Origin of the sequence: Gluconobacter cerinus (assembly GCF_025961355.1) — a bacterium.
GTDB classification, from domain to species: domain Bacteria; phylum Pseudomonadota; class Alphaproteobacteria; order Acetobacterales; family Acetobacteraceae; genus Gluconobacter; species Gluconobacter cerinus.
Map to the genome: position 1 here is coordinate 1 of NZ_JAOQNM010000002.1, position 48,248 is coordinate 48,248.

Genomic DNA, 48,248 nt, shown 5'->3' on the forward strand with positions numbered 1-48,248 from the left:
TTGATCATCAATCTTCAGAAAAAGTCGGCATCAGAAATTTTCCTGACATCGCACTTCGTCAGGCAACTCGATTACGATCTTGCCGAACGGTCCGTTGTCGAGACGATCCAGAGCCAGCGGAAGACTGGCGAGAGAAAAACGGCTGTCGATCACAGGTACAGCATGATTGCGATCAATGGCACGCACCATGTTCTCGAGAGCGCGACGATGTCCCGTGGCTATGCCATGGATCGTAACGTCCTTCATCAGCAACGGCATAACAGGCGAGGAGATATCAAAGCCGGCCAGCGCCCCGATTTGATAGATATGCCCGCCTATTGCTGCCGCCTCGACTGAGCAGCCGAGATGGTCGCCGCCGACCGTCTCAAGGATGTGATCCACTCCTCGATCCTCAGTCAGCGCGTAGATGTCATCGAGCCAGTCAGTGCGGTTTCGGTCCACGACCCGGTCCGCACCGAGCGCCCTTACGCGGTCGAACTTATCCGGGACAGTTGACACGATCACCTCTGCTCCCTGCAGCTTGGCAAACATCAGACCGAATAGGGCAACGCCGCCCGTTCCCAGAATCAGCACCGTTTCGCCAGCACGCACCCGGCCGCGCTCGGCCAACGCGAACCACGCGGTGACCCCCGCGCAAGGGAGCGTACAGGCGTGCGCGTCGTCGAGCGTGGCAGGCGCTGCTGTCAGCCATTCCTCGGGCAGGACAACGTATTCCGCAAGCACGCCCGGATAGAACCCGCCAAGCGTCCGATACGCGGGTATCCGCCCCGTCCCAGGCCGGGTGCCGTCAATCCACTCCGGCGTGAAGCAGGAGATCACACGGTCGCCGACAGAAAAGCGATCCGCTGCCTCACCCAGAGATATCACCTCACCGGCCAGATCGGATCCCGGAGTGAACGGGAACTGCAAAGGCAGGCCCCGCCCGCTTTCGATAACCATCTTATCGCGATGATTGAGCGCAACTGCACGGACCTTCACAAGCACTTCATGTGGTCCCGGCACCGGTATCGGGCGCTCACAAAGAACGAGTTGTTCGCGCCCGATACCGGTCATTTCCCATTGTTTCATTGTCATCATTTATCCCAAATCTGCCCTCTGAAGCGGGCAACGATGATGAATATGACGCTGATCGATAGATGTATTAATGATCTATAATGTGAACAGGGTGTTGAACAGGAATCACCAGTATGCGCGGTTCGGAATATGCGGAACTGATGGCCTTTATGGCGATCGCACAGGAGCGCAGCTTTCGTGCGGCGGCTCGCCGCCTGAGCATCTCTCCGTCCGCATTGAGCCATAGTCTGCGTGCACTGGAGGAGCGTATCGGTGCCCGGCTGCTGCATCGTACGACCCGCAGCGTCGCTCCGACCGAAGCCGGGCAAGCCCTGCTTGATCGGCTTCGCCCCGCGGTTGCCGAGGTCGACGCCGCTGTGCGCGATGTTACAGTCTCTCAACAACGGCCGCGCGGTCGTTTACGGATCAACCTGCCACGCGCAGCGGCACAACTCATCATCATGCCCCGGCTGGCCGCCTTTCGGGAGGCCTATCCTGAAATCAGTCTCGATCTTGCGATAGACGATGCCCTCACGGACGTTATCGCCAAGGGTTATGATGCTGGAGTTCGGTCCGGCGCAATCGTCGATCAGGACATGATCTCGGTGCCACTGACTCCGGATCTCCGCATGGTCGTCGTCGCGACGCCGGACTTTCTGAGCGCACACACAAAGCTTGAGTCTCCTGCCGATCTGACCGGACTACCATGCCTCACCTATCGCTGGCTCGAAACCGGTGTATTACAACCTTGGCGGTTCGAAGGGCCCGATGGCGCTTTTGAGGTTAATGTCAAAAGCGCGTTGACGGTGAACGACACCGACATACTGCTGTCGGCCGCCCTGCAGGGTGTGGGGCTTGCCTATCTGACTGAGGGTGTGGCGCTGCCCCATATTGAGGCTGGAGCACTCATTCGCGTGCTGGATCTTTGGTGCAAGCCGTTCATTGGCTTTCATCTCTATTTCTCCGGTCGGCGACATATGCCGGCGGCGATGCGCGCTTTTATCGACTTCATGAAGTTGCCAGTTTCGGCTTCGCCGGGTTCCCGGATATGTGTCTCCGCCAAACCGTATTGAGATCGATCCTTTCGCGGGCAAAAACATCGAGCTAGCGGTTAATATCGGGAATGACCTCTATCGGATCAAAGTTCTGCGCCTTGCCCACCGCTGGCTTCACGACACAGTATATACGGTTTGTCGGAAAGTTCTCGCTCGCTGACGACGTCCACTTTCGGAAAAACACCCCACGGTCTCGAATGTCCGGGATGTAGGCGTTAGCAACAGGTCTGCTAACGCCTCTGAGCTGCTTTTCGCTAAACCCGGTCGTCCCCGTAGCCCAGCACTTCAATCACCCGGCAGGTCTTGTCACTCACCACGCCGTCACTGCACGACCTCGGACCCAACAGTATCGATCTGGCGCGCCGCGTGAACGATGCCGTAGCGGAGGCGGTCGCCCGCCATCCGGATCGCTTTCAGGCGCTGGCGACGCTGCCTGTTGCGATGCCCGACGAAGCCGCCCTGGAACTCGAACGCTGCGTCAGGGAACTCGGCTTCAAGGGAACGATGCTGTGCGGGCGCGTGGGTCATCGCAATCTGGACCACGCCGACCTGCTCCCGATCTTCCAGAGTGCTACGGCCTTGAAGGCGCCAATCCTCCTTCATCCGAGAGCACCGGAAAAGGCGGTCCGGGATGCCTACTATTCCGGGTTCAGCCCGCAGGTGGACGCCGCGTTTTCCTGTTTTGGTCTCGGCTGGCATTATGACGCTGGCATCCAGTTCCTGCGTCTGGTGCTGGCAGGCCATTTCGACCGCTTTCCTGACCTGCAGGTTATTCTGGGTCACTGGGGCGAACTGGTCCTGTTCTATGCCGAGCGTATCGCCACCATGGATCGCGTTTCCGGGTTGAACCATCCCATGGCGACATATTTCCGTCGCAACCTGTATGTCACGGCGAGCGGCATCTTCCTGCCGCATTATCTGAAACAGGCAGAACGGATCGTCGGTCGTGACCGGCTGCCGTTCTCCACCGACTACCCTTATCAATATCGCCCCGGCAGCGATGCGCGAGGCTTTCTCAAAAACTGCGGTCTGGATGGGGCCGACAGGCAGGCATTTGCGCATGGAAACTGGGAGCGGCTGACAGAAAATTTGCCCCGTGAGTTCCCAACAGCCGGCACGTCGGCCATGACAGCAGTCGCCTTTTAATTGATATTGGGCTCGGAAAATCCGCTTTCCGACAGCCACCACCGCTCGCCGAAAACGTCAGCCATCCGTCGGTCGAGTTAGTTCCTCCCAATCAGAAATTTCTCCCAGGCGAGAGATACGTTCACGAACCAGACACAGAGCTTCGCTCCCCAGGAGGAGTTACTGTGGAGGGAACATTCGACGCAACAAGCTGAATCACTGCGGCGGCGCGTTTCGCCGGATATCCCAGTTGCGTACCATCCCTCTCGTGTCGTGCAGCCTGGCTCGAGCGGAGTGTCGTAGTTCGCGATCGAACGCTCGGTCCTGACCATCGAACGTCCGGCTCAGTCTGTACGGAATGACCCGGGGTACAGCGCCGTGACATGAACTCCTGCGTCCGAGGAGGGGACATTTTTGGTCACTCATAATCCCGAGGCAGAAAGGTCCGACCAATCATTCGGGTAATGACCTGAAGTCTGCGGGAACACGCATTCGATGGCATAAATGCGTTTATCTTTGCCCAAGTCGGTGACCGGGTGGAAAGCCATGGGACCGCGCTTTCCATGCAACCACTAAGCCAATAGCCAGGAGTCCCAATACAGCCCAGGGGAATGACACGGCACCCCATGTATTAAGCAACACACCCCCCAGAAGTCCTCCACCGGCTATGGCACTGTTCCAGGCGACGACATTGATCGACAAGGCGACGTCCACACCATCGCCGGCCGCATCAGCGAGTGCGGTCTGGAGCAACGTCGCAGCCCCTCCGAAGGTCAGGCCCCATATCGCGACACCGATCATGATCACCGTGGGGGACGCTGATCCGATTGTGAAAGCCGCTGCCACGACTGCGAATATGGCCAGACTGATCAGGACGGACAGGCGCAGAGCGTGATCGACCGTGCGACTGGTCAGCCAGATCCCGACCAGAGCGGCAACCCCGAAGAGCAGCAGAATGCGATCTGCCTGCCCCGCCAGCCCCGCCGGTGTGATGAACGGCACGATATAGGTGTAGAGCAGATTATGCGCGAGCATCCAGGCCATCACAACGCCCAGAACAGGTCGCACGCCGGGTGTTGCCAGAACATGCCGGAACGGCAGACGCTCGTGATGCGAGGTGCCAGGAAAATCTGGGACCTTTGCCAGAACCCAGACGATCAGCAGCAGGGTTGATGCCGACATGACCCCGAAAGCCAGTCGCCAGCCCACAGCAGCGCCCAACCATGTTCCCGCCGGAACGCCCAGAGAAAGCGCGATCGGCGTGCCCACCATGGCAATAGCCAGAGCACGCCCCTGCTGGGAACGCGTCACCATCCTGCGCGCGTAGCCCGCCAGCAATGCCCAGGCGAGACCCGCTGCCGCACCCGCGCCGTAGCGGGCCACAAGGGTGACGCCGTAATGCGTCGAAAACGCTGTGATTGAATTGAAGATCACAAACCCGATGATCGCCAGCAGAAGAACGCGCCTCCGCCGCCATCGCTGCGTAGCGAGTGTCAGGGGGATCGCGGCACTCAGGGAGCCGAGGGCATAAGCCGTGACCATCTGCCCTGCCAGCGCCGGAGAAATATGCAGACTGGCCCCGATCTGGGGCAGCAGACCGGCCGGGAGGGTTTCGGTCATGATGCAGATGAAGCCGGTCATGGCCAGTGCGAGCAGACCGGCTACGGGCAGCCCGTCATCGGTGCTCTGCCCGGGTGATGTCGGAGTGAGGGTCATGCGGCTCTCATATGTGGATCGGTTGGTATATATATGAGGGCTGCAAAATCTTGGCAATCACTTCTGGATCACTTAATATGAAAGTCTTTCGGCAGGAGCAGCACCATGGCGCGGACAGGGCGTCCCCGTGAGTTTGACAGGGACAAGGCAATTGACGCCGCCACGGCGCTTTTCTGGGCGCAGGGCTACGAGCCGACGTCCCTGACGCAGCTCAAGTCCTGCATGGGCAATATTTCGCCCGCGAGTTTCTATGCTGCGTTTGGCTCGAAAGAAGCCCTGTTCCGCGAAGTCGTGCAGCATTATCTGGCGACCTACGGGCAGGTCATGGCGCCCTTATGGGACGAAAATCTGGCGCCGCGCGATTCGATTGAACGGACGTTGCGTGGTTCGGCGCGCATGCAGGCGGCCCGGACGCATCCCTGTGGCTGTCTGGTCGTATCGGGTGCCAGCAACTGTTCGCCCGAAAACGAACCTGTTCAGGTTCTTCTTGCGGAGGAGCGACAGCGGACGCGGGCTGGCATCAAGGCCTGCGTGGAACGGGCGATTGCCCACGGCGTGTTGCAGGATTGCGCAGCAACAGAGGCGTTGCCCGGTATTCTCGCGACGTTTTTCCATGGCATGACGTGCGAAGCCAGGGATGGGATGACGTCAACGCATCTGGATGCGGCAATTACCTCTCTTCTGACGTTGTGGGATGCCAATGCGGTGACACCAGAGGCAGGAAAACAGTCAGACAGATGATAACGATCCCGGCACAACTCGGGTCTTAAAGCTGCGTCTTCAGTACCGGACGATCCATAATTCCTTGACCATGTCCTGCGAGCCTATTATGTACCAATCGGTACGGAATTTAATTCCGGAACATATCGCCGTGTCTCGGCCAAGGAATCCGGTTATGACCAAACAGGACATTGCATTCGTCACGGGTGCCAATCGCGGCATCGGATACAGTATCGCGAAGCATCTGATTGCCTCGGGCATCAACGTGATCGGGACCTATCACTCCAACGAAGACGAGGCGAAAGCTGCCGAAGCAGCCCTCGTCGGCGAAAGCGCAAAACTGTGCATGTTGAAGCTGGATATCGTGGACCATGAATCGTTCGCGGATTTTTCCGGGCAGGTCAAAGCACTTCTCACGCATGAGTTCGGGCACAGCACGCTGAGTTATGTCGTCCAAAACGCGGGCAATATCATTCACACTCGCTTCGATGCGGCCACGTCAGAACAACTCGATAACCAGTACAATATCCATTTCAAAGGCCCCTATCTTCTGACGGTGGCCCTTCTGCCTCTGATCCGGGACGGCGGCCGTATTCTCAACATCACCTCTGCCGCGACGCGTTTCTACCTGACGGATCATGGGCCTTATTCAGCCATGAAAGCCGCAACCGAAGTCATCTCGCTCTACATGGCAAAAGAGCTGGGCGAGCGGGGGATTACCGTCAATGCTGTCGCCCCTGGCGCGATCGCATCGGATTTCGGCGGAGGTCTGGTCCGTGACGATGCCACGATCAACAAAAGCCTTGCAGAAATCACGCCTCTGGGGCGGGTCGGACAACCCGACGACATTGGTGCCGCAATCCGTGCCCTTCTGTCTGACGACATGCGTTGGGTGAATGGTCAGCGCATCGAGGTGACGGGAGGCCAGTCGCTATGACATTCAGATACTCACAGCCAGGAGTGGCCCCATGATCCATGTTATGGCCAGCAGCGTCATTCCTGCATCGGTTCCCTCCGTCTGGCAGTTGGTCCGTGATTTCGGCGCCCTTGGACGCTGGTTGCCGGGCGTCAAAAGCTGCGTGATTGAAGGTGATGAGTCCGGTGACCGTGTCGGGGCAATCCGCCGTGTTGAGATGGGCGATGTCGGCCTCATCCGTGAGCAGCTTCTGGCCTTGTCCGATGTCGATCATGCGGTGACGTTCTCGATCGTTGAATCCGCTCTGCCGATCCGGAACTATCGCTCTACGATCAGCCTCCTTCCCATCACGGCGAGCGACGGCACGTTCATTCAGTGGCGGGGGCAGTTCGAAGCGCCTGTTGAGCACGCCGCCAGTATGAAGGCCCGGATGCCAACAGATATCTATCAGCCAGCCTTTGATAGATTGGCTGAGATCCTGGCGTCGCGGGAGGCGCAGTCATGAGCGGCTTTGAGGGTAAATCCGTTCTCGTGCTTGGCGGCAGTCGCGGAATTGGGGCCGCCATCGTGCGCCGTTTCGCTTCGGATGGAGCGAAAGTCCTTTTCACGTATTGGTCTTCCCCGGACGATGCCGAAGTTCTGGCGACCGAGACCGGAAGCGAGGCCCTCCGCGCCGATAGTGGCGACCGTGACGCTCTCATCGCGCTGATCGGCTCAATTGGTCCGCTCGACGTTCTGGTCGTCAATTCCGGCATTCTTGGCGCGGGCGATCCGCTGGATATCCCCCCGGATGAGGTCGACCGGCTGTTTCGCATCAATATCCATGCGCCTTATCATGCGGCCGTTGCTGCCGCCCGGACCATGCCCGACGGGGGCCGCATCATCTTCATCGGTTCCGCCAATGCCGACCGTATGCCGATGGCCGGGCTTGCGGCCTACAGCGCCAGCAAATCGGCATTACAGGGCATGACCCGGGGACTGGCGCGGGATTTCGGCGTGCGCGGGATCACCGTCAATGTCGTCCAGCCCGGGCCGACCGATACCGACATGAACCCTGCAGAGGGGCCGCTAAAGGACGTGATGCATGGTTTCATGGCAATCAAGCGCCATGCCACCGGCTCGGAGATTGCTGGGCTGGTGGCGTATCTTGCCGGACCAGAGGCCGGCATCATCACAGGCGCCGCGTACACCATCGATGGTGGCTTCGCAGCCTGACGGAATGGCTGCTTTCCCCAGAGGGAAACAAGGACCGAAGACATGATCGCTTCAACTTCCAACGCCTCCCGATCCGGCACATTCAGGATCGGCGGCGATCTCGAGATCAACCGGCTTGGTTTCGGTGCCATGCGCATTACGGGGCCGGGGATATGGGGTCCGCCCGCCGATCGTGATGAGGCCGTCCGCACTCTGAAACGTCTTCCCGAACTCGGCATCAACTTCATCGATACGGCGGATTCCTATGGTCCGGATGTCTCGGAATGGCTGATCCGGGAAGCGCTGCATCCGTATCCCGAAGGGGTGGTGATCGCGACCAAGGGCGGCCTGACCCGCTCGGGACCCGACATCTGGAAGCCCGTAGGGCGTCCGGAATATCTGCTCCAGCAGGTGCACAAGAGCCTGCGCAATCTCGGCGTCGAACAGATCGATCTGTGGCAGCTGCACCGGATCGACCCCAAAGTGCCGGCGGACGAACAGTTCGATGCGATCAGATCTTTCATCGACCAGAAACTGATCCGTCATGCGGGGCTGAGCGAGGTTTCCGTCGACGACATCAAGGCGGCGTCAAAGTTCTTTGACGTGGCGACCGTCCAGAACCGCTATAATCTGGTCGATCGCACCAGTGAGGACGTGCTCGACTACTGCACCGCGCAAAACATCGGATTCATCCCATGGTTTCCGTTGGCGGCTGGCGATCTCGCGAAGCCGGGTTCGATTCTGGACATCATGGCACGAAAATATGAGGCTCATCCAAGCCAGATCGCACTGGCCTGGATCCTGAAACGCAGCCTGGTGATGCTGCCAATTCCGGGCACGTCCAAAGTTGTCCATCTGGAACAGAATGTAGCCGCTGCGAACATTACACTCTCCGACGAGGACTTCGCGGCCCTGGATATGGAAGGCCGCAAGGCGTTCCGCTCCACACCGTAAGAGAGCACGTCCGGGCAGTCACAGACCCAGCGCCGAAAGGCTGGGATGGCTGTCCGGACGCCGCTTTTCAGGCCAGTGGAACAGGCGGCTATCAGCTGAAATGGGTTGGTCGTTGATGGACGCGGCGCGGTAACGCATCAGCCCGTTTTCATCGAACTCCCAGTTCTCGTTCCCGTGCGACCTGAACCACGCTCCGGACGCATCCCGCCATTCGTACGCGAAGCGGCGTATGCTCACTTACGGCATCCTCTTCCCGAACTGATCAGATGTGGATGCCGCCCGCGACCTCGATGCGTTGAGCGTTGACCCATCCAAACTCGTCGGACAGTAAACTCGCGATTACCGGTCCGACATCTTCAGGTCCACCTACGCGCCCGAGCGCGGTATGTGATGCCAGCGCCTTGTTGACTTCAGGATTGTCGCGCACGATGCCGCCGCTGAAATCCGTTGCAATAGCCCCGGGGGCAACGACATTTGCAGAGATGCCGCGCGGTCCCAGTTCAAGCGCCATGTAGCGTGTTAGTGCTTCGACAGCCGCTTTCATCGGACCGTAAATCGTCCGTCCCGGGAACGCGAAGCGCGCGAGGCCCGATGAGATATTCACGATCCGTCCGCCGTCGTTCATCAGCGGCAGCAATGCCTGGGTTAGCAAATACGGGCCTTTGAAATGTACCGCGAATTGAGTGTCTAACTCGACCTCCGTTCCATCGGCCAGCGTCGCGGCAGAGGAAATGCCAGCGTTGTTAACCAAATAATCGAAGCGCACCGCGCCCAAAATTTCCAAAGCCTTACGGACATTTGCCGTGAAGTGCTCAAAGCTGGCCGCCTGACCCACGTCAAGCTGAAGGGCCACCGCTTGTGCGCCGGCCTGCCGGATCGCCTGGACCACTTCGTCCGCTTCGCCGCGACCCGTGTTGTAGGTGATGATCGAGGTTATTCCGCGTTGAGCCAGTCGTAGAGCAGTATCGCGCCCCATGCCACGGCTTGCGCCAGTGATGATCGCGATACGGGTTTGATTGTTCATGATTGATCCCCTTCGATAGGAGACATAAGGGCATTCATTGTGCCATATAAGATGGTTATTATCCGACATGATGTACGGATTATTGAACAATGCGCATTGATTTTGCCGGGACGCGTGCTTTCGTTGCCGTGGCTACTGCCGGAGGGTTTCGGGAAGCAGCCAAGATAACGGGCATGAGCGCGTCAAGTCTCAGCGGGGCCGTGAAGCGGCTCGAGGATCAACTCGAGATCCGCTTGCTCAACCGGACGACACGGAGTGTGGTCACGACGGAAGCCGGTGCCCAACTCCTGGAGCGCCTGCAACTGGTGATGGTCGAGATGGAAGCGGCGCTCGAAAGTGCCAACGATTTTCGCGTTTCTCCCAGCGGAACGATACGTCTCAACGTCCCCTTGGGGGTCGCACGTCTCATCCTCCCTCGTATCTTGCCCGAATTCTCGAAGGCTTACCCAGAAGTGCGGGTTGAAGTCGTCGCTGAGCATGATCTCGTGGATATTCTCGCCGTAGGGTCCGACGCGGGCATCCGTTACGATGATCACCTGACCAAGAACATGCTCGCTGTACCGATTGGACCTGAGTGGCAAAGGTTTGCAACGGCAGCCTCGCCTGACTATCTCGCCAGTCATGGTCGCCCCGAGCATCCGCATGACTTGCTTGACCATCGGTGTCTGCCAGCAAGCGTGCGGGGCGGTGCAGCGTTGCCTTGGGAGTTCGAGCGGGCGGGTGAGGTCATCAAAGTTGACGTGACCGGGCCGCTCACGGTTGACGCGAATGCGATTGACCTCGCCATTGCGACAGCAGTCGAGGGAGGCGGAATTGTCCACCTCTATGAGGATTGGATGCAGCGCGAAATCGACAGCGGTGCTCTTGAGCCGATCCTTTTACCGTGGTGGCAGAGCTTCAAGGGGCCTTCGCTTTACTATCACGGGCGCGACCATGTTCCTGCGTCGCTTCGAGCCTTTATCAGTTTCATCAAAGAACGAAGATGGTAAGCAGCTATCACCTCTTCACTGCGCCGAAGGCGATATTCCGCTACCGGCCACAACTTGGCCGTGAGAGATCGTGCTTTTTATATCCGCTATTTAGGCGACTGGCGCCGCTTTGTTCTGATTTTCTCGAACAAACAGGAGAATTGTGAGGGGGTAAACGGAATGTCTGGTCTGAGCGGAAAAATTGAGGAAGCCGACAGTCGTGATCTCCGTTTCCTCACATAGGATAGCTTGACTTACGACGATATATCCACAATTCTGGATATATGGACACAGAATCTACCCTCGCAGCCCTGAGCGCCCTGTCGCAGTCTACACGGCTGGAGATTTTTCGCCTGCTGGTGCGCTACGAGCCGGACGGATTACCCGCCGGAGATGTCGCGCGGCATCTCAATGTCCCGCAGAACACCATCTCGGCCCATCTCGCCACCCTGGCCCGTTCCGGGCTGCTGACCTCGGAGCGCCATAGCCGGCTGATCGTCTATCGCGCTTGTCTTCCGCGCCTGCGAGACCTGATGCTCTTCCTCGTCAGGGACTGCTGCGCGGGCAGTCCCGAACTCTGCGCGCCCCTGGTCGCAACCCTGTCCTCCTGCTGTCCCTCCCCGGAAGCCCGATCATGACCATCACGATCTACCACAACCCGGCCTGCGGCACGTCGCGCAATGTGCTGGCACTGATCCGCAACAGCGGCGAGGAGCCTCGGATCATCGAATATCTGAAAACCCCGCCCAGCCGTGCGGAACTGGTCAGTCTGATCGCCCGTATGGGCGTTCCGGTGCGCTCGATCCTGCGGGAAAAGGGTACGCCCTTTCACGAACTCGGCCTCAATAATCCGGCCCGGAGCGATGATGCGCTGATCGACGCCATGATCGCGCATCCGATCCTGATGAACCGGCCCATCGTCGTCACCCCGCTGGGTGGGGCACTCTGCCGTCCGTCTGAGGCGGTTCTGGACATCCTGCCCAACCCGCAGAGAGGCGCTTTCGTCAAAGAGGACGGGGAGAAGATCGTCGATGAATCTGGCAAGCGGATCATCTGATGCTGGCGCTTCTGATTTTCGTTGTCATGCTGGTTTTTGTCATATGGCAGCCTCGGGGGCTGGGTATCGGCTGGAGCGCAATGGCCGGTGCCGCCGTGGCCCTGGCGGCTGGTGTGATCCACTGGCACGACATTCCTGTCGTCTGGCACATCGTCTGGGACGCGACTTTCACCTTCATCGCGCTGATCGTCATCTCGCTGTTGCTGGATGAGGCCGGATTCTTCCATTGGGCCGCGCTGCACGTCGTGCGCTGGGGCAAAGGGCGAGGCCGGACGCTATTCCCGCTGATCGTGGTGCTGGGAGCGGCCATTGCGGCGGTTTTCGCCAATGATGGTGCGGCCCTGCTGCTCACGCCCATTGTCATCGCCATCCTCACTCAACTTCGCCTGAGCCATACCGCAGCCCTGGCCTTCATCATTGCGACCGGCTTCGTCGCAGACACCACAAGCCTGCCGCTGGTCATCTCCAATCTGGTGAACATCGTCAGCGCCAATTTCTTTGGCATTGCGTTCGATCGCTATGCCGCGATCATGGTCCCTGTCGATCTGGTAGCACTTGGCGCAACGCTTGCCGTTCTGTGGTTGTGGTATCGGCGGCAGGTGCCTGCGACCTATCCCGTCGCCGAACTGCCAGCACCCGCCACGGCCATTCGTGACCACCATGTATTCCGGGCGGCCTTTCCGCTGTTGGCCCTGGTTCTGGCGGCCTATTTCCTGACCGCACAGTTTCATATCCCGGTCTGTGTCGTAGCCTGCCTGGCCGCCGGAATCCTCTTACTCGTCGCCGGATATGGTCGGGTCATCCCTGTTCTCAAGGTGCTGCGGGGCGCACCGTGGCAGATCGTGATCTTCTCGCTGGGTATGTATCTGGTGGTGTATGGCCTGCGCAATGCCGGGCTGACCGACTACCTTGCAACCGCACTGATCTGGCTCGGCCATCAGGGACCGTTCACCGCTACGATCGGCACCGGCTTTCTGGCGGCTGTTTTGTCGTCCATCATGAACAATATGCCGAGTGTGCTGGTCGGGGCGCTGGCGATCCAGCAGGCTCACGACATCACGCCGCTGACCCGTGAACTGATGGTCTATGCCAATGTCATCGGTTGTGACCTCGGCCCCAAATTCACCCCGATCGGCAGTCTCGCCACGTTGCTGTGGTTGCATGTGCTGGCATCCAAGAAGCATCGGGTCACATGGGGGCAGTATATGAAAGTGGGGCTGGCGATCACCCCGCCTGTCCTGCTGGTCACGCTCGCAGTGCTGGCCCTGTGGTTGCCTGCCATCAGCCGCCCGTAATGTGCAAAGGAAGCAAGACCGCGATGACCGAACCTGACGACACGCTCCGCCCGCACCCGGATTATCGCCACGGGATCAATGGCGCACGGCAGCCCAAAGTAGCGCTGCCAGCGATCGTCATCGTCGAGACTGGTCTCCCGCAGGTTCGGGCCACATAGAACAAGAGGCAACGAGACATGTCCGTTCCGAGTATCCGCCAGGTACGTGCTGCTGACGCCCCCGCCATCGCAGCGATTTATGCCCATCACGTCGAACATGGCACAGCAAGTTTTGATTACGAACCACGCTCACTTACCGAGACTGAGGAGAAGATCGAAAGTGTGCGGGCACGAAATTGGCCCTTTCTCGTCGCAGTGCAAGACGAACAGGTGGTGGGCTATGCCTATGCCACGCAATTCAGGGACAGGCCCGCCTACAGCTTCACATGCGAGAATTCGATTTACGTCCACCCCGACCACATCAGGCAAGGTGTCGGTTCAGCCCTATTATCCGATCTGTTAGGTCACGCCGAAGCATCGGGCTTTCGCCAGATGATTGCGGTGATCGGTGGCGGTGAACCCGGATCGATTGCACTGCATGCGCGCCATGGATTTGCCCATGCTGGGCAGATGCGTTCGGTGGGCCGCAAATTCGGCCGCTGGCTCGACACGTTCTACATGCAGGCCTCGTTGGGCGCGGGCGATGGTGACGACCCGCTGAAGGAACCACAAACATGACTGACACGCTCTCGCCCCTAAACTCGGAGTCTCTTGATCCACTCGATCTTGCAAAGCTCGAACCAGCACAGCGCACCACGCACGCACCGCGTATCCTTCTGCTCTATGGCTCTTTGCGACCCCGATCCTTCAGCCGCCTATTGGTGCTTGAGGCGGAACGCATCCTGAAAGTGCTGGGGGCCGAAACACGGGTGTTCGACCCGACCGGCCTGCCGGTAGCGGATTCTGTGCCCGCGACCCATCCGAAAGTGCAGGAACTGCGGGAACTCTCGATCTGGTCGGAAGGTCAGGTCTGGTGCAGCCCTGAACGGCACGGCAACATGACGGCAGTATTCAAAAACCAGATCGACTGGCTACCTCTGACCGAAGGCTCAATCCGCCCGACGCAGGGCCGCACGCTGGCGGTCATGCAGGTTTCGGGTGGGTCGCAGAGCTTCAATTCCGTCAATGCCCTGCGGGTGCTGGGTCGGTGGATGCGGATGTTCACCATCCCCAACCAGTCCAGCGTACCAATGGCCTATACGCAGTTCGGTGACGATGACCGCATGAAGCCGTCCCCCCCTTTATGACCGGATGGTAGATGTCATGGAGGAACTGATGAAATTCACATGGCTGCTGCGCGACCGGGCCGACTATCTAGTGAACCGCTATAGTGAACGCAACTCGGAACACCGCTTGCCTGAAAAGCTATGAGCCGGGCTGGCGCGTATTTCTGGCACACGACGTCTGCTTACCAAAACCCTAAGCGACCCACCTTACGACCGAGATGTAGGCGAAAGCAGCAGGTCCGCTTACGCCTACTTCTACGACGTGGCTGGCCCGCTTTGCGTTGCCGGGAAGCGGACATAGGCGCATGATCCTCACCCTATGCGGCGGCTGCCTTCGTGCCAGTCTCGTCGGTTCGATATTCTCCCCATGCCTGCCGCAGGATCTGCAGCGCTGATGACAGGAATATGCCAGCCATGATCGCGGCCACCGCAAGGTCGGGCCATGCGCTGGTGGTGCTCCAGACGCCGAACGCCGCGGCCATGACGATCAGGTTGCCGATCGCATCGTTGCGAGAGCAGAGCCACACCGAGCGCACGTTGGCGTCGCCATCCTTGTAGGGCAGGAGCAGAAACACCGAGGCAAGGTTCGCGGCCAGCGCCAGAGCGCCGATCGCACCCATGATCTCGGCCTGCGGAACGCCGAGGATCAGCGTGTGGTAGACGGTGGACCCGAACACCCACAGCGCCATCAGCGACAGCGAGACGCCCTTGGCGAGTGCCGCCGTGGCTCGCGCCGATCACCGCCAGACTCAAACCGTAGGTGACGGTATCGGCCAGGAAGTCGAGTGCGTCGGCCTTGAGGGCTTGCGAGCCAGCGAGCTGTCCCGCCGCCATTTCGGTCACGAACATCGCGCCATTGATCGCGATCACCGTCCACAGGACACGCTTGTAGCGCGGGTCTACACCGTCGAAGACCGGGACACCCTTCGGACAGCAAATATTCTCGACGGTGCCGCATGTCGTCACCTCGACGGTTGGTGTGACTGTTTTCGTGGGCACGACCAGAGGTGGCGGAGCGCAACAGGCGGTCTCGGACTTGCAGCAGTTCTCAGACATGGGTGACTCCTTCTCGGGATCACCCTACAATCTCTAGCCACTAGAGCTTCAAGGGAAAAGCACCATGAGGATCTCGATTGGCGAGTTGGCGCGGCGCACTGGGGTCAAGGTGCCGACGATCCGCTACTACGAAGGCGTCGGGCTTCTTCCGACACCGACACGAACGGAAGGGCGGCAAAGGCGCTTCGGTGCGGACGAGGTCGCCCGGCTCAACTTTATTCGTCATTCCCGCGAGCTGGGCTTCGAGGTCGCCGACATTCGTGAATTGCTGACGCTTAGCGAGCAGCCGGAGCGTTCCTGCGGCGAGGTGGACGCTATCGCCCGCCGCCACGTCGAGACTATTGACCGACGGATTGGGAGGCTGGTGGCGCTGCGCGCCGAGCTGCAACGCTCGCTAGATCGGTGTGCGCGCGGTACGGTCGAGGAATGCCGGGTGATCGAAGTGCTGGGTTACGGGGACGACAGGGTTTAGCTAAAGGCAGCTCAGAGTACCGGGGAGCAGTGAGAGGCTGTTCGAAAACGTACGCTAAGGATTTTAGGAACCGGATTGCAACCGAAGAGGCCTGAAATTATCTCGCGGCGGCCGGATTTCGCCCCAAAGATAATCACCTGTCAGGCCAATATGCTCCCAGCCGAGTGGTGCTACATGAGCAAGCACGTCATCGGGCACCGCGATGCCCGTCTGACGAAGATGCTGAGCGGCACGGTCCAGACCTGACCAAACGCGGTGTCGGGTTGAAGGTCCTGGCGGGCGAAGGAGCCTCGATCGATACCACCACCGCAAATGGTCGCTTGATCTTCGCGATTTTTGCCGGACTGGCGGAGTTCGAGCGGGAATTGATCGTTGAACGCACACGCGCAGGTCTGGCTTCTGCACGTGCCCGAGGACGGGAGGGTGGCCGTCCCTTCAAGATGACCTTAGTAAACTTCGTCTGGCTCAGGCCGCCATGAGTGATCCTGAAACCCAGGTTGGAGATCTGTGTTCTGAACTGGGGATCAGCCGCCAGACGTTGTATCGACATGTCACTCCCGAGGGTAAAATCAGGCCGGATGGGGAAAAAACCTCTGGCGCAAAAAACACGAAAAATCTCTCAAAACTGAGACTTATGGCTTATCTCTGGTATGGGTAACGTGAGGATTGATCGATACCAGCAGAAACGGCTGATGACTGCGGGAATGCCCCTGATGAAACATCGAAAGCCGGTCCAGTTGCGCAACAGGCAGCCAGAGACGACCGTCCAGAGCAAGACACGGTGCATCTGCCCAGTGCAGACGTGAATCCGAGATCAGTTTCGTGATCTTTCCCGAAACGTCTCTCCGATAGACGCCGTTATCCTTCAGATTGGTGAAGTAAAGGTTTCCTGCAGCATCCATGGCGCTGCCCCCGACTGGAGGTAAATCTGCCCAAGGCTTTACAGCCGCAGACAGATCGGTTGATGACACACTGGGATCATCAAGCAACACTGTGGGAACTTGAGACCACGGTCCTTCAAGCGGCCCGAAATACAGCCATTTCCCGTCCGGACTGACTTCAAGCGGATCGACATTCACCAGAAGCGGCTGATGCGGACCGTTCTCCACGACGTGCCCGTCCATGACAATCGGTCGATCTGTCCGTGCGCGTGTGGAAACATCGTTGTCCAGAACACGACGTGCCTGACCTGTTTTGATATCAAGAACGATCAGCGCGGCCTTGCCCGCATCCGTGAGATAGGCGTGCGTTCCGTTGAAACGGATATCGTCGATATAGCTGCCCGCCTGCGCGATCTCTGGGCCCAGAGGATAGATCCGCAGCACATGACCTGTTGCCGGATCAATGCGGACCAGTTTGGCTCCTTCAGGTATGGGAGCACCTCCAAAAGACGGAGTTCCAGTATCAACAACCCAGAGCGTGCCGTCAGGAGCAACGTGGAGGGCATTGACGCTGACAAACCGATGCGTTGCATCCTGCCCGGGTTTCCAGCCATTCCAGTCAGCATCTGGAAAAGGCTTTATCTTTCCATTCTTTGTCAGAAGACCCACGGCCGGTCCGGAAAACCCGCTCCAGCGAGGGCCTGAGACAAACACATGACCGCCAGCAAGCGCTACGGCGTTCCAGTCTATTGCGTTAGTAGTCGCCTCAATCCTGATGGTCTGAGCACGGGCAGGATCAGGATGCCCGCATACCCCAACGAAACCCGTGAAAACGGCAATGGCGATCCTGCGCAGGCCTCTTTTTGTGAAAGCATGCGGCTGATTCTGTTTCATGACTCCCATGCCGTCAGATCCCTGCGATAAAACCGGACGGCGTACCGTCGGCAGGATCCACGAACACCACGTCATCTGGCGCCCGTCGCGGCGTGTCGATAGCAAGGAAAACAACTGGCTGGCTCAGAATGCGGGGTACGGCATGCACGGCCCGACGGGGGAACACCAGAAGATGGCCGGGTGCAAACGGGGCTTCCTCCTTGGGATCATCGATCCAAAACGTGCCTGTCCCGGAGAGGACATGAAGCACTTCATCGCACTGGGTATGATAATGCGGCGGTACTTCCCGATAAATCCTGAAGACCCGGATACTGGCTTCCGGCTTGTCAGTCAGATAGGTGTCCAGCAGCATCGTGTCCGCCGTTTCGGGAAACGCAGCGGCAATTTTATTCAGATCGAAGCGACCTCCCGTCCGGTTCAGGGTCATCAGATGTTCTTCGTCATTCATGAGGTCTGCTCCTCTCAAGCGCTTTGACTGTTTTCGTCACGGTTCTCTCCGCTCAGGCAGGAAAACTTTCGAGCACGATCTTGCCTTTGGCCTGACCACTCTCGATCAGAGCGTGAGCCTCTCGCAGATTGGCGGCGGTGATCGCGCCAAGATTTTTGCCGAGCGTCGTACGGAGACGCCCTTCGTCCAGAAGGCGCGACACCTCGTTCAGGAGTTTCCCTTGTGTGCTGATGTCTGCCGTTCCGAACAGTGAGCGGGTGAACATCAGCTCCCAATGCAGGGACAGGCTTTTGCGCTTGAGGGGTACAGCATTGAGTTCAGCAGGGTCATCAATCAGGCCGAAATGTCCCTGAGGGGCTAGAAGTTCGACGATCTCTGCCAGGTGCCGATCTGTCTGCGTCGTGGAAAAAACAAAACCGGGGGCGCCCGTAGGAAGGGCAGCAACCTGTGCGGCCAGAGGCTTGCTGTGATCGATCACGTAATCTGCCCCGAGAGATGTGACCCAGTCCTGCGTTTCGGGGCGCGAAGCCGTGGCAATGACCGTGATATCAGTCAGAACCTTGGCCAGCTGGATCGCCATGGAACTGACCCCGCCTCCGCCCCCAATGATCAATATGGACGGCGTCGTTCCCGGGACAGGCCGACGAATGTCCAGGCGATCGAAAAGCATCTCCCAGGCGGTGATTGCTGTCAGCGGTAAGGCGGCGGCTTCGGCCCAGTTCAGGGAGCGGGGTTTGCGACCAACAATCCGTTCATCGACCAGATGAAACTCCGCGTTGGTCCCTGAGAGATTGATCGCCCCCGCATAAAAGACCTCATCGCCGACAGAAAAATCCGTGACGTCCGGTCCGGTGCCGACGACAACGCCTGCGGCATCCCAGCCCAGGACACGCCACTGACCCGCCTCCGGCGTTGCGCTGCGGCGGACTTTTGTATCAACCGGATTGACCGACACGGCCCTGATTTCCACCAGAAGATCCCGGCCCGAAGGAACAGGTTTCGGCAGATCGATGTCCTGAAGGGACGCCGGGTTTTCGATGGGAAGCGGCGTCTGATAACCGATGGCCCGCATGATGTCTGCTCCTCTGTTGAATGAGGAGAAGAGTGAGCACTATGCTGTTTTCAGACAAGAACGCACTTTTAACGCCCATAGTGTCGGAAATGATACCGTTATGACCCGTATCCGCCATCAGTCGCTCGATTGCAGCCCCGGCTGCGCTGTTGAAGCAACGCTTCAGCTCATCGACGGGAAATGGAAAGGCGTGATCCTCTATCATCTGCTTCAGGGGACCTTACGCTTCAACGCCATCCGCAAGCGCCTGCCCAATATCACCCAGAGAATGCTGACGACCCAGCTTCGCGAACTGGAGCGCGACGGGTTTGTCTTACGGACGGTCTACCCGGAAGTCCCGCCAAAGGTGGAATACAGCCTCACCCCACGCGGGCGGACCCTTGAGCCCGTCATCATGGCTCTCAAAGCCTGGGGCGATGAGCACACAGAGTTCGGACATGTTCCTGAGATCTGCGCCGATATGAAAGGCTCTCCAACAAACTCTTAGCGTACGTTTTCGAACAACCTCTCACCGCTCCCCGTACCCCTTTCACACCGAATCGGAATGTCCGCTTCCACAGGTCGTTCGCTTGAAGCGGACCGACTGCAATCCCCCCCCCCCAAAGCCGCCGCAAAACCAATAAAGGATTGCAGGCCTGTGCGGAGGTGTAATTCCTTACACACGGCATGGCAGAGGCAATGGAACCAACTTGCCAAGAAGCGTCATTGTCTACTGACGATGGCTCCAGGCCAGCACATCGGAAGAGCTTTTGGGGAAGATTTTATGCATTCTACCCTATGTCCGATAATAAGAATTAACGGACATAGGGGGTGAAGAGGGGGCGACTTTTGAAAAAATTTGCAAATCCAAGCTAAGGCCGATTTAACATGACTTGATGTCTTTCTTCGCTCTCTCTTCAAACCTGTCTCGGCTCACGCTGAAGGCCACCTTCAAGCTCTGGGATGTGACGGCACTGATGCTCCATGGTCCTGCGCCGGCGATGCCGTGATGCTCTTGCCGACGCGTACGACGCTTCAGGTCTCTGACGTGGCGGTCGACCTGACCGCGGCATCGATAACCATCGGTCGTCTCGATCAGCGGCTCCAGAACCACCCCCTGAAGGAGGCCTTCCTCTATCGCGCCCGTCTCGACGCTGTCCGGGCCCAGGCGCAGGTCGATGGCCAGGCCATTGATCCTTGGCACCTGGCGGCTGTCCTGGAAGGCCTGCGCCTCCCCACGCAGGACCTTGAGGGCGCTGACCGGTTTGCTTTGGTGGAAGCGGCACAAACAGCGTTTCGGCTCTATCAGTGGCAGACCCATCCTTCTGCAACACAACGGCATGAGATTGCACGGGCTCTCTCTCATCTCCGGCCTTTCATCAGACCGTGTGGACCCCTCCTCGGTGCGGCGAGCGCGTTTCATGACTGGCTGCATCAGGGAGGACAAAGAGCTCCGTTCCGGGCCGCACTTGGCGTTCTGTGGCGCAAACGGGGCGTGATGCGCAGCGCCCTTCCCCTAACAGGTCCTGCGGCGCTTCGTGCCGGAGCGCCTCATGATCCTGTGCGATGGGTTCCGGTTTTCCTCAGAGCCGTGACGGCAGAAGCCCACTCCATGACCGAGATGCTGCGTGGCATGGAACGCCAGTGGGTCATGGCCCGCAGAGAAGCCGGCGCGCAGCGTCGGCACTCGCGAGCCCCTGCGGCCATCGACATCCTGGCCGCTCGGCCTCTGACGTCCGCGACGACGCTGGCAGACCTCCTCAAGATGTCTGTTAACGCTGCCCTGGACCTTCTGGAACGGTTCGAAAGCAGGGGATTTGTGGTGGAAGTGACGCATCGCTCCGCGCGGCGGCTGTTTGCCTTGCGGGGCTTTGAGCCTTTACGCGAGGCTCTGATGCCGCCGCGCAGGCTTGCGTCTTATCCCCTAGAAGACACTGATCCTGCTCTGCCTGACGAACTGCGCCCGTCAGATCTGGTATCAACGCTCTCCGAACAACAGGCAGCGATGTGGAAGCCCGACTTTACCGAGCTTGAGGCCGCGATGAGAGAAGCAGACCACATCCTCAGGAAAACGACTTCGCGGAGAAACAAGCTTCGATTGTAACGCCATAATCAGGCCTGCTCTCGAGGAGAGTGTATGAGGGATTGAAGAACCGTTAATTGATGTACCTTGGTTCTGATTTTTGGTTTTTGGCGATTTGATTGAAGCTTCCTGAAGCTGATTTTCGTTCTAAGTTTTGAACAGACCGGGGAGTATCGCCACCTGCGATGGCACGTACTCGCGCTGATCTGTTCCAGGAAGAGAAAGCGGCTCATATTGTAGACGATATTGGCCAAATGGTCCGTTTGATACCGACAGTTCGGACGAACAGCCCCGTCTCTGACTTCTGGTCGGCAAATATATGCTCGACACCCGAGCGGATAACGGACTTTCAAGCATTCAACTTCTGGATATGCCGTGGCATGGGCTTGAGATGTGGTTTTTTCCTGTGAACCTGGAGGGTTCGAAAAACCCTTCAAATTGAATCGCTAATGCGGCGCTATAGACGTGTGCGCTCTTAAAGTACGATACTACCTAGCACTACTTTGACAGAAGTATGATTTTTAGGATTCCCATGGTGCTGATGGCGTAATTCATGGGGAGCCAGCTTTGACGGAGGCTGGCATTGGAAGAAGATTGGCAAGCGGATCTTGAGTGCTGGCTCGCCCCGTATCTGGAAGGTCTGGGCAACAAGACGCGGCGTCGCATTTGTCCGGCCTATATCGCAGGTCTGATTAGGCCAGGAGATCGCAAAAGCATCCAGCCCATGGCCGCGCGCTCGGATGCGGTCCCCTATGACCGGCTGCATCATTTCATCGGGGCCGGGCTATGGGATCAGGCCCCGCTGGAAGCGACCCTGTGGAAACAGGCGGATGACCTGGCTGGTGGCGACGGACCCTGGCTGATGGGCGAACATCGCTCGAATGGCGAACGCAAATACTATCTCTCGAACTTACCGGCCGACATGGCAATCAAAGCTCTGGCTGGCGCGATCAAAGCGCGCTGGATATGCGAACAGGCCCATCAGCAACTCAAAGAGGAACTGGGCCTGGATCACTTCGAGGGACGATCCTGGACCGGACTTCGCCGCCATGCCTTGATGTCGATGATAGCCTACGCCTTCCTGCAGTCCCGCAGGTTCGCTCAGGCGGGAGGGAAAAAAAAGAGCCCTCGGGCCGCCACCGCAATCCAGTCTGCCAGCAGTGCGCCAGGCCATTCTTGACCACATATCTCGTTCACCCCCGAGACACTCGTCATCCTATCCACCCCAAGTCATAAAAAACGGGAACTCTCCTTTTGAGTGGACACAAAAAAGGGGGCACGTCACAGCGTCCAGTGCGCATGGCGATTTTTATGGGACAGCTTTGCGGGCTTGTCCGTGGATATGTCCTGCCCAAAGATCCGCTTTCTCAGCGTTCGTATTGCGCTGCTTTGGTGCGGCCACGAGTGTGGCACCCAGGATCTGGCCGGACATCGGGAAATAACCGGCGTTGTGCAGGGTAGTGTCAAAAGGATCAAACAGCCCTTCAATGGCACCCGCCTGCGTCAGACGCTTGCGGAACAGCCAGACCGTTTTGGCATCCGGCACGCGGTCCGACAGCCCCAGTCCCAGAAAGCGCATGAACGGCAAGTGGTCGTTGATGAGATACTCTGTCCGTTCATCAAACAGATTGTTCAGCGTCTGGATCATCAGGATCTTGAACATCAGCACCGGATCAGATGGCGGACGACCGCCTTTGCTTCCGTCTGAATAGGCCAGAGCCTGGTTCAGATCAGGGCGAAAGACTTCAAAATCCACAGTCCGGAAAAAAGCTTTGAACTGATCAGAAAGCCCGCTCAAGCGAGCAAGCCGCTCTTCAACATCGAAGAAACCCGGCCGCTTCAAATTCCATCATCCCCAATCAACGCACGGGAAATGGAATCACACAGAACAGATCAGAGCCCAGGGTTTTTTCGATCCCTACTGGTTATTGCACAGAGCGGTAAATGTTTAAAGAAATGTGACAAGGCTTTATCCGATCACCGCTGTTGGTGTTTCCAAACAATTTATGAGATGTACACCAGACTATTGTCATTCTCTCAAGCCAAAGCCATAAAACGGGAACTTTCCTTTTAAGCGAATACAAAGAGGAGAGCACGTCACAGGCAAAGGAAATGGCAATGCCGAAACATCTTCCGAAAAAAACATACAGCCGGAAGCAGGCAGGAGAACACGCCCTCCCCCTTACTGACGATGAAACCCGATCCTACATTGTATCATCTTCGCACTTGGCAACGCCAGGAAGTGAAGATCTGAGTGAGTTCGAATTCGCCCTTACAGTTGCCAATCACGCTTTCCAACGCTGGGTGGCAAGAGGGATGGCGGCAGCCGGGATGCCAGAACTCTCGCCTCTCGACAGTCTAATTCTACATGCCATTCATCATCGAGAACGAGAAAAAAGCATCTCGGACCTGCTGCTGACACTCAATTTGTCCGAGCGACATTATCTCAATTACGCCATGAAGAAACTTGACGACCTTGATTTGATTACACGTAGAAAGCAGGGGAAAGAGGTTTTCCTCGCGGCTACCGAAAAGGGTAGAGCGCTGTGTATAGAATACGCACGCCTCCGGCGATTTTGCTTGCTGGAACTCATCCCCTCTGACCGAAAAGTGGCGAATGTTCCGATCAGTGAGCTAGCGAAAGCACTCCGTGTTTTAACGGGATTGTATGAACAGGCTTCCCGGTCAGCTGCATCTCTGTAAGAGCCCTACGCAGGTTTAACCTCTTCAATCATGAAGAGCAGGTCACCATATCCGACGACGGCACCATCTTCATGTAAGGGAGTGCTCAGTCGTCCGGTTTCGGGTGCAATAACAGACACCCTGAGTGGATCAATATCAATATAGCCCACGATATCACCAATTTTAACCCAGCGTTCTGAGGGGATATCTACTAGGCGAAATATACCTACTTCTGGACTTTTCACCGACGCAGAAAACGCCGCTGAATCACCAAAAAAATTTGTACAGATCTGGTCTGCAGCCGCGATCTTGGGATATAGCTGCAGTTCAAGTGTTTCATTGCCTTCCCGCAAGGAGAGTGATGCCAAGTCTGCGCTTCGCATTAACGTAACGAAGCTTTCAATCCGGTCTAGCATTGTCACGACACTTTATCCTTCTCGATCAGTGCTTCGAGATAATGGACGCTAACTGCGCCTGCCCGGAATCCGGCTGAAGCTAAAACACGTTGGTGAAATGGAATAAGCGTTTCAATTCCTTCGATGCGTGCCTCACCGAGCGCGGCCTCCATACGTCGCAACGCGTCTTCACGGGACTGACCATGCACAATCAATTTAGCGACCAAAGAGTCATAATGCGCTGTAACACGCCCTCCGACCTGTAAATGTGTATCAACTCTCACTCCAGGGCCGCCCGGAGGATTCCATGCCGTTACAGTTCCTGGCGCCGGTAGGAAATTTTCTGAATTCTCAGCATTAATTCGACACTCGATCGCATGACCGCGCGTTTGAATATCTTGCTGACGGAACGAGAGTGGGCGGCCCATCGCTACGCATATTTGCTCCTGAACCAGATCTATACCTGTCGTGATTTCTGTAACAGGATGCTCGACCTGCAGGCGCGTATTCATTTCTATGAACGCGAACGTACCCTTCTCATATAAAAATTCGAATGTTCCTGCCCCAACATACCCCATGGCTTGGCAAGCTTTAGCGCAAGCTTCCCCCAATTCGTTCAGTTGTTGTTGGTTAATCTGAACGGGCGGCGCTTCTTCAATTAACTTCTGGTGTCGACGTTGAACGGAACAGTCTCTAGCGCCGAGCCAAACGACATTCCCGAAATAATCTCCAATAATCTGAATTTCGATATGCCTGGGCGCTTCGAGAAAGCGCTCCGCATAGACAACAGAATTACCGAATGCCCGTCCGGCCTCTTCACGTGCCGTCTCAATCGCAGAGAGAAGTTCACCGGCCTGACGAACAACACGCATACCGCGCCCTCCGCCTCCGCCAGATGCCTTGACGATGAGGGGATACCCCACCTGCTCACATACCTTGAGAATCTCTTCCGGATTATCGGGTAGAGCGCCGTCAGATCCTGGCAGGCAAGGAATGCCATGCCGCTGTGCTTCATGACGCGCACTGATTTTGTCACCCATCAAACGCGTAACATGCGACGAGGGTCCTATAAGGGTCAGTCCCGCCTGCTCAACCGCTTCCGCGAAATCGGCATTCTCAGAGAGAAACCCATAGCCGGGATGAATGGCATCAACCCTGGTTAACCGAGCAGCCCTTAAAACACGCTCAACGTCCAGATACGACCGCGCAGCAGGAGCAGGGCCAATACATACGGACTGATCCATCAGGCGCAGATGAGGCAAATCAGCATCAACGTCAGAATAAATCCCAACAGTCTCCAGCCCTAAGAGGCGACACGCCCGTACAATACGAAGCGCAATTTCACCCCTGTTCGCGATCATAACCCGGCGGATGTCACGCATCGACTAACTCCACCTCAAACAGTGCCATGTTAGGCTCAATCACATCTCCGTCCTCTTTTAGAACGCGTGTCACACGGCAGGAGTATTCAGCTTCAATCTTCGATAGCATTTTCATTGCTTCCACGAGGCAAAGCGCATCGCCAGCTTTGACCACATTTCCAACCTCGACGAGCGGAGGCTCTTTAGGCGCTTCGGAGCGATAAAAAACGCCATGCATGGACGCTAAAATTTTATGCGAAACTGGTGCTTCAGACTTATCTTCATCCGGATTGACGCTATCCGCCGCCTTAAAAACAGCATCTGTCTCGTTGTTTTGCGGAGCCGACACAAGACGAAGCGCTTCGCCGTTGCCCTCATATGCGAGTTCCTGAATGCCCAGGCTTTTCATAGTGACCATCAAGCGCTCGAGGCGCTTCATATCAAACGACATGATGACTGCTTTCGTGGGGTGACTGCAGCATGATCCCGGCCCCCTCAAGCGAGCGTCGCACCGTCCTTGCAATATCCAAGGCATGCGCCGAATCACCGTGAACACAAATCGTATCGATGTGTGTTTCCAACATATTCCCCTTAACAGTTTCGATAGCGCGCGCCTCCACCATGCGTACGACGCGTGCCGCGATCAGCGCAGGATCATGCAACACTGCCTCAGCCTCTTTTCGTGAGAGAAGATGACCGTCTTCTGCGTAGGCACGATCCGCAAAAATTTCGGAATGCACCGTTAGTCCCTGCTCCCGCGCCAAGCGTTCCAAGGCGCTATATGCAATCGCGACCATCGATAGGGACGCATCCACTGCTTTGGTCGCCGCAATGATAGCAGACGCAACCCCCTCGTCATGTTCAGCCAGATTGGCGAGAGCTCCATGAATTTTTACATAACTCACGTGACACCCCGCATACGCCGCAATGGCCTGTGCAGCACCGGTTTGATAAGCAACCAGTCGCTCTATTTCACCGCAAGTGAAGGGAATAACGCGGCGACCGAAACCCCAGAGATCCGGGAATCCAGGATGAGCTCCAATCGTAACTTTACGAGTATAAGCCATACGCATGGTCTCATGCATGATTTCAGGATCGCCACCATGAAATCCACACGCGACATTCGCCGACGTTACGATATCAAGCAGGGCTGCATCGTCGCCAATGCGATACGCGCCAAATCCCTCCCCCATATCGGCATTCAGGTCTACAGTACGGAGCGCCATATCCGCTTCCTTTCAGTCCAATAGCCCGCTACGGGTTTTCTCAACCTCTGCGCTCAGAGACACGAGCGCACGCTCCTCGTCCCGCAAGGCGGCAATAGCTTCACTCTCATCGATTTGAACAAACCTTACTTTCCCGCCAATGCTGGTCTGGGCCAGCAGCCGGAGATCAGGTTCAATCACTGTAGCGATCTTCGGGTAGCCGCCACATGTATTAGCATCGGCCATTTGAATAATCGGAACGCCGTCTGGAGGAACCTGCACCGTTCCCGGCACGATTCCATGCGACATGAGCGCCAAAGGACGTGATAACGAGAGGATATCAGACGCTTCGATGCGGAAGCCTGTGCGGTTGGCACGGGGCGTAAGCTGCCACGCCGAAGCGGCAAACCTGATCTTCGCTTCCGGTGTGAAACATTCATACTCAGCCGCATCGAGAACCCGCACAACAGTCTCTTCGTTTGAAGGTAAGGCTGCACATATTGCGAGACCAAACCCACTTTTCCTTGGAAGGGGAGCGGACGTGTCCCCTGTCGAGAGTACGTCTCCCTTTTCGGGGGCATGCCCGTCGATACCGCCAAAACCACCTTTGACGTCTGTCCCCCGGGCTCCGAGCACAACAGGGACATCAATGCCGCCCCGCAAGCCTAAATAAACGCGCACGCCCCGCGTAGGTGCAGGAACAACCAAAACCTGTCCTGCTTCTGCCGTGATCGTCCAGTTTGGGGGAATGGGGCTGGCATCCAACTGGGCAAGACATACGGCCCCCGTGAGAGAAAACGCAGTCCTTTCGAGGAAACGAACCCTGAAAGGAAAAAATGCGATTTCAATCGCCGCGGCGTCTCTAGCATTCCCCAACAAAATATTCGCATGGGCAAGCGCCAGCCTGTCCATAGCCCCGCCACGAGATATCCCCATATGCAAAGCATGCGGGCGGCCGAAGTCCTGAATTGTGTTCAGTGCGGAAGTCGAAAGGATCTCGATCATGAAATCGCATCGAACCGAACGATATCACCCATCTTCAAGAGACAGACTTCGTCACGGTGGATATCGAAAAGCATAGTCTCTGTCATACCTATAATGTGCCAGCCTGAAGGTGCGTCGCAGGGCATGACGCCAGCTTGCCCCCCACCGATAATCACTGCTCCTCGGGGAACATGAATACGCGGCGTGCGCCGTCGCGGCAGCCACAATCGCTTATCCAGCCCCGTGAGATAAACGAAGCCGGGCATCGCCCCGACAGCTGCAACGCGATACGCTCCCGACGAATGAAGATCGATGGTTTGCTGCACCGATAACCCCGCATGAGATGCAACGTCCGCAAGGTCTTCGGCCAGCGCACCTCCATATTCGACCTGAATATGAATTTCATTCGCGGGCAAATCGCTGTCTGAAGCGGCCTCCCATGCTTGGGTAATGGCAGCACGCATTGTTTCGGGATCTGTCGACAGACCATTAAAACCAACCAAAAGGTTGTTGACGCCGGGAATGGCCGAGACAACATCGGGATGCTGCTGGATTGCCCGCGCTGTTGCCCAAATGCGCCTCTGCGCGCGCTCGTCAAAAGCGCCTTGGGCAACATCGCATAGCAATGCTGTCGCGCCAGCAGAGTGAATACGCATCGTCATGAGATTATCACCCTGCACCACAAGACTGGTCTAACTTAGACGCCCCAAGCTGAGACACGTCCGGCTCCTGCGAGCGTCCAAGAAGCACGAGCAAGGACAGAAGCCCTGCGGGGCAGGCGACCATCGTCGCGAAAGCCGGAAGCAACTGCCATCCGGTGCGATTGATCGCCCATTGCATGACAGGTTGCGCAAGTCCGCCAAAAATGGAGACTGCAATTGTATACAACATGCCAAATACGAAAGATCGGCGACCTACCGGAATAGCGCGCAAAACCGTCATAATAGAAATTGCAGACGTGATTCCGGAAAGCCAATACGTGACCGTATTCAAAACAACCAATGTCAAAAACGAAGGATGCTTTATGCAAAGCAAATAAACCGGCAGAATCAAAATCTCAGTTGATACAATTGTTGCGATCAGAACAAAACGTCTGGATACGCGATGATATAATATAATCCCCGTTATCATCGCTAGTAATCCAGCGCCCACACCGATTGTCATTGATAGCAATGACGTCAGAGCAGTGGCGTGTAGTTGCCCCATCGCATAGCTGACACCAAAACTTCGAACATAAGTCGTAAATGCTGATGCCGAAACGACGCAGAGAATAAGCGCAGCTGTCAAAGTAAGAAAACCTCCTCCAATGGAAGCAGATTGCTGGCAGTGAGCACTTTGAGGGGCCTGTGCTTGCGGTGCAGAAGAGCCCTTCACATCCCGAAATCTCAGTCTCAGACCAAAGATGACGACCACCCCGCCAAGCAAAAATGGGATGCGCCATCCCCAGTTCGCCATGGCGTGTTCCGGAAGCTCCGCAGACACGAGCGTTCCAAGAAATGCGGCTATAAGAATAGCAACATACTGAGTGATGTATTGAAGGGTTGTATTGAAAACCTGACTAGGACCCGATGATGCAGCATATAACATCTGCGTCGCAGGGCCGATCTCTCCGCCTTCAGCGAACCCCTGAACCGCACGCAGTACAAAGACCAAGATGGGCGCCAGAATCCCAATTTGATGTGCCCCAGGCAATAGAACAAAACCTACTGACGCGGCGCCCATCAACAGGAAAGTAAGCGCCAAAGTCGACGCTTCACCTCGCTTGAGAGCCATGCGCCCCATCAGGAAAGCTCCCAATGGGCGGAACAGGAAACCTGAACCGAACACAATGAGAGCTGGCAATAAGGTATGCCTATTCGACCCCAGATCAAAAAAGGTCTCGCCAATAAACGGCGCAAAAAATGCGTAAAGAGCGAAGTTATAGTATTCTAACCCGTTCCCAAGACTGAGCGAAAGAATATGCGAGATCTCCCGCTTCCGGCGCAAACCGGCGTCGTCAGCAGAAGAATACTGCATGATCAATCCTCGTTTCTAAACTCAGAGATGCGCTGTCAAACGACCGCCAATGTAACGAGGCTCTCCGGAAATACGGAAATAAGTCGTCGTGTTGGAACCTGACGCCAGATAATACTGCCTGTTCAGCAAGTTAGACGCGTACACCGTGGCAGACCACCATCCATGGGTCGGACGAACCGTAAGGTGAGCGCCCATCAGGAAATAATCCGGCAAACGATATGCCCCGACACCTCCAATCGCCATCGCTTGAGAACCACGATAAGACCAGTCTAAACCACCATCAATCGTATAATTACGAACAAATTGTGTTTCGTAGTCGGCTGAACCATTGAGGGTCAGCTTTGGAATGCCAGAATCTGTCCCCGCGTAGTTGTTGTAAATACCAACCCAAGCCTGGTGAGCCGTAAAATAAGCATTCGTTGCCGATGCATTCAAAGCCTGGAAGATTTGGTACTGACCGCGCTCATAACCAAAGTTTTGGCGGATATACAAATGCTTAAGAGGATGTAATTCCGCGTTAAACTCGATCCCCCAAATATCAGACTTCGGAATGTTTACATACATTCCGACAGGGCCATAATTTGGAACCAGATAATTACTAATCATCTGCTGCCCATGGTAATCATAATAGAACGCAGCGCCATTCAAGCGAAGCACATTGCGAATTGGGTCTGACTTAAAGCCAACCTCATATGCCAGAAGGGATTCAGGTTTGAACGGCTGCAACTGCTGCTGCAGGATCGTATTATTTGCCGAGAACCCGCCAGGCTTGAACCCTTTGCTCATCTTATAATAGAGCTGCAGTTGCTCAAGGGCTTGCCACTGAATACCAAGCGTTCCGCTAAATTGGTTTGCCGCGGCACCGCTATTGGCAAATCCAAGGTCGTTCACACCAAAATGCACAGTTCTCATATTCAGAAGTTGCCGATCATCGGCTTCATGGCTCAATCCACCGAAAATCGTGATTTGATGCGGCAGGCGATAGGACACGTGAGCGTACTGGTTGAATGCCTGCTGATTTTGATTGAACGATGTCTCAGAATAATATCCGCGTAGCGGAACGTAATCCGTAAAATCGTTAAAGAACTGCTGAGACATGCGTGATCGGGTATAGGTCATGCCAACCTGCCACTGCAGACGATTCCGTTCATGCGAAGCAAGCTGCAGTTCTTGCGAAAATGCATTCGCAACCACATTCCGATACTGATCACCAGTCGCCCGTGACGTTCCGTCCTGATCGGTGTACTCGCCCTCGCGCTCGCTCTCAAAAGCACTGATACTGCGCAAAACAGCGAAATTCAGATCACGTGAAGCATTAATTTCCGCTCCCCAGAACGTATTATGCTCGGAGGGCTTCATACTGGCTGAACGCCCGATCAAATGCGCAAAGCCCGGACGCAAATCCCAATCAGCCTGCTGAAAGCCAAGAGACGGGATTGTTTGTGAAGAGAGGAAATTCAGGATCGGTCGCCCGGTCACCACCTGCGAATCATCCTGAACCCAATGACTCGAAAGCATGATCTCGGTCTTTGCATCCGGCCGCCAGCGCAGCTTGGCGCGCAGAGCTGTCTCGTCCGCGTCGCCCAAGTGCGTATGGTTTGCCGGGCTCCACTGATACCCACCACCTTCAAGGTTTTGCACCGCCACGCGGAACGCAAGCTTATCAGTGATAGGCCCAGAGACATAACCCTGAACGCGATTACGCGCGTAGCTGGCGATATCCTCGGAAATACCAGCGTGCCACTCATCCGTCGGATTTGCAGTGCGGATATTCACTGCGCCACCAGTATCATTCAGACCATGCTTCGTTCCAATCGGTCCGGGATCGATCTCAACGTCCTGCAAATCAAACAGCATCCCGTTTGACATTGTACTGTACGGAAACGCCACGTCATCAACGTATGTCAAAACAGAGGACATATTGTTCTGCGTGTAATCATTAAAGCCGATGCCACGGATCCAAAAATTGGTGCTCGCGGTTCCCATCATGCTTTGGATCGTAACGTTCGGAGCCAGCGTTTGAAGCTGCCTCACCGAAACGATTCCCTTTCGCAGAATATCTTGCGCCGTCAAACGGGTTGCAGAATCAGCCTGACGCTGAGCTTTCGCAAATTTGAAAATGCGACGGCTCGCACTAATGACCAAATTTTCCTGAGCATTCGCGTCAATACCGGTCTTGGGACTTGCAACTACGCGCGTGGAAGCCTTGAGAGCAGGTTTGACAGCATTGTCCCGCGCGACCGCGCTTCCATAAGGAAAAATAGATGCCGTACACAGGAGAATCCAGATTGCCGAGAGACCAGAAACCCGGCGACTTCCAATTTTAGACGCAAGTCTCATTTTGACTTTTGTTCTCGTCATTTCCCTATCCCCTACCCAATCCACACGAGATCGCATGACGTCTCGATATCAAGCCTCTGAACAGCCAGATATCGGCGCGGAGCACTCACCCTACTAACCGCCTCGCACTCGCAACGAGTATAATTTATATATGTTTTATATACGACACAAATATATTATTACGATGAATGATCTATTTTTCGTCAGAAACCCCGCAAATCTCCATGATTGCGAGCATATAAATTCGAATCATATCAAGATAATCAAAGAGTTCTACGCGCTCATCGGGCATTGTGTTAAAACGTCCGCCAGGGCCACAAACCACTCCCTCCATTTGCCCGTAATGCTGCAAATGCCCCGCATCTGTCCCGTAAAACCGGGAAGGATGCGCCTGGCCATTTCCTGCCTCATGGCCTCGTACGTATGCATATGCGGACGCAACAGCCTCAACGACTGGAGCCGTCTCACGCTCGGCAAAAGGCGGCATAACCGGATGCCCGTCTGAGCCCTGTATCCGAAAGGTAATCTTGGCTGTGGGATACCGCTCGCGATAGACGTCAAGCAATCGCTCCATATCTGCGCGAGCGCCTTCTTCGCTCTGCCCCACGGCATAGCGCCCCGAACCACGCAATTCCGCCACGTCCGCGACCTGAGCTGGACGCCAATCTTCGAACGTGGATCCAAGACCGGCCTTCATCGTTCCAACATGGACACGGTTGACCGACCCATGACGCTCGGACAGTTGCCCGGAAAACGTCATGCTGTTCAAATCAGAAACCATCAGCGCTGCGATGGCCAGCGCGTCAGTTCCTTCTTCACGCTTGGACAAATGCCTCGTATCGCCCTGAATCCTAATTTCAAAAACGAAAGCTGCTGCATGAAGAGTCAGGATTTCAAGATCGGTAGGCTCACTATTGATAAAGCAATCCGCACGCACGCCTTGATCAATCAAGGCCTTAGTCCCCACCCCGCCTTGAAGCTCCCCTACGACATATGACAGCAGAACATCGCCCTTTAGGCGAATTCCGGCTGCCATGAGGGTTTCAAGAGCACAGAAATAGGCTGCGTCTCCAGCCTTCATATTCGACACGCCAATGCCATAAATAAACGTGTCGTCGACCAAACCGCCCCAAGGATCGACGGTCCATCCTTCGGTCACAGGGTTTGTATCAACATGCCCATTGAATAGGAGGCTTCGCCCTCCGCCAGTCCCCGGCAGTCGACCAATCGCATTATATCGTCCACCGGGTACTGGCGTCAGAGACGCCTCCAAACCAAGGCGGGACATATCGTCAGCCAACGACTGAACAAGCGCGCGCTCACCGTCCGTGGCACTATAGCTTTTGCAGCGCACCAGCTTCTGTAAAAACGCAATGCTGCGATCCACGTCAAGCGCATCTAACGCCTTCTGGCAGATAGCGTGAGAAACAGTTTGGGTCATATTTTCCTAGCCACTTGCGGACCTTGATCCGTCATTCGTCAGACAGAAAAGAGATGATGGCGATGGAGAGAGCAATGATGTCGTCGACCGTCGTAAATTCACCCGGAGAATGCACGCGGCTTTCCGGTCGGATTAGACCACCCAGCAATACTTCGGATCGTCCCGTTGCCCGCTGAACCCATCCGAAGTCGGAGCAACTACTTGAACCCCATCGACAAAATTCTTCTGAGCGATACCCAAACCCACGCGCAATGGCAGCCTGCCAGCGGGGCCAGTTGGGACCATATGGATCACTTGTAGGACACAAATGACCAATCATTTCGACCTCATACGTCAGGCCGGATGGGACACTATGACGAATAACGTCTTCAATCTCTTTTACGACGCTCTCAAAGCATTCTTCAGGGGCGTAGCGACGAGAAACGACAATATCCAACAAAGAAGGAATCTGTCCGCCGCTGCCAGTCCCACCGCTCACGGACATGATCGCCAAGCTGGGCCGCAACGGCTCATCACCAGCATAAGGAGCGCTCGGCATCTCAGAGGATTTTTGTCGGACTTCTTCCGCAAGTGCCATCAGGGCTCGTTGTACGCAAACACCAGCCTCAACAGCATTGAATGCGGCTTTAGCTGCTCCTGCGTGTGTAGTGCGCCCAGTAAGCCGAATGCGAAAGTTAACCAGCCCAAAGCATCCGGCCCAGATGCGCGCTTCAGGCGTTCCGTTAAAATTAATAGTTAGTTCTGGTACCTGCCCCTGCTCCGCCAGATAACGAACTCCGGGATACAGCCCTCCCTCTTCATCCGTACAAAACAGAAGGACAGGATTATATTTCAGCTTTAGATTAGACGCCTGCATCGCCTCAATTGCGAGCAATGCTGCAGCCATCGGCCCTTTCGTGTCAGCCGCCCCTAAACCGACTAGGCGCCCTTGCTGCTCATAAAGCGAAAATGGATCCGTTTTCCAACCTTGCGCAGGCGGCACGGTATCGACATGAAAATATAGACCGACGTCTTTTAAAGGCGAGTACTGACGAGAGACTAAATTGATTCGCTCAGTCGGAACCTCAATATCACGCGATCTCCACAGCGATTCCGGCAAAGAAAATTTCTGCGTTTTGAAATGAAGAGGCATTAAATAGGAATTAACGACTTCCGAAAATTCAACATAATTAGGTGATCCAGGAAAACTCGTATTAACCGCCACGAACTGACGTAGCATCTCGATTGCTCGAGATATATTCTGACGCACATAAGATGCCGCGGGGTTTAAATGGCTCATCAACGTGTCCGAATCAAATATAATACATACATGTTCTTGTGTGATTTTCCCAATATGAGGTCAAGCTATAGTTCGAGTCCGGACCGACTGATGTGCGCAGCAAGATGTGGTTCGGTCTCGTAATGAGGCGGATGCTGAACAATCTATCCGCTAGGTATTTAGTCCCGTGTTTTGATGATGTGGTATTTTCGCGTGCGTGGAAGGACGCCTTATGGGATAGAGACGTCATGGGAGCGCCACGACCGCGCACGCTGTGCGAGCAGCAATACAGCGATCGCAGCGCTGAGCGAGGAGTTCGGGATCAACCCGAAAACAGTTGTAAAATGGCGCAAGCGCCAGACTGTCGAAGATCAAAAAACTGGCCCTAAAGAGCCTCGCTCAACGAGCCTGATAGAAACCGAAGAAGCCATGGCAGTCGCTTTTCGCCGACATACTTTACTGCCGCTGGATGACTGCCTTTATGCCCTGTAGGCCAGCATTCCTCATCTGACACGTTCGGCGAAGGCTCAAGACGCTGAGTGGCCTCACACCTTACAAATACGTCTGCAAAATATGGACTTCAGAGCCAGAAAGATTCATTATCAAAACACCAGACTAAGCACGAACCAATCGCGTCCATGCAAAGGGCCAGGCCTTGTGCAAGCGTTTTCCGATCTATAACGCCGCATATCCAGACGCCTGAACACCTGTATCGAGACCCTAATGATCAGCCTTTTCGATCTTTTCAAAGTTGGTATCGGCCCGTCCTCATCGCACACGGTCGGACCGATGCGGGCAGCCCTGAGGTTCACGGATTCTCTTGAATCCCTGAACTCCATCGCCCGGTTCAGAGTTACCCTTTATGGATCACTGGCCTGGACGGCTCAGGGGCATGCCACGGACAAGGCTGTGATTCTGGGGCTCTGTGGCGAAAGCCCTTCGACCGTTGACCCTGATGACGCTGACGAAATCGTTATGGCCATTACCGTCAGAAAACAGCTCCAAGTTCAAGGGTTTTCTATCGCATTCGATCCTGAAACGGATCTGGTTCTGGATCGGGAAACCATTCCGCCCGTCCATCCCAATACCCTCCAGTTTGAAGCTCTCGATGCAGAGGGTCAGGTAACGGCCGCTGCCCGCTTCTGCTCGGTAGGGGGTGGATTTATTGTTCCTGAAACCGCCACAGAGACCGCAGGCTACGCCCAACCGCACGTTCCCTACCCCTTCACCAGCGGTAGGGAACTTCTTGAGCAGACTAGCACACATGGCCTGACTATTGCCGAAGTAGTCATGGCCAATGAAATGGCCCTTCGCCCCTTGGAAGAAACAGAAGCCTATCTCGACCAGATCATAGACGTCATGATGGCCTGCATCGAACGTGGACTTGTACAGACCGGGACACTTCCAGGACGATTAAAAGTTCGACGTCGCGCTGCTGCGTTGCACCAACAGCTTCTCGCACGGGAAACCTCGAATTCCCATTCAGCCCATGGTGTCATGGACTGGATCAGCCTCTTCTCCATTGCTGTTAATGAAGAAAACGCGGCAGGCAGCCGTGTTGTCACAGCTCCTACGAACGGAGCTGCGGGCGTCATTCCATCGGTCCTGCGTTATTATCGCGACTTCTGTCTCCGGGGCTCCCCAGAAATTATGCGAAAAAGCATGCATGACTTCCTTCTGACTGCCTCAGCCATTGGAGGTCTATTCAAACTGAACGCCTCCATTTCAGGTGCAGAAGTAGGATGTCAGGGAGAAGTCGGCGTTGCCTCGTCAATGGCCGCTGCGGGACTGGCCGCTGGTCTGGGGGGATCTCCCGTACAGATCGAGAATGCTGCAGAAATAGGAATGGAACACCATTTGGGCATGACCTGTGACCCGGTAGCCGGCCTTGTTCAGATCCCCTGTATCGAGCGTAATGCATTCGGCGCAGTCAAAGCCATCAACGCAGCTTCATTGGCTCTTCATGGCGATGGTATACATCGCGTTTCTCTCGATCAGGTCATCCGTACCATGGCGGAAACCGGCCGGGATATGAATCACCGCTACAAAGAAACTTCCCTCGGTGGCCTCGCTGTTAACTTTCCTGAATGCTGACGTCCAAATAGTCGTCAGAAATGCCGTATCCGTGACGGAGGAAGGACGTGCCGATGCCGTTTTCGAAGGTGGTATCGTTCTCCCCGACCATCTGTAGGGTTCGAAAAGCCCCTTGGCTCTAAGCGACTCTGTGTGATTCCATTTCTTCGGCGTTGATTGGGGATGCTGAAAGATGAATTAGTCGGGTTTCTTTGATATTGAAGAGCGGCTTCCCCGGCTGAGCGAGCTTGGTGATCAGCACGAGGTGGAGGGATCGAAGAACCGTTGGTTGATGCGCCTGGCTCGTGATTTCAGGCTTTTGGCGATTTGATTGACGGTTTTTGGGGGAGCTTTTGATCTGCGTTTTGAGCAGATCGGGGACTGCTCTCCCGCTGGATGACTATGCGCTCGCGTTCAATCTTTCGAGGAAGAGGAAGCGGCGCATGTTGTAGACTGTTGATTTTCACTGAGAACTGACCCTGGGAGAGGGGAAATTTTCATTAAGAATTGACCCATGCCTGACACTGCTCCCGACGCATGAGCGCGGGAGGCGAAGGAGTGATCAGCATGGACTTGTTGAGTGTAATCCGCCGTTGGCACTATCGGGATCGTCTGCCGATCCGTGAGATTGAACGCCGGACGCACCTGTCGCGGAATACGATCCGCAAATATCTTCGATCCGAAACGCTTGAGCCGGTTTTTGCGTGCGCTGTCCGGATGAGCAAGCTGGACCCGTTTGCACAAAAGCTGACGAACTGGCTGATGCTTGAGGCTTCGAAGTCGCGCAAACATAAACGCACAGGGCGCCGCTTTCATGCGGATCTTGTAGCGCTTGGCTATACGGGGTCGTATGGCCGGGTTGCCGCCTTCATAAGAGATTGGAAAGCCGAGCAGCAGAAGGTGAAACAGACGACGGGGCGTGGCGTGTTCGTGCCCCTGAGCTTTCAGCCAGGCGAAGCCTTCCAGTTCGACTGGGGTGAGGACTGGGCGGTTATTGGGGGACGGCGGATCAAACTGCAGGTTGCCCACACCAAGCTTTGCTATAGCCGTGCCTTCATTTTGCGGGCCTATCCACTCCAGACGCATGAAATGCTGTTCGATGCCCTGACAGAGGCTTTCCGCGTTCTGGGAGGCGTTCCCCGCAGAGGTATTTTCGACAACATGAAAACAGCGGTGGATCGTATCGGGCAGGGCAAAGCCCGTCAGGTCAATCTGCGTTTTTCTGCCCTGGTCAGCCATTATCTCTTCGAGGCGGAATTCTGTAATCCGGCCGCGGGCTGGGAGAAAGGACAGATCGAGAAGACCGTTCAGGACGCACGGCGGCAGATCTGGCAGGAAATGCCGAATTTTCCAGACCTGACAGCTTTGAATGCCTGGCTTGAGACGCGTTGCCTGGAGCAGTGGATCAGCCTGCGTCATGTCGAACTGCCTGGCAATGTCGCCGCGGCGCATGCGGCGGAGATGCCTCACCTGATGGTGCCGGGACGGGCATTTGACGGGTTTGTCGAGCACACCAAGCGTGTATCGCCGACCTGCCTCATTCAGTTCGAGAGCAATCGTTACAGCGTGCCGGCGTCCTTTGCCAATCGGCCTGTCAGTCTGCGCGTCTATCCCGAGCGGCTGGTCGTTGCAGCCGAAGGCAAAGTGCTTTGCGAGCACTCCCGGATCGTGACGCGCTTCCATGGGCTGCCTGGACGAACGGTCTATGACTGGCGGCATTACCTGGCTGTACTCCAGCGCAAACCGGGTGCCTTGCGCAATGGCGCACCTTTCACTGACCTGCCCGAAGCGTTTCGCATTCTCCAAACCCATCTGCTTCGCCGTCCCGGTGGTGACCGGGAAATGGTCGAGATCCTTGCTCTGGTTCTACATCATGACGAGCAGGCCGTGCTTTGTGCTGTCGAACTCGCAATCGGGGATGGCGTGGCGACAAAGACCCATATCCTCAACACACTGCACCGTCTGACCGACGCCAAGAAAACGGATGGTCCAAGGATCGATGCGCCACAGGCGCTGAAGCTCGAACGCGAGCCCCGGGCCGACACAGGGCGGTATGATACTCTGCGTGGAGCGACCCGCCATGCGTCATGATCCTGCTATCGGTGCTCTCGTCGTTATGCTGAGGGGCTTGCGCCTGTACGGCATGGCGCAAGCCACAGAAGAGCTGGGCCAGCAGGGAGCACCAGCATTCGAGGCGGCCGTTCCTGTCCTCGCGCAGCTCCTCAAGGCCGAACTGGCCGAGCGCGAGGTGCGCTCCATTGCCTATCAGACCAGGGCGGCGAAGTTTCCGGCCTACAAGGATCTGGCAGGCTTCGACTTCTCGGCTGCCGAGATCAATGAAGCCACAGTTCGTCAGCTCCATGCAGGAGACTTCGTGGATCGCGCTGAAAACGTCGTGCTCATCGGTGGACCCGGGACGGGTAAAACGCACGTCGCTATTGCCCTGGCCGTACAGGCAATCGAATATCACCGTAGAAAAATCAGGTTCTGGTCTACCGTCGATCTCGTCAACGCCCTGGAGCAGGAAAAGTCTGCCAATCGGGCCGGACAGATTGCCGAACACCTCCTGCGTCTCGACCTGCTGATCCTTGATGAGCTGGGATATCTGCCATTCAGCGCATCAGGTGGTGCACTTCTGTTCCACCTGCTCAGCCGTCTCTACGAACGTACCAGTGTTATCATCACCACCAATTTGAGCTTCGGTGAATGGGGCGAGGTCTTCGGCGATGCCAAGATGACAACCGCCCTTCTCGATCGCCTCACCCATCACTGTCATATCCTCGAAACAGGCAATGACAGCTACCGCTTCCGCGCCAGTACGGCCGCCCCAAAGGCCAGAAAGGACAAAAAAATCTTATCCGCTTGACCTCTCCATAAAACACAGGAGAGATAACCACAGGCCGGGTCAATTCCTGATGAAAACCCAGGGTCAGTTCTCAGTGAAAATCAACAGGGCTCACTTTCCAACTGGTCGAATTGCTCGCGAAGACGGCTCACTGCGTGACCGATGCGAAGGTCACGCACGATTATGTCGATCGTCTCCGTTGTCGGCCGCGCCGAAAGACTTAGACGGGGTCGCAGCAGGGCGATGCGATCGATTGTCAGATTGGTCCAGACGGCTTCGGCGGAAACCCTGCTTCGGACGCGATAGGCCGCGTCTCGGCGGCCGAGCCGCAGCAACCGGTTGATCGCGGTATCTGGGGAGACGGTCTGGAACAACGTCATAGTTGCCGCTGCGAACCCGACCCCCATCAACAGCGCGATGCTACTATTGATGGCCTCAGCGAAGTCTCCGCCATAAACAGGACCCAACCCGACGAGGATCGGGACAGTCAGCGTGATGCCAAGCGCCATGAAGGTGGTCGACGGCCGAGCCTGCAACGATCCTCCGAATAGAAGCGCCGGTGCGAGGACCGCGATCAACACCCAGAACTCGAAGACACGCGGCAGGACGATAAAGCTGTAGATCAGGCTGATCGCGATACCATAGACCGAGCCAAGCATGTATTTTCGGACATACGGCACCGGTGCGTCCACATTGCCGAACAGGGCACACGTGACACCCAATACCGATACGGCCAGCCCTCCATCGGGCCACGCAGACCAAATCCAAAAAAAGCAACCGAGGAGGATTCCCAAAGCGGCACCCAGACCTGCCCGCGCCGCCATCATCGGATCGCGATGGAAGATATAGCCCGTCGTTTTCTCAGCGCCCTGAAATGACTCTGTTGCACACTCTGCTGCGCTGGCTTCGGCGCCGAGCCGTTCGATATCATGAAGGAGACCGACGAGCTCGGCGAGATGACGGGCTATGTTGGCGACAAGGCCATCGATCAAGGTGGCGTCATCGGCATGGTCGAGCGAACGGGCATTCTGGAACAATCTGTGCGCTTCTGTTCCGCGATCATTCGGCGTGTCCAGACTGATCCATCTGCGAACTCTGTATAAAAGCTGCGCTAGCTCCTCAGGCATTCCAGGCGCATGAATGAGGGAAATCCGTTCCTCAACATCGGCAAGGAGCAACAACAGGTGAGCCAGACGATCATGTAAAGCGCGCAACGTTAAGCGGCTTAGACGTGCTGTAATCGGATCATAAGGAAGGTGTGTCGCCAGTCCCCTGAGCGCGAGCAGGTCCAGAGCCATTCGGTAGCGATCATCGCGGCATGAGCTTTCCGAGATATTGTTCAATACGTCGCAGGCCAGTTTTCGGGCATCATGCAGCGTTGCTGTCAGCTTGGCCTGAAACTGGCCGGTCATCGGCCGGGGGACCACATAGCGATGGATCACCACAGCACACAGAATGCCCAGTGCGATCTCCTGTACGCGCACGATGGCGGTGTCGAAGACTGCGCCAGGCGCCGCAACTGCAGGAAAGCCGATCAGGCTGGTGGTGTATCCGGACAGCACGAAGGCATAAGAGCGCGGCGTGCGGTCGAGTAGCGACAGAAACAGACCGAGACCGATCCATCCTGCGAGCACCGCACTGCACACCACTGGCTCGTTGGCGAAGGTCGGAACGATTGTGACGGTCGCGAGCGCCCCGGCCAGAGTGCCCATCAGACGGTAGAGACCACGACTGAGCGAGGCGCCCCCCGTGGGTTGCGACACGAGATAAACGGTGACGATCGCCCAGGCAGGGCGCGGCAATCCAATGCGAAGAGCTATGAAATAAGCCAGCATCGCGGCAGCGAAACTCTTGGCGGAAAAGAGCAGTGCTTCACCGTCCGCCCTGAGGGTTGGGTTACGAAGCAGGGCGATGAGTTGCGGCAGAATCAACGCGGGTCTGATCCACCCGTCCTGCCAGAAGGGCCTGAATGTCATGCCTTGTTGATAATAAGTTGCAACAACTGGGTAAATTAGGTATCCAGACAATCAATCACTGAAAGCTGCCAATCCGATGTCGTACCGCTCCTCAGCTATCGCTTCCGTGGACCCGGACACTTCGGATGCAACCGCAATCGCCCACAGGCTCGATTTTGCTGATCATGCATCCGAAGTGCCGACGCACATCCATCGAAAAGGACAGCTGATTCTGGCATCTTATGGCGCCGTTACCTGCATCGCCGCTCAAAACGTATGGATCGTTCCCCCGAACTGTGGGATCTGGATTCCGGGCGGGGTGCCGCATAGTGCCCGGGCGACTGCGAACGCCCGGGTCGATTATCTCTTCGTTGAAAGTGGTGCGAGTAGCCTCCCCGATTATTGCTGTGCGCTGGAGATCACGCCGATGATCCGAACGATGATTGATCGTCTGGCTGCTGAGCCGAAAGATTATCTTCCAGATAGTCATGCCGCCCGACTGGCGCGCGTAATGCTCGACGAATTGGCCGACATGCCACGACAGGGTCTTAACCTGCCCGTATCAGAGCATACCAAAATTCGTGCCATTGCTGATGCCCTGACAGCCACGCCATCAGATCGCAGTACAGTGGCCGACTGGGCGCAACGTGTTGCGATGAGCGAACGATCTCTGGCCAGACTGATGGTTCAGGAAACCGGGTTGACATTTGGTCGGTGGCGACAACAGCTTCATCTTGTCGTCGCGCTCCGTGAACTGGCGAGTGGCACGAGCGTGCAGCGGGTCGCGGCCATACTCGGTTATGAGTCCGTCAATGCGTTTATTACGATGTTTCGAAAGGCTGTTGGCAGTACGCCCTCTCGGTATTTGCCTAGTGCAAACGGTCGCGAGCACTTTTCCTGATCGCAGGAGAACTGAATTTTGATCAGGTTGCCAGTCATATTTTGGATTTGCCCAAGCAAAGACTGCACTTACCAACCAAAACCATAAAGGCTTGTCTTTTAAGTCAAAAAACAGGCCTAAAGAAATCCCATTGATAGTTCCTCGATCCCGTTACCCAGAAATGACACATCCATCTATTAAGGATGCTTTGGCGGACTGATATCGGATATTCTGTTGTTCTCAGTTCAGGAGTAGAATCATGTTCACCCACGTGATGATTGGTAGCAATGACCTCGAACGGGCGAGAGCTTTCTATGACGCAACATTTGCCGCCTTAGGGGGCGGCCCTGGCGAAACGGATTCCAGAGGACGTCTCATCTACAGACACAATGGGGGACGGTTGATGATCACAACGCCGATAAACGGAGAGCCCGCGACGGCTGCCAATGGCGGGACCATTGGCATTGCTGCCGCCAGTCCCAGCCATGTTGTTGCGTGGCATGACGCCGGTATCGCCCATGGCGGAACCAGCATAGAAAGCCCGCCCATTGAGCGCCCAAACGGAGCATTCGTTGCTTACCTTCGCGATCCAGATGGAAACAAGCTTACGGCTCGTACCCAGACCACCACCTAATTCACTGACCGTTAGGGTTAAGGGGCGTATGATCCGTATCGTTGATGAAGCTCGGCCAATTACTCAGCCGCTCATGGTGGGCATTATTGTGAGTTTTTCTGATACGCTTCTTCGTGGCGAACCGGCGTTAATGTCGTCACTTCGATGAAATAACCACCCTTCGTTCGCAAGTAGAAGGACCACGCGCCATGTGCGTTGCGTGGAGCCTGCACCTCCCAGCCATCGGCGCTTAGGCGCTCATAGAGAGCATCGACGTCCTGGCGAGACTTCTGGATGAAACCAATGTGCAGGATGTCGAATTGCCTGGGATAATCAAAGCCTTCGAGCTTGTTATCGAAATGATTGACGATCAGAACCAGCCCATCATTATCCTGCATGATGGCCATTTTGATCCCACGTACAACGAGAGTGCGCAGGCCAAAATACTGTTCGAACATCACGCGATCAGCCTCAGTATCATGGCTGTAGAGGTTAATATGGTTTAGCTTCATGACTGTGTCTTTCCGTTGGTGAGACGGACACGAGCCGATCGCAATCTGGACAGCAACGACCGACCACGGGCGAGGCCTATCCTCGTCGTGTCCGGCCATGGCCAAGAGCGGGTTTATTCGCTCAAGCGTGACTGTCTCTCCAGAGAGACCACAGGTTATCACCATACCTGCATCGCTGTCTTTTTAGGCAAAAACGACTTTGCTGACACCAGCAGCAGCGGTCAAGCACCATCTTCAGTTATGTCCGTTTTGTAGACGCCGATTGGACAACAGAAATGACCGACATGTAGGCGTAAGCCGCCGTTAACCGTTCGAGGTCCGGACTTACTCCCAGGGCCTCTTCCGTAAAAAAGAGTGTTTCTGATACGGTATTATGATGAAGCACCCGATCTTGCGCTGGCTCTTGCGCGTCTTACTCGCCATCGTGGCGCTGGTCTTTTTTTGTTTTCCTGGGGCTGCTGATTTACTTCTTCGCTGTTGTTGAGCCCCGTAATCAAGAGGCAGCACGACAAGCAGAAATTTTCCAACACCTGAAAGGGCCTGCGCGCAATCTCGCGATTTTTGATGCCGCTGCGTCTCTGATCGACGCACATTACTACGATCCGCATTTCTCGGGCATGGACTGGCCAAAGCTGCGCGCCGAAATGCGACGGAAGGCCGAGATGGCACCGAACAATTTCGAACTATACTGGTCAGTTCTGTACCAGCTGGCTCAGCTGTTCCCCGCGTCGCATATGGGTTTTACCGCGCCGTCTGCACGGCTACCCGCGTCCACCCAGTCAGCCCGGAAAACAAAAGCTACGTCGCCCACCCGGTGTGAGACAACTCTGGGGAGCAGTGGCCTCTGGTTAAGCGCGGTCCGCCGTCTTAACAGCCGGATTTTAATAATCGGTGAAATCGATCCCGGATCACCGGGAGGGATCGAAGAACCGTTGGTTGATGCGCCTGGCTCGTGATTTCAGGCTTTTGGCGATTTGATTGACGGTTTTTGGGGGAGCTTTTGATCTGCGTTTTGAGCAGATCGGGGACTGCTCTCCCGCTGGATGACTATGCGCTCGCGTTCAATCTTTCGAGGAAGAGGAAGCGGCGCATGTTGTAGACGATATTGGCCAGCCCGATCCTCATGGTGGCCCGGGTGATACCGACAGTTCGGATGAACAATCCCGTCTGTGATTTCTGGTCGGCAAAGACGTGCTCGACGCGCGATCGGATCACGGACTTTCCAGCATTCGATTTCTGGATATGTCGGGGCATAGGCTTGAGATGCGGCTTTTTTCTGTGAACCTTTGAGACAAAACCCTCTTTGTCCATGAAGTCCTCATTCGCTTTCGAGCGATAAGCTGTATCAGCCCAAACGCTTGAGGCCGTATTGGTTTTATCTAACAGCCCCTCTCTCAATCGCGCACCATCACTGGCGGCGGCATCCGTCGTCTTCCATTTTCGGATGAACCGAAACTTCCGGTCGATGGAGACGTGGGATTTGTAGCCAAAGAACGGGATGGCGAGATCGCTCGACGGTATGGTTCCATCGTCCTGCCGCTTCGCCTTCGTGAACTTAAGTGTCCATCGTGCATGACGATCCTTATGCGACATCTTTGCGGGCTTGTCCTGCCAGTCTTCTGGAATACGTCCTGCCCGGAGATCCGCTTTCTCAGCCTTCGTATTGCGCTGCTTTGGAGCAGCCACCAGTGTTGCATCCAGGATCTGGCCGGACATCGGGAGATAACCGGCGTTCCGCAGGGTCGCGTCAAATCGGTCAAACAGCCTTTCAATGGCACCCGCCTGTGTCAAACGCTCACGAAACAGCCAGACCGTTTTGGCATCCGGCACGCGGTCCGACAGCCCCAATCCCAGAAAGCGCATGAACGACAGGCGGTCGTTGATCAGATACTCTGTCCGTTCATCAGACAAAGTGTTCAACGTCTGGATGACCAGAATTTTGAACATCAGCACCGGATCAAACGGCGGACGTCCGCCTTTACTTCCGTCTGAATAGGCCAGAGCCAGCTCCAGATCAGGGCGGAACACCTCAAAATCCACAGTCCGGGAAAAGGCCTCCAGCTGATCGCCAAGCCCGCTCAGCCGAGCAAGGCGCTCTTCAACATCAAAGAAACCAGGCTGCTTCATCTTCCACCATCCCCAATCAACGCCGAAGAAATGGAATCACACAGAACAGCTCAGAGCCAAGGGTTTTTCGAACCCTCCAGGTCAGGGCGGAAGACTTCAAAATCCACAGTCCGGGAAAATGCTTCGAGCTGATCACCAAGCCCGCTCAAGCGGGCAAGCCGTTCTTCAACATCAAAGAAACCCGGCTGCTTCATCTTTCATCATCCCCAATCAACTAAGGGGAAATGGAATCACAGAGCAGACCTCAATACCAGGGGGTTTTTCGAACCCTCCACCTAGGCCCTCTGAACCGAGTAAATCTCTCTTCATCAACATAAAAGAACCTTGGCTGCTTCATATCACTATGCCCTGCCCCAAGATCGAAGGAATGGAGTCACACAGAGAGCCTCAAAACCAGAGAGTTTTTCGACCCTTCCCGCGGGGGGCAATATTTTTGTCATTATGAAAAAAACATTCACTTGATGATTTTTATTTTATTAACTATTAACTGATCGTTACCGCCTCGCGATAAAAATTTGGAACTTCTTAATTAATGCCTCAGAGCCCGATATCGAGTGATCAAGAGGCCGCTTCGAGCGGTGCGAACCCCCTTGGTTCCAAGCTTTCTGATAAGCCCGCATATCCCCCTTCAGCGTCAGTCCCGACTCAACAGGCGCATCATGGCATTCGGTTTGATTTCAATTTTGGGTGTCGTGTTCAACTGCCACTTCTGGAAGACGGGCAAACATGGCACGTCCGACTTAGAGACCTTGATACGGGCAATATTCTCTTTGAGAAAACCGGGATCCCTGCAGGTCTTATTCATTCCAGCAAGCGTTGGTATGTCCGATTTGGCATAGATGTTTGGATCGAAAGTCAGCCTCAAGGTGGCGTCAAATCAGAGAAACAGGTTTTCAGTCATCACTTCGACCCACAAAACAAAGAGATTCTAATCCAATTCCCAGTGGGTACACTCGGCGACACATTGGCCTGGATGCCCTATGCAAACCGCTTTGCGAAAAAACATGGTGCCCATGTCACCTGCGCTCTTTCAGGCCTCATCAGTCCTTTGTTTGAGAAAGCGTATCCTCATATTCGCTTTTTTACGCACGAAGAGGTCATTGACCAAAAGCTCAGCGACACATTCTACGGGACCTATAGTTTAGGACTGTTTTTTGATGATGTGGCATGTGACTGGCAACCGACTGATTTTCGATATGTCGGCCTACATAAAACAGCCGCCTATATCCTCGGGGTTCCCCCTGAAGAAGAGCCTGCAAAGATTACTCTTTCTGACGAAAGTCGTCCTCTAAAAGAGCCTTATGTCTGTATCGCCGTACAGGCGAGCTCCCAATGTAAATATTGGAATAACCCGACAGGTTGGCGCGAAGTTATCACGTGGCTTAAAGAGCAAGGGTATCGCGTCGTCTGTATTGATCAGAAAGCCGAACATGGGACAGGCGTGGTATGGAACCACTTGCCGCATGGAGCTGAAGACCAGACAGGAAATCGTCTTCTGGCAGAACGAGCGCGCTGGCTTAAGCATGCAGCATTTTTTATTGGCGGCAGTTCAGGCCTAGCCTGGCTCGCATGGTCTGCAGGCTGTCCTGTGATCATGATTTCAGGGTTTACCCACCCCAATAACGAGTTTGAAACGCCCGGGCGCGTGATCAACTGGCACACCTGTAATTCATGCTGGAATGACCCGAAGGAGCGTTTTGATCACCACGATTTTTTGTGGTGTCCGCGGCACAAAAACTCCGAAAGGCAGTTTGAGCGCACAAAACTTATCACCTCAGAAATGGTGATAAATAGAATCAAATTAATTAGAGGATAATAAAATGAGTTATGTATCTAATGGTACACTCTATGTAACAGATGCAGTTGGTGGCGCGGGGGCCCCAGGAAGTTTCTATGGAGCAGCATTTTCTAGCGCTGTTATTCTCTCCGGAGGAGAATATTCAGGAACGGGGTCAGTAGCATCTGGTGCAGGGTTTGTTGTTAGTAGCGGTGGTAGATTAGATGCAAACCTGACGGTTTCCTCAGGAGGATCTATTGAGCTCGAACGGGGATCTCTCATTGGATATTCATCTTCCACTTTAACATTGTTGAGTGGTGCTAGTCTTATAGTCGATGCTGGAGCTCAGCAATATACTGGGGAAAATTACATTCTTTCTGGCGGGACAATTTCTGCTTATAGAGATTTGGGGTCACACACGTGGACAAGTGCTGGCGGCACCCTGATCATTGAGAGTGGCGTATCCCTTAGTGAAAGCCCCGTTGCTGGAGCAGCAACTGTTGCGGTCAGCAGCGGAGGTAGCTTGTCTGGCGGGACCTTTGTCTCCGGTAATACTGT

The 48,248-nt window shown here is 55.8% G+C and carries 45 protein-coding genes and 11 pseudogenes; 30 read left to right on the forward strand and 26 right to left on the reverse strand.

The window, feature by feature from the left end:
• Positions 1–30 precede the first annotated feature (30 nt).
• A complete protein-coding gene (locus M2305_RS15185; protein WP_211514858.1) occupies positions 31–1,077 on the reverse strand; it encodes a zinc-dependent alcohol dehydrogenase family protein in 1,047 nt (348 codons plus the stop codon).
• 110 nt (positions 1,078–1,187) lie between these two features.
• Between M2305_RS15185 and M2305_RS15190 the strand changes: the two genes are divergently transcribed.
• Both M2305_RS15190 and M2305_RS15195 read left to right on the forward strand, forming a co-directional pair.
• A complete protein-coding gene (locus M2305_RS15190; protein ID WP_211514857.1) occupies positions 1,188–2,126 on the forward strand; it encodes a LysR family transcriptional regulator in 939 nt (312 codons plus the stop codon).
• Positions 2,127–2,411: 285 nt separating this feature from the next.
• Positions 2,412–3,254 carry an amidohydrolase family protein gene (locus tag M2305_RS15195; RefSeq protein ID WP_249211494.1) on the forward strand — a complete coding sequence of 281 codons (843 nt, stop codon included), beginning with the start codon at positions 2,412–2,414 and terminating at the stop codon, positions 3,252–3,254.
• Positions 3,255–3,743: 489 nt separating this feature from the next.
• Here the strand turns inward: M2305_RS15195 and M2305_RS15200 are convergent, their stop codons facing one another.
• Positions 3,744–4,949 (reverse strand): MFS transporter, encoded by a 1,206-nt coding sequence (locus M2305_RS15200; RefSeq protein WP_211514856.1) that lies wholly within the window; start codon positions 4,947–4,949, stop codon positions 3,744–3,746.
• 105 nt (positions 4,950–5,054) lie between these two features.
• Between M2305_RS15200 and M2305_RS15205 the strand changes: the two genes are divergently transcribed.
• From M2305_RS15205 to M2305_RS15225, 5 genes are all read left to right on the forward strand, one after another.
• On the forward strand, positions 5,055–5,690 hold the full coding sequence (locus tag M2305_RS15205) for a TetR/AcrR family transcriptional regulator (protein WP_211514855.1): 636 nt from the start codon (positions 5,055–5,057) through the stop codon (positions 5,688–5,690).
• Positions 5,691–5,844: 154 nt separating this feature from the next.
• Positions 5,845–6,606, forward strand: a complete 762-nt coding sequence (locus M2305_RS15210) for an SDR family NAD(P)-dependent oxidoreductase (RefSeq protein WP_211514985.1) — start codon at positions 5,845–5,847, stop codon at positions 6,604–6,606.
• A gap of 31 nt (positions 6,607–6,637) precedes the next feature.
• A complete protein-coding gene (locus M2305_RS15215) occupies positions 6,638–7,090 on the forward strand; it encodes an SRPBCC family protein (RefSeq protein WP_211514820.1) in 453 nt (150 codons plus the stop codon).
• Positions 7,087–7,800 carry an SDR family oxidoreductase gene (gene bdcA / locus M2305_RS15220; protein ID WP_211514821.1) on the forward strand — a complete coding sequence of 238 codons (714 nt, stop codon included), beginning with the start codon at positions 7,087–7,089 and terminating at the stop codon, positions 7,798–7,800. Before M2305_RS15215 ends, bdcA begins: the two co-directional genes overlap by 4 nt.
• Before the next feature lie 42 nt (positions 7,801–7,842).
• On the forward strand, positions 7,843–8,733 hold the full coding sequence (locus M2305_RS15225; protein WP_211514822.1) for an aldo/keto reductase: 891 nt from the start codon (positions 7,843–7,845) through the stop codon (positions 8,731–8,733).
• 18 nt (positions 8,734–8,751) lie between these two features.
• Here the strand turns inward: M2305_RS15225 and M2305_RS15230 are convergent.
• Positions 8,752–8,958: pseudogene (locus M2305_RS15230) on the reverse strand (DUF1348 family protein); the annotation flags it as partial.
• A 37-nt stretch (positions 8,959–8,995) separates the two neighbouring features.
• Positions 8,996–9,757: an SDR family NAD(P)-dependent oxidoreductase gene (locus M2305_RS15235; RefSeq protein WP_211514823.1), complete on the reverse strand. Its 762-nt coding sequence runs from the start codon at positions 9,755–9,757 to the stop codon at positions 8,996–8,998.
• A gap of 89 nt (positions 9,758–9,846) precedes the next feature.
• Here M2305_RS15235 and M2305_RS15240 point away from each other — a divergent pair, with 89 nt between their 5' ends.
• The 7 genes and pseudogenes from M2305_RS15240 to arsH all read left to right on the forward strand — a co-directional run bounded on the left by M2305_RS15240 (position 9,847) and on the right by arsH (position 14,486).
• Entirely contained in the window at positions 9,847–10,746 is a 900-nt protein-coding gene (locus M2305_RS15240) for a LysR family transcriptional regulator (RefSeq protein ID WP_211514824.1), read from the forward strand.
• A gap of 263 nt (positions 10,747–11,009) precedes the next feature.
• Positions 11,010–11,363, forward strand: a complete 354-nt coding sequence (locus M2305_RS15245; protein WP_062028250.1) for an ArsR/SmtB family transcription factor — start codon at positions 11,010–11,012, stop codon at positions 11,361–11,363.
• Complete coding sequence (gene arsC / locus M2305_RS15250; RefSeq protein WP_062028259.1) at positions 11,360–11,782, forward strand: arsenate reductase (glutaredoxin); 423 nt, start codon at positions 11,360–11,362, stop codon at positions 11,780–11,782. Before M2305_RS15245 ends, arsC begins: the two co-directional genes overlap by 4 nt.
• Positions 11,782–13,077 carry an arsenic transporter gene (locus M2305_RS15255; RefSeq protein ID WP_276556599.1) on the forward strand — a complete coding sequence of 432 codons (1,296 nt, stop codon included), beginning with the start codon at positions 11,782–11,784 and terminating at the stop codon, positions 13,075–13,077. Before arsC ends, M2305_RS15255 begins: the two co-directional genes overlap by 1 nt.
• A gap of 23 nt (positions 13,078–13,100) precedes the next feature.
• Positions 13,101–13,235, forward strand: a complete 135-nt coding sequence (locus M2305_RS15260) for a hypothetical protein (RefSeq protein ID WP_255308583.1) — start codon at positions 13,101–13,103, stop codon at positions 13,233–13,235.
• Positions 13,236–13,253: 18 nt separating this feature from the next.
• On the forward strand, positions 13,254–13,793 hold the full coding sequence (locus M2305_RS15265; protein WP_062020797.1) for a GNAT family N-acetyltransferase: 540 nt from the start codon (positions 13,254–13,256) through the stop codon (positions 13,791–13,793).
• A pseudogene (arsH, locus tag M2305_RS15270) lies at positions 13,790–14,486 on the forward strand (arsenical resistance protein ArsH). Before M2305_RS15265 ends, arsH begins: the two are co-directional and overlap by 4 nt.
• Before the next feature lie 172 nt (positions 14,487–14,658).
• Here arsH and M2305_RS15275 read toward each other — a convergent pair.
• Positions 14,659–15,030, reverse strand: coding sequence for a cation transporter (locus tag M2305_RS15275; RefSeq protein ID WP_015075048.1), 372 nt, complete (start codon positions 15,028–15,030; stop codon positions 14,659–14,661).
• Positions 15,031–15,124: 94 nt separating this feature from the next.
• A pseudogene (locus tag M2305_RS16320) lies at positions 15,125–15,397 on the reverse strand (hypothetical protein); the annotation flags it as partial.
• 64 nt (positions 15,398–15,461) lie between these two features.
• Here M2305_RS16320 and M2305_RS15285 point away from each other — a divergent pair.
• Positions 15,462–15,869 (forward strand): MerR family transcriptional regulator, encoded by a 408-nt coding sequence (locus M2305_RS15285; RefSeq protein WP_015075046.1) that lies wholly within the window; start codon positions 15,462–15,464, stop codon positions 15,867–15,869.
• A gap of 63 nt (positions 15,870–15,932) precedes the next feature.
• On the opposite strand, the pseudogene M2305_RS15290 reads toward M2305_RS15285, so the two are convergent.
• Positions 15,933–16,109 (reverse strand): annotated as a pseudogene (locus tag M2305_RS15290) (Tn3 family transposase); the annotation flags it as partial.
• Here M2305_RS15290 and M2305_RS16400 point away from each other — a divergent pair.
• Positions 16,037–16,348, forward strand: coding sequence for a recombinase family protein (locus M2305_RS16400; protein WP_029495880.1), 312 nt, complete (start codon positions 16,037–16,039; stop codon positions 16,346–16,348). The pseudogene M2305_RS15290 and the gene M2305_RS16400 overlap by 73 nt on opposite strands.
• A gap of 153 nt (positions 16,349–16,501) precedes the next feature.
• On the opposite strand, the gene M2305_RS15300 is transcribed toward M2305_RS16400, so the two are convergent.
• Genes M2305_RS15300 through M2305_RS15310 form a run of 3 tightly spaced genes read right to left on the reverse strand, consistent with a single transcriptional unit; the run spans position 16,502 to position 19,164 of the window.
• On the reverse strand, positions 16,502–17,644 hold the full coding sequence (locus tag M2305_RS15300; protein ID WP_224777931.1) for a major royal jelly family protein: 1,143 nt from the start codon (positions 17,642–17,644) through the stop codon (positions 16,502–16,504).
• 13 nt (positions 17,645–17,657) lie between these two features.
• Positions 17,658–18,092 carry a cupin domain-containing protein gene (locus M2305_RS15305; protein ID WP_015075041.1) on the reverse strand — a complete coding sequence of 145 codons (435 nt, stop codon included), beginning with the start codon at positions 18,090–18,092 and terminating at the stop codon, positions 17,658–17,660.
• A gap of 52 nt (positions 18,093–18,144) precedes the next feature.
• Positions 18,145–19,164 (reverse strand): zinc-binding alcohol dehydrogenase family protein, encoded by a 1,020-nt coding sequence (locus M2305_RS15310; protein ID WP_015075040.1) that lies wholly within the window; start codon positions 19,162–19,164, stop codon positions 18,145–18,147.
• 100 nt (positions 19,165–19,264) lie between these two features.
• Here M2305_RS15310 and M2305_RS15315 point away from each other — a divergent pair, with 100 nt between their 5' ends.
• Entirely contained in the window at positions 19,265–19,651 is a 387-nt protein-coding gene (locus M2305_RS15315; RefSeq protein WP_174694306.1) for a winged helix-turn-helix transcriptional regulator, read from the forward strand.
• A gap of 501 nt (positions 19,652–20,152) precedes the next feature.
• Complete coding sequence (locus M2305_RS15320; RefSeq protein ID WP_211497595.1) at positions 20,153–21,247, forward strand: hypothetical protein; 1,095 nt, start codon at positions 20,153–20,155, stop codon at positions 21,245–21,247.
• 173 nt (positions 21,248–21,420) lie between these two features.
• Here the strand turns inward: M2305_RS15320 and M2305_RS15325 are convergent.
• Positions 21,421–21,641, reverse strand: a pseudogene (locus M2305_RS15325) (IS5/IS1182 family transposase); the annotation flags it as partial.
• Between the two features lie 168 nt (positions 21,642–21,809).
• Between M2305_RS15325 and M2305_RS16405 the strand changes: the two are divergent.
• Together M2305_RS16405 and M2305_RS16410 are read left to right on the forward strand one after the other, a co-directional pair.
• Positions 21,810–22,028 (forward strand): annotated as a pseudogene (locus tag M2305_RS16405) (transposase); the annotation flags it as partial.
• Between the two features lie 42 nt (positions 22,029–22,070).
• Positions 22,071–22,406 (forward strand): annotated as a pseudogene (locus M2305_RS16410) (IS701 family transposase); the annotation flags it as partial.
• Between the two features lie 104 nt (positions 22,407–22,510).
• Here the strand turns inward: M2305_RS16410 and M2305_RS15335 are convergent.
• Positions 22,511–23,069, reverse strand: a pseudogene (locus M2305_RS15335) (transposase); the annotation flags it as partial.
• Positions 23,070–23,344: 275 nt separating this feature from the next.
• Here M2305_RS15335 and M2305_RS15340 point away from each other — a divergent pair.
• Positions 23,345–23,929, forward strand: a complete 585-nt coding sequence (locus M2305_RS15340; RefSeq protein WP_211497597.1) for a winged helix DNA-binding protein — start codon at positions 23,345–23,347, stop codon at positions 23,927–23,929.
• Positions 23,930–23,934: 5 nt separating this feature from the next.
• Here M2305_RS15340 and M2305_RS15345 read toward each other — a convergent pair whose 3' ends face one another.
• From M2305_RS15345 to M2305_RS15390, 10 genes are all read right to left on the reverse strand, one after another.
• Positions 23,935–24,330, reverse strand: a complete 396-nt coding sequence (locus M2305_RS15345; RefSeq protein ID WP_211497598.1) for a hypothetical protein — start codon at positions 24,328–24,330, stop codon at positions 23,935–23,937.
• Positions 24,327–25,685, reverse strand: a complete 1,359-nt coding sequence (locus M2305_RS15350) for an acetyl-CoA carboxylase biotin carboxylase subunit (protein ID WP_211497599.1) — start codon at positions 25,683–25,685, stop codon at positions 24,327–24,329. The genes M2305_RS15345 and M2305_RS15350 overlap by 4 nt, the downstream gene beginning before the upstream one ends.
• Positions 25,678–26,115 (reverse strand): acetyl-CoA carboxylase biotin carboxyl carrier protein, encoded by a 438-nt coding sequence (locus M2305_RS15355; protein ID WP_211497600.1) that lies wholly within the window; start codon positions 26,113–26,115, stop codon positions 25,678–25,680. The genes M2305_RS15350 and M2305_RS15355 overlap by 8 nt, the downstream gene beginning before the upstream one ends.
• Positions 26,105–26,890 carry a LamB/YcsF family protein gene (locus M2305_RS15360; RefSeq protein ID WP_211497601.1) on the reverse strand — a complete coding sequence of 262 codons (786 nt, stop codon included), beginning with the start codon at positions 26,888–26,890 and terminating at the stop codon, positions 26,105–26,107. The genes M2305_RS15355 and M2305_RS15360 overlap by 11 nt, the downstream gene beginning before the upstream one ends.
• Before the next feature lie 12 nt (positions 26,891–26,902).
• Positions 26,903–27,874, reverse strand: coding sequence for a 5-oxoprolinase subunit C family protein (locus M2305_RS15365; RefSeq protein WP_211497602.1), 972 nt, complete (start codon positions 27,872–27,874; stop codon positions 26,903–26,905).
• Positions 27,871–28,515, reverse strand: coding sequence for a 5-oxoprolinase subunit PxpB (gene pxpB / locus M2305_RS15370; protein WP_211497603.1), 645 nt, complete (start codon positions 28,513–28,515; stop codon positions 27,871–27,873). The genes M2305_RS15365 and pxpB overlap by 4 nt, the downstream gene beginning before the upstream one ends.
• 7 nt (positions 28,516–28,522) lie before the next feature.
• Positions 28,523–29,869: an MFS transporter gene (locus tag M2305_RS15375; protein ID WP_211497604.1), complete on the reverse strand. Its 1,347-nt coding sequence runs from the start codon at positions 29,867–29,869 to the stop codon at positions 28,523–28,525.
• Positions 29,870–29,890: 21 nt separating this feature from the next.
• Positions 29,891–32,230: a TonB-dependent receptor gene (locus tag M2305_RS15380; protein ID WP_249206813.1), complete on the reverse strand. Its 2,340-nt coding sequence runs from the start codon at positions 32,228–32,230 to the stop codon at positions 29,891–29,893.
• A gap of 172 nt (positions 32,231–32,402) precedes the next feature.
• Positions 32,403–33,650 carry a M20 family metallopeptidase gene (locus M2305_RS15385; protein WP_211497605.1) on the reverse strand — a complete coding sequence of 416 codons (1,248 nt, stop codon included), beginning with the start codon at positions 33,648–33,650 and terminating at the stop codon, positions 32,403–32,405.
• Positions 33,651–33,681: 31 nt separating this feature from the next.
• Positions 33,682–34,929, reverse strand: a complete 1,248-nt coding sequence (locus M2305_RS15390; protein ID WP_211497606.1) for a M20 family metallopeptidase — start codon at positions 34,927–34,929, stop codon at positions 33,682–33,684.
• 253 nt (positions 34,930–35,182) lie between these two features.
• On the opposite strand from M2305_RS15390, the pseudogene M2305_RS15395 reads away from it, so the two are divergent.
• The 4 genes and pseudogenes from M2305_RS15395 to istB all read left to right on the forward strand — a co-directional run.
• Positions 35,183–35,397, forward strand: a pseudogene (locus M2305_RS15395) (IS481 family transposase); the annotation flags it as partial.
• 234 nt (positions 35,398–35,631) lie between these two features.
• Positions 35,632–37,002, forward strand: coding sequence for an L-serine ammonia-lyase (locus tag M2305_RS15400; protein ID WP_211499581.1), 1,371 nt, complete (start codon positions 35,632–35,634; stop codon positions 37,000–37,002).
• Between the two features lie 546 nt (positions 37,003–37,548).
• Positions 37,549–39,072, forward strand: coding sequence for an IS21 family transposase (gene istA, locus M2305_RS15405; protein WP_211497517.1), 1,524 nt, complete (start codon positions 37,549–37,551; stop codon positions 39,070–39,072).
• On the forward strand, positions 39,062–39,847 hold the full coding sequence (istB, locus tag M2305_RS15410; RefSeq protein ID WP_264649989.1) for an IS21-like element helper ATPase IstB: 786 nt from the start codon (positions 39,062–39,064) through the stop codon (positions 39,845–39,847). The genes istA and istB overlap by 11 nt, the downstream gene beginning before the upstream one ends.
• A gap of 80 nt (positions 39,848–39,927) precedes the next feature.
• On the opposite strand, the gene M2305_RS15415 is transcribed toward istB, so the two are convergent.
• Positions 39,928–41,802 (reverse strand): FUSC family protein, encoded by a 1,875-nt coding sequence (locus M2305_RS15415; protein ID WP_264649990.1) that lies wholly within the window; start codon positions 41,800–41,802, stop codon positions 39,928–39,930.
• A 76-nt stretch (positions 41,803–41,878) separates the two neighbouring features.
• Between M2305_RS15415 and M2305_RS15420 the strand changes: the two genes are divergently transcribed.
• The gene (locus M2305_RS15420; protein ID WP_016738679.1) at positions 41,879–42,682 is read left to right on the forward strand and encodes an AraC family transcriptional regulator; all 804 of its coding nucleotides are present in this window, start codon (positions 41,879–41,881) and stop codon (positions 42,680–42,682) included.
• Between the two features lie 238 nt (positions 42,683–42,920).
• Positions 42,921–43,295 (forward strand): VOC family protein, encoded by a 375-nt coding sequence (locus M2305_RS15425; protein ID WP_016738680.1) that lies wholly within the window; start codon positions 42,921–42,923, stop codon positions 43,293–43,295.
• 83 nt (positions 43,296–43,378) lie between these two features.
• Here the strand turns inward: M2305_RS15425 and M2305_RS15430 are convergent, their stop codons facing one another.
• The gene (locus M2305_RS15430) at positions 43,379–43,786 is read right to left on the reverse strand and encodes a VOC family protein (RefSeq protein WP_016738681.1); all 408 of its coding nucleotides are present in this window, start codon (positions 43,784–43,786) and stop codon (positions 43,379–43,381) included.
• A 557-nt stretch (positions 43,787–44,343) separates the two neighbouring features.
• On the opposite strand from M2305_RS15430, the gene M2305_RS16385 reads away from it, so the two are divergent.
• Entirely contained in the window at positions 44,344–44,742 is a 399-nt protein-coding gene (locus M2305_RS16385; RefSeq protein ID WP_374195570.1) for a S41 family peptidase, read from the forward strand.
• A 91-nt stretch (positions 44,743–44,833) separates the two neighbouring features.
• Here M2305_RS16385 and M2305_RS15435 read toward each other — a convergent pair whose 3' ends face one another.
• Positions 44,834–45,913: an IS5 family transposase gene (locus M2305_RS15435; protein ID WP_015075063.1), complete on the reverse strand. Its 1,080-nt coding sequence runs from the start codon at positions 45,911–45,913 to the stop codon at positions 44,834–44,836.
• Positions 45,914–45,990: 77 nt separating this feature from the next.
• Positions 45,991–46,107 (reverse strand): annotated as a pseudogene (locus M2305_RS15440) (IS5/IS1182 family transposase); the annotation flags it as partial.
• Between the two features lie 338 nt (positions 46,108–46,445).
• On the opposite strand from M2305_RS15440, the gene M2305_RS15445 reads away from it, so the two are divergent.
• Both M2305_RS15445 and M2305_RS15450 read left to right on the forward strand, forming a co-directional pair.
• Positions 46,446–47,729 (forward strand): autotransporter strand-loop-strand O-heptosyltransferase, encoded by a 1,284-nt coding sequence (locus M2305_RS15445; protein WP_015075061.1) that lies wholly within the window; start codon positions 46,446–46,448, stop codon positions 47,727–47,729.
• A gap of 4 nt (positions 47,730–47,733) precedes the next feature.
• Positions 47,734–48,248 (forward strand): annotated as a pseudogene (locus M2305_RS15450) (Hint domain-containing protein); the annotation flags it as partial.

Coding starts and splice junctions, on each gene's coding strand:
- M2305_RS15185 (WP_211514858.1), bottom strand. CDS start 1,077: ATGATGACAATGAAACAATGGGAAATGACCGGTATCGGGCGCGAACAA.
- M2305_RS15190 (WP_211514857.1), top strand. CDS start 1,188: ATGCGCGGTTCGGAATATGCGGAACTGATGGCCTTTATGGCGATCGCA.
- M2305_RS15200 (WP_211514856.1), bottom strand. CDS start 4,949: ATGACCCTCACTCCGACATCACCCGGGCAGAGCACCGATGACGGGCTG.
- M2305_RS15205 (WP_211514855.1), top strand. CDS start 5,055: ATGGCGCGGACAGGGCGTCCCCGTGAGTTTGACAGGGACAAGGCAATT.
- M2305_RS15210 (WP_211514985.1), top strand. CDS start 5,845: ATGACCAAACAGGACATTGCATTCGTCACGGGTGCCAATCGCGGCATC.
- M2305_RS15215 (WP_211514820.1), top strand. CDS start 6,638: ATGATCCATGTTATGGCCAGCAGCGTCATTCCTGCATCGGTTCCCTCC.
- bdcA (WP_211514821.1), top strand. CDS start 7,087: ATGAGCGGCTTTGAGGGTAAATCCGTTCTCGTGCTTGGCGGCAGTCGC.
- M2305_RS15225 (WP_211514822.1), top strand. CDS start 7,843: ATGATCGCTTCAACTTCCAACGCCTCCCGATCCGGCACATTCAGGATC.
- M2305_RS15235 (WP_211514823.1), bottom strand. CDS start 9,757: ATGAACAATCAAACCCGTATCGCGATCATCACTGGCGCAAGCCGTGGC.
- M2305_RS15240 (WP_211514824.1), top strand. CDS start 9,847: ATGCGCATTGATTTTGCCGGGACGCGTGCTTTCGTTGCCGTGGCTACT.
- M2305_RS15245 (WP_062028250.1), top strand. CDS start 11,010: ATGGACACAGAATCTACCCTCGCAGCCCTGAGCGCCCTGTCGCAGTCT.
- arsC (WP_062028259.1), top strand. CDS start 11,360: ATGACCATCACGATCTACCACAACCCGGCCTGCGGCACGTCGCGCAAT.
- M2305_RS15255 (WP_276556599.1), top strand. CDS start 11,782: ATGCTGGCGCTTCTGATTTTCGTTGTCATGCTGGTTTTTGTCATATGG.
- M2305_RS15260 (WP_255308583.1), top strand. CDS start 13,101: ATGACCGAACCTGACGACACGCTCCGCCCGCACCCGGATTATCGCCAC.
- M2305_RS15265 (WP_062020797.1), top strand. CDS start 13,254: ATGTCCGTTCCGAGTATCCGCCAGGTACGTGCTGCTGACGCCCCCGCC.
- M2305_RS15275 (WP_015075048.1), bottom strand. CDS start 15,030: ATGGCGCTGTGGGTGTTCGGGTCCACCGTCTACCACACGCTGATCCTC.
- M2305_RS15285 (WP_015075046.1), top strand. CDS start 15,462: ATGAGGATCTCGATTGGCGAGTTGGCGCGGCGCACTGGGGTCAAGGTG.
- M2305_RS15300 (WP_224777931.1), bottom strand. CDS start 17,644: ATGAAACAGAATCAGCCGCATGCTTTCACAAAAAGAGGCCTGCGCAGG.
- M2305_RS15305 (WP_015075041.1), bottom strand. CDS start 18,092: ATGAATGACGAAGAACATCTGATGACCCTGAACCGGACGGGAGGTCGC.
- M2305_RS15310 (WP_015075040.1), bottom strand. CDS start 19,164: ATGCGGGCCATCGGTTATCAGACGCCGCTTCCCATCGAAAACCCGGCG.
- M2305_RS15315 (WP_174694306.1), top strand. CDS start 19,265: ATGACCCGTATCCGCCATCAGTCGCTCGATTGCAGCCCCGGCTGCGCT.
- M2305_RS15320 (WP_211497595.1), top strand. CDS start 20,153: ATGCTCTTGCCGACGCGTACGACGCTTCAGGTCTCTGACGTGGCGGTC.
- M2305_RS15340 (WP_211497597.1), top strand. CDS start 23,345: ATGCCGAAACATCTTCCGAAAAAAACATACAGCCGGAAGCAGGCAGGA.
- M2305_RS15350 (WP_211497599.1), bottom strand. CDS start 25,685: ATGCGTGACATCCGCCGGGTTATGATCGCGAACAGGGGTGAAATTGCG.
- M2305_RS15355 (WP_211497600.1), bottom strand. CDS start 26,115: ATGTCGTTTGATATGAAGCGCCTCGAGCGCTTGATGGTCACTATGAAA.
- M2305_RS15360 (WP_211497601.1), bottom strand. CDS start 26,890: ATGGCGCTCCGTACTGTAGACCTGAATGCCGATATGGGGGAGGGATTT.
- M2305_RS15365 (WP_211497602.1), bottom strand. CDS start 27,874: ATGATCGAGATCCTTTCGACTTCCGCACTGAACACAATTCAGGACTTC.
- pxpB (WP_211497603.1), bottom strand. CDS start 28,515: ATGACGATGCGTATTCACTCTGCTGGCGCGACAGCATTGCTATGCGAT.
- M2305_RS15375 (WP_211497604.1), bottom strand. CDS start 29,869: ATGCAGTATTCTTCTGCTGACGACGCCGGTTTGCGCCGGAAGCGGGAG.
- M2305_RS15380 (WP_249206813.1), bottom strand. CDS start 32,230: ATGACGAGAACAAAAGTCAAAATGAGACTTGCGTCTAAAATTGGAAGT.
- M2305_RS15385 (WP_211497605.1), bottom strand. CDS start 33,650: ATGACCCAAACTGTTTCTCACGCTATCTGCCAGAAGGCGTTAGATGCG.
- M2305_RS15390 (WP_211497606.1), bottom strand. CDS start 34,929: ATGAGCCATTTAAACCCCGCGGCATCTTATGTGCGTCAGAATATATCT.
- M2305_RS15400 (WP_211499581.1), top strand. CDS start 35,632: ATGATCAGCCTTTTCGATCTTTTCAAAGTTGGTATCGGCCCGTCCTCA.
- istA (WP_211497517.1), top strand. CDS start 37,549: ATGGACTTGTTGAGTGTAATCCGCCGTTGGCACTATCGGGATCGTCTG.
- istB (WP_264649989.1), top strand. CDS start 39,062: ATGCGTCATGATCCTGCTATCGGTGCTCTCGTCGTTATGCTGAGGGGC.
- M2305_RS15415 (WP_264649990.1), bottom strand. CDS start 41,802: ATGACATTCAGGCCCTTCTGGCAGGACGGGTGGATCAGACCCGCGTTG.
- M2305_RS15420 (WP_016738679.1), top strand. CDS start 41,879: ATGTCGTACCGCTCCTCAGCTATCGCTTCCGTGGACCCGGACACTTCG.
- M2305_RS15425 (WP_016738680.1), top strand. CDS start 42,921: ATGTTCACCCACGTGATGATTGGTAGCAATGACCTCGAACGGGCGAGA.
- M2305_RS15430 (WP_016738681.1), bottom strand. CDS start 43,786: ATGAAGCTAAACCATATTAACCTCTACAGCCATGATACTGAGGCTGAT.
- M2305_RS15435 (WP_015075063.1), bottom strand. CDS start 45,913: ATGAAGCAGCCTGGTTTCTTTGATGTTGAAGAGCGCCTTGCTCGGCTG.
- M2305_RS15445 (WP_015075061.1), top strand. CDS start 46,446: ATGCCTCAGAGCCCGATATCGAGTGATCAAGAGGCCGCTTCGAGCGGT.